Here is a 53567-nt window from a genome sequence, read left to right on the forward strand (position 1 = left end):
ACTTCGCATTTCGTCAACAGGTTTTTTACTCAACCCCGACTTTCCGATTCGCTGCGAAGCCCGTCCTGCTTGGCTCCGCGACATCCTCTATCGCGCCACGCTTCACCCACTTTCTCACTTCCCTTCGCCTCATCGAGAAGCGAAGGAACGGAATTCTAGTGCCCGTTTCAGCCTCGCGCAAGGGGTTCGCGAAAAGATTTTCAGCGATGCTTGAAAACCGGTTTCCGCTTCTCGACAAACGCGGCCATTCCTTCCTTCTGATCCTCGGTGGCAAAGAGCGAATGGAACAAGCGACGCTCGAAATGAACCCCTTCTGCCAACGTCGATTCATATGCGCGATTAACAGACTCCTTCGCCATCATCACGGCCGGCAACGAGAAGCTCGCGATTGTCGATGCTGCCTCCATCGCCTCCTCCAACAGGCTTGCAGCCGGGACAACACGGGACACCAATCCTGCGCGCTCCGCCTCGTCGGCGTTCATCATGCGTGCGGTCAAGCACATGTCCATTGCCTTCGCCTTCGACACCGCGCGCGGCAAGCGTTGCGTGCCGCCAGCACCAGGAATAACGCCAAGTTTGATTTCCGGCTGACCGAACTTGGCGGTATCGGCGGCAATAATGATGTCGCACATCATGGCCAACTCGCAGCCGCCGCCGAGCGCGAAGCCGGACACCGCTGCAATCACGGGCTTGCGAATGGTGCGCACGGTCTCCCAGTTGCGCGTGATGTACTCGCCCTTGAACGTGTCCATATAGGAGTAGCCGGCCATCATGCCGATGTCCGCCCCCGCTGCGAACGCCTTCTCGCTACCGGTCAGCACGATCGCGCCGATGTTCTCGTCAGCATCGAATTGCTTTAGTGCGACGCCAAGTTCGTCCATCAGCGCATCGTTTAGTGCATTGAGCGCCTTCGGCCGGTTCAGCGTGATCAAGCCGACTCGCCCGCGGACTTCGGTCAATAGATTCTCGTAAGCCATTCATTCCTCCTATGTGAACTCGCGCGAAAACGCTTCGCGCACACGTCTCGAAAATGCTAACATTCGCAAACCAACCGGTCGGTCAATTAATTGATCAAGCGCATATCATCGTCACTCATCCCTTGCCGCCATGACACATCCGCTATTCACGAAGCACGAAGCGACGCTTAATCAAGCGCTTGCCGCCATTGCAACACGTGGCTACTGGAGCCCGTTTCCCGAAATGCCAAGTCCTAAAGTGTACGGTGAAACCGCTAGCTCGGACGGCGAGGCGGCCTTCAAAGCGCACCTGAACCGGACGTTCGATCTCGACCAGCCAACCACCGGTGAGACGGTCGGTAATGAACGCTCGCCCTTTGGACTCGCGCTCGGAATCCGTTATCCGAAAGCGAGCGTCGACGCACTGCTGGCGGCATCTGCCGCGGCGCAAAGTCAGTGGCGCGCTGCCGGGCCCCACGCGTGGGCAGGCGTAAGCCTCGAAATCCTGACTCGGCTGAACAAGGCAAGCTTCGAGATCGGCTATAGCGTCATGCACACGACCGGACAGGCCTTCATGATGGCCTTTCAGGCAGGCGGTCCGCACGCGCAGGATCGCGCGCTCGAAGCGGTGACCTACGCGTGGGACCTGATTCGCCAAATTCCAGCCAACGCTTATTGGGAAAAGCCCCAGGGTAAGAATCCGCCGCTCGCGATGCACAAACGCTATACCGTCGTACCGCGCGGCACGGGCCTTGTGCTCGGCTGTTGCACGTTCCCCACCTGGAACGGCTATCCCGGCATATTCGCCGATCTGGCCACGGGTAACACGGTCATCGTCAAGCCGCATCCTGGCGCCATCCTGCCGCTGGCTATTACGGTGCGCATCGCTCGCGACGTTCTTCGCGAAGCGGGATTCGATCCGAACGTGGTCATGCTGCTGGCCACTGAATCAAACGATGGTCCGCTCGTTCAGGACCTCGCCCTGCGCCCCGAGATCAAGCTGATCGACTTCACCGGCAGCACGCAGAACGGCACCTGGCTCGAACGCAACGCACACCAGGCACAGGTCTATACCGAAAAGGCCGGCGTGAATCAGATCGTGATCGATTCCGTCGATAACCTCAAAGCCGTCGCCAGCAACATTGCGTTCTCGCTGGCGCTGTACTCCGGCCAAATGTGCACGGCGCCGCAAAACATCTACGTCCCACGCGAGGGCATCCGCACGAGCGACGGCCAGATGAGCTTCGACGATGTCGCGAAGACACTCGCGGCTGCCGTCGAAAAGCTGATTGGCGATCCGGCCCGCGCAGTCGAAGTGACGGGCGCCATTCAGAATGACGGCGTGATGGCGCGCATTGCCGACGCCCGGCAACTGGGTGAAGTGCTTGTGGACAGTCAATCGCTAGCTCACCCTGCTTTCCCCGATGCCCACGTGCGCTCCCCCCTCATGTTGAAACTGGACGTTCGCACCGACACCGCAAAATTCACGCAAGAGTGGTTCGGCCCGATCTCGTTCGTCATTGCTACGGATTCGACTGCGCAGTCTCTCGATCTGGCGGGATCGATTGCCGCGGAACACGGTGCGCTCACGTTCTCCGTGTACAGCACCGACGACGCGGTTGTTGACGCTGCTTACGGCGCAGCCATTCGCGGCGGTGTCGCGCTCTCGATCAACCTGACCGGTGGCGTTTTCGTCAACCAGACGGCGGCATACTCGGACTTCCATGGCACCGGCGCCAATCCTGCGGCGAACTCGGCGTTGTCCGACGCAGCATACGTAGCGAACCGCTTCCGCGTTGTTCAAAGCAGAGTGCATGTTGCACCCAAGACCGCGCCGCCAACAGCTAGCCAACCGGCATAGGTGCCCGGCCCGCAACATCGCGTGGAGACATAGGCCGTTCGACCGAATGGAAAGCGGCGGTGGGCGCGGCTAGTATCGAAGACATGCGTATTTGCACAACGTAGCGAGCAAGGAGACACCATGCACGACAACGGCAATTCAATCGTCATCAGTATCGACGCCGGCACGCACGTCGCCACGCTGACGCTGAATCGTCCCGACAAGCTGAACAGTTTCACTCGGACGATGCATGAAGAATTGAGCAAGGCGCTCGATCAGGTCGAAGGAAGCGACGCCCGTGCGTTGATCATCACGGGCGCGGGCCGCGGTTTTTGCGCTGGCCAGGATCTCGCCGATCTCGATTTCACGCCGGGAGCGATGACCAATCTGGGCGCGCTGATCGACGGGTACTTCAACCCGCTCGTGCGCCGTCTGCAGGCTCTGCCGTTACCCGTGATTGCCGCCGTCAACGGTACAGCGGCCGGTGCGGGGGCTAATCTCGCGATGGCGTGCGATCTGATCGTAGCGGGGCGTTCAGCGAGTTTCGTTCAGGCCTTTGTGAAGATCGGTTTGGTTCCTGATTCCGGTGGCACATGGCTATTGCCGCGGCGAGTCGGCGAAGCGCGGGCGCTGGGCCTTGCGTTGACCGGTGACAAGCTGGGCGCCGAGCAAGCCGAAGCGTGGGGACTGGTCTGGAAGGTCGTCGACGACGCGGAACTACAGAGCGCGGCATTGAAGCTTGCCACGCAGCTCGCGCAGCAGCCCGCGAAGGCCGTCGCCGCGATCAAGCATGCCATTCGGGCGAGCGCGAACAACACGCTCGATCAGCAACTCGATCTGGAACGCGACGTTCAACGCGAATTGGGTGACTCGCACGACTATGCCGAGGGTGTCGCCGCCTTCAAGGAAAAACGCGCGCCGCGATTCGATGGCCTCTGAGATTCGACCAAAAAATTCCAGGAGAACCCGGCAATGACGCCTGAAGAACTCGCCAACGCGACCGCGCAAGCCATGTACGAAGCGGACGCCTGTAGCCGTGCGCTCGGCATCGAACTCAAGGAGGTTCGAGCGGGGTATGCGCGCATGCAGATGAACGTCCGCGACGACTTTCTGAACGGTCACGGCATCTGCCACGGCGGACTCATCTTCACGCTGGCCGATTCAACGTTCGCGTTCGCCTGCAACTCGTACAACATCAATACGGTCGCGGCGGGCTGTTCCATCGAATTCCTACGTGCTGTCAAGGGCGGCGACCGCTTGTCGGCAGAAGCTGTCGAGCAATCACTGACCGGGCGAACTGGCATCTACGACATCCGCGTCACGAACCGTGACGGCGAAACAGTCGCCATGTTCCGCGGCAAGTCGTCCCAGATAAAAGGGAATCTGGTTACGGTGGAGTCCTGACTGACCCACTCTACAAAACACAGCGCCCGTACGAACATGATTCGGGCCATTGATCGACGATCGAGAAGGAGACATTCAATGAGCACCGCGCTTTCGCTGGACCCGATCGAGACGGCCAGCCGCGACGAACTGACGGCACTGCAACTCGAACGCCTCAAGTGGTCGCTCGCCCATGCGTATGAAAACTCGCCGGTGTACCGCCGCAAGTTCGACGAAGCAGGCGTGCATCCGGATGACGTGAAAACCCTGGCCGACCTGGCGCGTTTCCCGTTCACGACGAAACAGGATCTCCGCGATAACTATCCGTACGGTATGTTCGCCGTTCCGCACGAGCGGATTTCGCGAATTCACGCGTCGTCGGGGACGACGGGCAAGCCGACAGTAGTCGGCTACACGGCAAAGGACATTGACACCTGGGCCAACCTCGTCGCGCGTTCCATTCGTGCAGCGGGTGCACGCCGCGGCGACAAAGTCCATGTCAGCTACGGCTACGGTCTCTTCACTGGCGGCCTTGGTGCTCATTACGGCGCGGAGCGCGCAGGGTTGACCGTGATCCCGTTCGGCGGCGGCCAGACAGAAAAACAAGTACAACTGATCCAGGATTTTCGTCCTGACATCATTATGGTGACGCCAAGCTACATGCTGTCGATCGCCGACGAACTCGAGCGACAAGGCGTTCACCCCGCGGATTGCTCGCTGCGCATCGGCATCTTCGGCGCCGAGCCGTGGACCAACGACATGCGCGCGGCCATCGAGAAACGAATGGGTATCGATGCAGTCGATATATACGGACTATCGGAAGTAATGGGACCGGGTGTGGCGTCGGAGTGCGTGGAGACGAAGGACGGTCCGACGATCTGGGAAGATCATTTCTATCCCGAGATCATCGATCCGGATACCGGCGAGGTGTTGCCCGACGGGGAACTGGGCGAACTCGTGTTCACTTCGCTGACCAAGGAGGCGCTGCCGATCGTCCGCTATCGGACCCGCGATCTCACGCGGCTTTTGCCTGGCAGTGCACGGACAATGCGCCGGATGGAAAAAATCACAGGTCGCTCGGACGACATGATGATCGTGCGCGGCGTGAATGTATTCCCCACGCAGATCGAAGAGCTGCTGCTCAAACAGCACGCGTTCGCACCGCATTACCAAATCGTGCTGACGAAAGAAGGTCCACTCGATGTGCTCACGTTGAATGTCGAACCCTGCCCTGAAACGGCGCCGGATACGAACGTGCTCGATCAAGCCAAAGCGGCGCTCGCTTACGACATCAAAGCGTTGATCGGGGTCAGTGCAGTTGTTCAGGTGCTGGGGGTGAACGGTATCGAGCGGTCGGTCGGGAAAGCGCGGCGGGTGATAGATCGGCGAAAGGTAGCGAGTTGATTTAGCCCGCCGCTGTGCTCGCGGTGGGGGCAAAGCAGCGAGTTCATCAACAAACAGCCGCTCGAAGAAAACGGCTGGTCCGACTTCGCAACAACCTCCCAACCAGCCGTCTATGAATTCGGCAGCAGCAGCCACATCCGCCCGGCCTGCTTCATCCGGCCGGCGAGATCCCCGGCATCGTCGCCCAAACCCCAGAAATAGTCCGCGCGCACGCCGCCCTTGATCGCGCTGCCGGTGTCCTGGGCGAATACGAGCCGATTCATCGGCGAATTGCTCAACGGGCGAGTGGTCTGCAAGAAAACCGGCGTGCCGAGTGGAATGGAGGAAGGGTCGACCGCAATCGAGCGCTCGGGCGTAAGCGGAACACCTAGTGCGCCAACCGGCCCGGTTCCAACGCCGGCCGCCAGCGTTTCCGTTCCCGGCATCTCGCGGAAAAACACAAAGCGCGGATTCACGTCGAGCAACGCGTCCACACGCGAGGGATTCGCTTTCGCCCACGCCTTGATGCCTTGCATCGTGGCCTGTGCGGGCGTGAGTTCGCGTCGATCCAGCAGCTCACGCCCGATCGATTTGTACGGCTGGTTGTTGGTCCCGCCGAAACCAACGCGCATTGTGGTGCCGTCTTCCATCACGACTTGTCCCGAGCCTTGGATCTGCAGGAAAAACGCCTCGATCGGATCGTCGACCCACACCAGTTCGTTGCCATTTAGCACGCCAGAACTTTCAAGCTGAGCGCGTGCCGGCAGCGCGGAACCGGCTTTGAACCGATACGGCCATCGATACAACGCGTACTGATACGACCCGTGTCGGGTCCGCGAGCCTCGGAGCAGCGGCTCGTAGTAACCGGTCACGAGACCGTCGAGCGTGCCATCGGTGTTGGCCAACTGGAATGGCGTGAAGTACGCCTCGAAGAATTCGCGGGCGGCGTTCATGTCGAGATCGTCGAGCCGTTGCGCCGCCGCGCACGCCCGACGCCAGGCGGGTTGTTGCGCGAGACGGCTGCAATTCTGTCGCAGCGCGGCCGTCGCGCCGAGCAACGAATCGTCCTGCCAGCCCGGCACCTGCTGCCAGCTCACCGCCGTCAGGCGGTTAGCCGCGCGCTGTCCGGTGATGATCGGTGCGCCGGTTGGCGGCGCCAGATACCCGGACTTGCCGGCGCCACCACCGCACGAAGCGAGCAGGACAGCTGCTGTGATCGACGCCACCCAGCCCGCCAATCCGGCGAGCGAGCGGGTGAAACGCATACAATGTTCGTTCTTGATGAGAACCGCCATGTCTGATCTATTCGACGAATATCCAATGCTTATTTTTGCGCTCGAGTCTCTCGTGGCGCTGCTTCTGCTGATCTTTATCGTCGTGTGGACGGCTTCTGGCAAGAAGAAAAACAGGCGTTAGCAGCAACACACGCGCCATAACGCCACGTGCTTTAGCGCTAGTTCAGTGCAGCGTACGCGGCATGTGCAGCGCAAATTCGGCAATGGGCGCCTCGAAACGCTCGCCATCTTCTGCCACGCAAAAATACGAGCCGCGCATCGTGCCAACGGGCGTCGCAATGACGGCCCAGCTCGTGTACTCGAATTTCTCGCCCGGCGGCAGCAACGGCTGGTTGCCCACCACGCCAAGTCCCTTTACTTCCTGAACCACGTCGTCGCTGTCGGTAATGATCCAGTGGCGCGAGATCAGTTGTGCCGCGACCTGGCCGGTATTCCGAATGGTCAGGGTGTACGCGAACGCGAACTGGCGGGCATCCGGATCCGATTGTTCAGGCAGATATTGCGTCTGGACGGATACGCTGAATTCATACTGGCTCATCGCTTTTCCAATTCAAAATGTGCTGCGCGGGTTCGAACCCTTTGCGGACGGAGGTCGGCCGCGGGTTCCGCGAATTTGCGTGAACGTCAGGTGACGCATTCTGCTTGATGCAGCCGGTGCCCGCAACAGAACGCCATGGCTTGCAAGGGCTTTGTCAAGCGCCCGGAACCGCCGCGGAAGACCGCAGGGCGGGACGTTGGCCATTCGGTCAGCGGTCAAAAACGTCGTCACACTGTAAAATGCATTTTCCGCTCGCAACCGGCCGACGTCATGACGCAATTTCGCCTGTCCCCCAGTATTTTGTCCGCCGACTTCGCCATTCTCGGCGAGGAGGTCCGCAATGTGGTCGCCGCCGGTGCGGACTGGATCCACTTTGACGTGATGGACAACCACTACGTGCCGAACCTGACAATCGGCCCCATGGTCTGCGAGGCGCTGCGTCCGCACACGGACGTGCCAATCGACGTGCATCTGATGGTGCGCCCGGTCGATCGCATCGTGCCGGATTTCGCAAAAGCGGGCGCCAATGTGATCAGCTTTCATCCGGAAGGCTCGGATCACATCGATCGTACGCTTTCGCTGATTCGCGATCACGGCTGCAAGGCGGGCCTGGTCTTCAACCCGGCCACGTCGCTGAATTATCTCGATCACGTGATGGACAAGGTCGACCTGGTACTGATCATGTCGGTGAATCCGGGTTTCGGAGGGCAGTCTTTTATTCCAGAAGCGCTCAACAAGCTACGCGAGGTGCGCCGGCGTATCGATGAATACTGCGAGCGGACCGGTCGTGAGATTCATCTCGAAGTGGACGGCGGCGTCAAGATCGACAACATCCGGGAAATCGCGGAAGCCGGCGCAGACACGTTCGTGGCGGGATCGGCGATTTTCGGCAAACACGATTACCGCGACGTGATCGCCCAAATGCGCGCCGAGTTGGCGAAAGTTAATACCGGGGAAGCACGATGAGCGAACTCACGGCAGAACTTCCGGCGTTCACGAACAAGACGTTGCGCGCGGCAATCATCGACCTGGACGGCACGATGATCGATACAGCAGACGATTTTGTGGCGGCCCTGAACGGCATGCTGGCGCGCATCGGCACGAAGGCGACTGAGCGCGACGAAGTGATCGGCTATATCGGCAAGGGGTCGGAGAACCTGATCCGCAGCGTACTGGCCGTGCGTTTTTCAGCGCTAGAGGCAACCACGAAGTTCGATGACGCGCTCGCCATCTATCAGACCGAGTACGCGCGCATCAACGGACAGCGCGCCACCCTCTTTCCTGAGGTCACCGAAGGCTTGAAAGCGCTGCGGGATCTCGGTCTGCCGCTGGCGTGCGTAACGAACAAGCCACACCGGTTCGCCGTTGAGTTGCTGACAAAATTCGGCTTGGCCGAGTACTTCAAGGTCGTGCTCGGGGGCGATTCCGTCCCGCAAAAAAAGCCTGACCCCGCGCCTATGCTGATCGCCTGCGAACGGCTTGACGTGCTGCCGCGCGAAGCTGTGGCGATCGGCGACTCGGAGAATGACGCACTGGCGGGTCGTGCGGCAGGCATGGCGACGCTTACAGTGCCTTACGGTTACAACCACGGCAAACCCGTGCACCTGGTGAAATCCGATGGTATAGTTTCTTCCCTGCTGGCTGCCGCACAGGCAATAGCAGCAACCATGGCCGCGCCCGATGCACCCGGCGCGACAACATCGACTGACTAGTTCAATCCTCATGTTTCTGAACAAAAAACGGAGTCTGAGCAGCATCGACCGGGGAGCCTGGCCCTGGCGTCGCTGGTCGCGCTAACCTCGCCTGAGGTCCGCCGAAGCTCGTCTTCGGCAACCGTTTTTTGTTTCGCTGCGCATTCCGCGCGCCGATCCCGCCGACTTGTTTTATCTTGATGCCAGGCCTGATCCGCATCATTCGCTGCGCCCGAGTTTTAGCTTGAGGCTTCACCGTTCCCCCGAACGGCTACAGCCCCGATAATCGGAACAGCGCGTGAAGTCTCAGCCGATGCACAAACCAAAGCGGGTTTCGCGCCACGCGGTAAATTGCCCGCAGCGCCCAGTGTGTGCTCGATGTCGCCAAACTCAACAAGCGACACGTAAAGGATCAGAACATGACCGAACTCGAATTCCAATCGCTGGCGAATGAAGGTTTCAACCGCATTCCGCTGATCGCCGAGGCGCTTGCCGACCTCGAAACGCCGCTCTCGCTTTATCTCAAGCTCGCTCAAACCGAGCGCAATGGCGCTAACTCTTTCCTGTTGGAATCGGTGGTCGGCGGCGAGCGCTTCGGCCGGTACTCGTTCATCGGCTTGCCGGCCCGAACCATGATTCGCGTGCAGAACGGCGTATCGGAAGTGCTGACCGACGGCAAAGTAATCGAAACGAGCGAAGCCGATCCGCTGGGGTTTATCGAAGAGTTTCAGAAACGCTTCAAGATTGCGCAACGCCCGGGATTGCCGCGTTTTTGCGGTGGCCTGGCCGGGTATTTCGGCTACGACGCCGTGCGTTATATCGAGAAAAAGCTCGCGCATACGGCTCCGCGCGACGATCTCGGACTACCCGATATCCAGTTGCTGCTGACCGAGGAAATGGCGGTTATCGACAATCTCGCCGGCAAGCTATACCTGATCGTCTATGCCGATCCGACCGTGCCCGAAGCCTTCACGAAGGCCAAGCAGCGTCTGCGCGAATTGCGCGCGCGTTTGCGCACGACCGTGCAGCCGCCGGTGACGTCGGCGAGCGTACGTACAGAGACGTATCGCGAGTTTGCGAAGGACGATTATCTGAACGCCGTGCGCAAAGCGAAGGAATACATCGCGGCCGGCGAATTGATGCAGGTCCAGGTTGGCCAACGCCTGGTGAAGCCGTTCCGCGATAACCCGCTCTCGCTGTATCGCGCATTGCGCTCGCTGAATCCGTCGCCGTATATGTATTACTACAACTTCGGCGGCGAATTCCATGTGGTGGGCGCGTCGCCGGAAATTCTGGTGCGGCAGGAAAAGCGCGGGGACGAGCGGATCGTCACGATCCGCCCGCTCGCCGGTACCCGTCCGCGCGGCAATACGCCAGAACGCGACGCTGAACTCGCCACCGAATTGCTGAACGATCCGAAGGAAGTGGCCGAACACGTCATGCTGATCGATCTGGCACGTAACGACGTGGGCCGGATTGCACAGACGGGATCTGTGGTGGTGACAGACAAGCTGGCGATCGAAAAGTACTCGCATGTCCAGCACATCGTAAGTTCGGTGGAGGGTAAGCTGAAACCCGGCACGACCAACTTCGACGTGCTGCGCGCCACCTTCCCCGCCGGCACGCTCTCAGGCGCACCGAAAGTGCGGGCGATGGAAATCATTGACGAGCTGGAGCCGGTGAAACGCGGTTTGTACGGCGGCGCTTGCGGTTATCTGTCATTCACTGGCGAGATGGATCTCGCCATCGCTATCCGCACCGGTCTCATCCACAAGGGCAATTTGTATGTGCAGGCGGCGGCGGGTGTCGTCGCGGATTCGGTGCCCGAGTCGGAATGGCAGGAGACGGAGAACAAGGCGCGAGCAGTGCTGCGCGCCGCCGAGCAGGTGCAAGACGGCCTCGATAGCGACTTCTGATCCGGAGACAGACCATGCTGCTGATGATCGACAACTACGATTCGTTCACCTATAACCTGGTCCAGTATTTCGGCGAACTGGGCGAGGACGTGCGGACCTTCCGCAACGACGAAATTACCCTCGATGAAATCGCGAAGCTGAATCCCGAGCGGATCTGCCTGTCGCCCGGGCCGAGCAACCCGCAACATGCGGGCATCACGCTCGACGTGCTGCGCGAGTTTTCTGGAAAGATCCCCATTCTCGGCGTCTGCCTGGGCCATCAGGCTATCGGCGAAGCGTTCGGCGGACGCGTGGTACGCGCGCAAACCATCATGCACGGCAAGGTGAGCACGATCGAAACCGATTGCCGCGGCGTGTTTTCCGATCTGCCGAAACATTTCAGCGTGACGCGTTATCACTCGCTCGCGATCGAACGCGAGTCGCTGCCGGACTGCCTGGAAATATCGGCGTGGACGCCCGACGGTGAAATCATGGGCGTGCGCCATAAGAAACTCGCGGTCGAGGGCGTGCAATTTCACCCGGAATCGATTCTGTCCGAGCACGGCCATGCGCTGCTCGAAAACTTCGTCAAGAGCCCGGCGCAAGGCATTCGCGCGTGAACCGAGATCCGATCATGACTATTACGGCCCAGGAAGCGCTGCAACGGACGATTGAGCATCGCGAGATTTTCCACGACGAAATGCTCCACCTGATGCGCATGATCATGCGCGGCGAAATGTCGCCGGTGATGTCCGCCGCGATCATCACCGGTTTGCGCGTGAAGAAGGAAACCATCGGGGAAATCGCTGCCGCGGCGACCGTGATGCGCGAGTTCGCGAATCACGTGAGCGTGCCGGACGACGCCAATCTCGTCGATATCGTGGGCACCGGCGGCGACGGCTCGCATACCTTCAACATTTCGACAGCTACGATGTTCGTCGCGGCAGCCGCCGGCGCGAAAGTCGCCAAGCACGGTAATCGCGGGGTATCGAGTAAATCAGGTAGCGCCGACGTGCTCGAAGCGCTGGGCGTGAATATCGATTTGAAGCCGGAACAAGTGGCGCAATCCATTGCCGAAACGGGCATGGGTTTCATGTTCGCGCCAAACCACCATCCGGCCATGAAAAACATTGCGCCGGTGCGCCGAGAACTCGGCGTGCGGACGATTTTCAACATCCTCGGTCCGCTGACCAATCCGGCCGGCGCGCCGAATCAGTTGATGGGCGTGTTCCATGAAGACCTGGTCGGCATCCAGGTACGTGTGATGCAGCGGCTCGGCGCACAGCACGTGCTAGTGGTGTACGGCAAGGACGGCATGGACGAGGTATCGCTGGGTGCGGCAACGGTAGTGGGTGAGCTGCGCAACGGCGAAGTTCGCGAGTATGAGATTCACCCCGAAGATTTCGGCTTGCAGATGGTGTCGAACCGGACGCTGAAAGTGGCCGACGCGCAGGAATCGAAGACCATGCTGCTCGGCGCGTTGAACAACAAGTCGTGCGTCGCGCGCGAAATTGTGACGCTGAACGCGGGCACGGCGCTATATGCCGCGAACGTGGTGGAATCGATCGAGGCCGGCATGGCTGTCGCGAAAGAGGTGATCGCGAGCGGACAAGCGCGCGAAAAAGTCGATGAACTCGTGCGTTTCACGCAGCAATTCGTCAAATAAAGGGCCCAGGAAATGAGCGATATTCTCGACCGCATCATCACAGTCAAACGCGACGAAATTCGCGTCGCGAAGGAAAGCGTGTCGCTCGAGGAACTGCGTTTGCAGGCAAGCACACGCGACTCGCGCGACTTCGTTGGTGCATTGCGCGCGAAGCACGCCGCGGGGAAGCCCGCGATCATCGCTGAAGTGAAGAAAGCGAGTCCGTCGAAGGGCGTAATACGCGAGAACTTCGTCCCCGCCGACATCGCGAAATCGTACGAGCAAGCGGGCGCCGCGTGTTTGTCGGTGCTGACCGACGTGCAGTTCTTCAAAGGCAGCGTCGCATATCTGGAGGAAGCGCGCGCCGCGTGCAGTCTGCCAGTTCTGCGCAAGGATTTCATCATCGATCCTTATCAGATCCTGGAAGCCCGCGCGATGGGTGCCGACTGCATTTTGCTGATCGCCGCCGTACTCCAGCCTTCGCAAATGCGTGATCTGGAAGCGTTCGCGCACTCGCTCGGTCTGGCTGTGCTTGTAGAGGTTCACGATCGCGATGAACTCGAGCAAGCGCTTACCTTGAAGACACCGCTGATGGGCGTCAACAACCGCAACCTGCGCACGTTCGAAACGTCGATCGAAACGACTATCGGCATGCTGGACATGGTTCCCGAGGATCGTATCGTGGTGACGGAATCGGGCATTCTGAGCCGCGTGGATGTCGACCGGCTGCGCGCGATGGACGTGCAGACTTTCCTGGTCGGCGAAGCGTTCATGCGCGCCGATGACCCCGGTACCGAACTTGCACGAATGTTCTTCTGACGCTGTCGCACGGAGTTTATTTTGAGCATTGAACGCGAGATCAAACTGTCGTTGCCGACGTCGGAACACGGCGAAATTGCGAGAGTCCTGACGCAACGTACCGGTCGGGAAGGCCGCAAGATCCAACTCACCAACGTCTACTTCGACACCCCCGATCGCGCGCTCGCCAAGGCGAAAAGTGCGGTGCGTCTACGTGGCACGCCGGATCAATGGCTGCAAACGTATAAGACGGCGGGTGAAGCCGAGGGTGGCTTGCACAACCGGCACGAGTGGGAAATGCCCGTGGCCGGCGAGGCGCTGGAAATCCCCGCCCTGCTCGAAATCTGCGACGACGAAAATGCCGCCAGCGCGCTCAGCGACGCCGCGCCGGAATTGACCGCCCTGTTCCGTACCGATTTCTCGCGTGTGATCTGGGATATCGACATTGACGGTACGAAGATCGAAGCAGCGCTGGATCTGGGCGAAGTGACGGCTGACGTGGATGGCGAGCGCCGCACCACGCCGATCAGCGAACTCGAACTCGAACTGAAATCCGGCAATGAAGAGGCGCTGAACACCGTCGCTGCGCAAATGCGGCGGGCGTTTCTCTATCTCCAGCCCGAAGACGCCAGTAAGGCGCGCCGGGGTTACGACCTGTGCGAGGCGAAAGTGGCCGGATCCAACGGTGGCGTGAAATGAGTCAGGTGTCCCTGTTCGAAGCTGACGCCCCGAAATCCCAGCAGGCGTTCACCTCGCTGGAAAGCCAGTTCGATGCGTTGCCGGCAGACTGGCGCAAACACCTGAAGTCGTTCATCGACAGCCCGCATTACGCCACGTTGTGCGCATTCGTCGACGCCGAGCGCGCCGCCGGCAAGACCGTGTATCCCGCCGATGTCTTCCGCGCATTGCGCCTCACACATCCCGGCGACGTGAAGGTCGTGATCCTCGGACAAGACCCGTACCACGGCGAAGATCGCGGTGCGCCGCAGGCTCACGGTTTGGCGTTTTCAGTACCCGCACCGGTTCGGCCGCCGCCATCGCTGAAAAACATCTTCAAGGAAATCAACGCCAGCCTCGGTTTTGCCGCGCCCGCTCACGGTTGTCTCGACGCGTGGGCGCAGCAAGGCGTGCTGCTGCTGAACACGTCGCTGACCGTGGAACGCGATAAAGCCGGCAGTCACGCCAAACGCGGCTGGGAGCATTGCACGGACACGTTGATTCACGAACTCGCCCTTCGGCACGAACATCTCGTGTTCATGCTTTGGGGCGCGCATGCGCAGGCGAAACGGGGGTTGATTGCATCGGCGGTAGCGGCCGGAAAAGCACATTGCGTGCTGCAAGCGCCTCACCCCTCACCGCTGTCGGCGCATCGCGGTTTTCTGGGTTGCGGGCACTTTGCATCGGCGAACGCGTATCTGGCACAACACGGGCGATCCGCCATCGATTGGCGTCTACCGGACGTCGCGGCGTGAAGCGCCAAAGCAGAAGCACAAACAAAAACCCGCCGATGTCTCAGACACGGCGGGCTTTTTCAAACCGTCCTACTGCTTGCAAGGCTTAAAAACTCACAGCGCGGCGATCGAGTCGCGTGCGGTAGCCAAGGCGGCGCCGGCGGCGTCCGGGCCCATATTCAGGCCTTCGGCGAAGATGAAGCTGACATCGGTCATGCCGAGGAAGCCCAGGAACGTCTTCAGATACGGCGTTTGCGTGTCGTTCGGCGTGCCGGTGTATTTGCCGCCACGTGCCGACACCACGATCACCTTCTTGCCCGTAACCAGGCCTTCCGGGCCGTTCGCACCGTACTTGAACGTGATACCGGCGCGCGCGATCCAGTCGAAGTACGTCTTCAGTTGCGACGAAATGCCGAAGTTGTACATCGGCGCTGCGATCACGACCACGTCAGCCGCTTGCAGTTCGGCGATGAGCGCTTCGCTCTTGGCGTGAATCGCGTTCTGCTCCGGGTTACGCTGGTCGGCGGGCGTGAAGAACGCGCCGAGGGTAGCGTCGTCCAGATGCGGGAGGTTGTCGGAGAGAAGATTGCGCACGACAAGCTTGGCACCCGGGTGCGCTTGCTGCAGCTTCGCCGACACTTCGTCAGCGAGCAATGTGGATTGGGCGCCTTGCGAGCGGGCTGCGGAATTGATTTGAAGAATGGTCGTCATGATGATTCCTCTGTCCTGGTAAGTTTGAGCACGGATCGCGCTCTGACAGGACGCATTCTTCTTTTTTCCGACGTTGGGAACAAGCTGTGCAATCGTGACGGATTGTTGCAATGGTAGAACAATCCGCGTTTAGCTCCTCAACCTTTCAGCCAGCGTTCGCGCCATTGCTTCGACGGACCGCGGCCATCGGCGGTGGAAAGCACGTAACGCGATACTTCCGGCGGATCAAGTTTGACCTGCGCGACGCGCAACTCGTCGCGCCGAAATGCGTGCACCTCTACCTTCGCGCCCGGCAAATAACGCGAAAGCAGCGTGTCGAGATTCGATCCCGTCACGCGCAAGCCATCGATTGCAACCAGCACGTCCCCCGCCGATAACCCCGCTTTCTGCGCCGCGCTGTTCTCGTGGACGGCCGCGAGCACGCAATCCGCGCCATTTCGAACGCGCGCGCCAAGCGATGGTTTCGCCGCCGTGCCGTTGGTCGCGACGTCAGCCGCGAACGTGATCCCGAAGGGTTCGAACAAGGTCTCGAGCGGCAGATCGCGTGTGCCGTGGACGCCGTCGCGGAACAGCTTTTTCAGGTCGGCGCCGGTGGCTTCGGCGAACAGCGCTTCGACTTCGTGTTCCTCGATACCCCGCGCTTTGCCATGATAAAAATCGCGTCCGTAGCGTTGCCACAAGAGCCGCATGACGTCGTCGAGCGACTTCTTGCCCTCGGTTTGCGCACGGATCGAAAGATCGAAAGCGAGCGCGACAAGGGATCCTTTTTGGTAATAACTGACGATCGCATTCGCCGCGTTTTCGTCCTGCCGATAATATTTGACCCACGCGTCGAACGAGCTTTCCGCCACGGTCTGCTTGAGCCGCCCCGACCCGCGCAACACGCCGCCGAGCGTTTTACCCAGAAGCGAAAAATACTCGCTCGCGCTGATCAGGCCGCTGCGCACAAGCATCAGGTCGTCGTAATACGACGTGAAACCTTCGAACAACCACAACAGCGACGTGTAATTTTCCTGCGATAAATCGTACGGTGCGAACGCGGCCGGTTTGATGCGCTTCACGTTCCACGTATGGAAATACTCGTGGCTGCAAAGACCAAGATACGTCCGATACCCCTCCGTCACGTCCGGGCGTCCGGTCACAGGCAGATCCGCGCGATTGCAGATCAACGCCGTCGATGCCCGATGTTCCAGCCCGCCGTAACCATCGGCTACGGCAACCGTCATGAACACATAACGATCGACCGGCGCCTTCTTCGTACGCGGCTCGAACAACGCAATCTGCGCTTCGCAAACACGCTTGAGGTCGTTTTCCAGCCGATGCATATCGAGCCCGGTCACGCGGCCTGAAATCACGATGTCATGCTTCGAGCCGTGGGCATCGAAGGAACCGAGTGCAAACTCGCCCAGCGTGACCGGATGATCGATCAGCGCGTCGTAGTTCGGCGCTTCATAGGTGCCAAAACCATAGCGCTTCGTGCCGCGCGCCTCGGGCAATGCCGTCGCCACACGCCAGCCTGCGTAGTGCGCGCCAGAAGGCTTTTGGATATCGACTATGCAGGGCGCATCGGCCTGCCCTTCCACCGCCAGAAACACGCTCGTGCCGTTGAAAAAGCCGATGGTGTCATCGAGATGCGCGGCACGCACCGATAAATCCCAGCCATAAACCTCGTAACGCAGCGTGATCGGGCCATCGTGCGGCGCGGTTGCCCAAGCATGTTTGTCGGTTTTATCAATGGCAAGCTTGCGGCCAGCCGCGTTGAACGCCTCCAGCGCCACGATATTGCGGGCAAATTCGCGGATCATGTAGCTGCCCGGAATCCACACCGGCAGCACAAAACGCTGGCCCGACGGATCGGGTTGCGCGACGCTCAACGTCACTTCGAACAGATGCGCCGCGGGATTTTTCGGAACGATGGTGTAACGGATGGCGTTCATGCGTCGAGGTCCTTTGTTCTTATCGCCGGGCGCGGTGGTTGGCCCAAGCTTTTCGCGGTTGAACCGCTCATTGCAGAATCAGGCAAGTGGAAGTTCATAAAAGCGAAAGAGGCGCTTCACGCGCCTCCTTTGTCGTCTGTCGACGAATCGACAGTTAAATCAGCGAACCGCCGACAGTTCCTTCTCCAGCCGATCCGCCGGCACCGCGCCGGGCAGACGGCGTCCGTCCGCGAGGAAAACGGTTGGCGTGCCGGTGACGTTCATCGACTGGCCGAGTTTCAGGTTTTTGTCGATGGCAGTCGTGTCGCAACTGGCCGCAGCCGTGGGCGCCGTATGATCGAGCATCCAGCCTTCCCACGCGGTCGAGCGGTCCTTCGAGCACCAGATCGACTTCGACTTGACAGCCGAATCCGGCGACAAAACCGGGTAGAGGAAAGTGTAGACAGTGACGTTATCGACGGATTTGAGCGTGGTTTCGAGCTGCTTGCAGTACGGGCAGTTCGGATCGGAAAACACCGCGATCTTGCGCGCGCCCGTGCCCTTCACCACCTTCACCGCGTTCTCGAACGGCAGCTTGGCGAAGTCGATCTTGTTCGTTTCCGCGAGACGCGCTTCGGTGAGATTCGTGCGCGTGCGGGTATCGACGAGATCGCCCATGAGCAAGTAGTTGCCCGTGGCGTCCGTGTAGACGATTTGCGCGCCGAGGTTCACTTCATAGAGTCCCGGAACCGGCGACTTCTGCACGCTTTTGATGTCGGCGTCGCCTATGCGCGATTGCAGCGTTGCCTTGATCTTGTCGGTGGTCTGATCGGCTTGTGCCGCGATGCCGATACCAAACACCGCGGCCAGCGTGGCTGCAGTGACCAGAGCGCGGCGAAGAGTGATTTTCATTCGATTGTCCGTCAAGCTGAAGTATGTGGGATGTTCTTAACCAAGCGCCGCCGACACAAGCCAGCGCTTAATGAGCGGCTGTGCACCCACGAGCGCCATGCCCGTGTTGCGCGCTGCGCGAGCGAGCGTGCCGGGCATGGCGAAGAGTTTCTGCAAGCCGTCGCAGGCGAGCGTCAGTTTCTGGATGTCCTCGCGACGCGTGCGTTCGTATCGGCGCAGGAGAACGGGGTCGCCGGCCGTTCGGAACGCTTCCTTACCCGCGAGGGTTTCGGCCAGCGCGGCGACATCGCGCAAACCCAGGTTCATGCCTTGGCCCGCCAGCGGATGAATCAGATGTGCGGCGTCACCGACCAGCGCCACGCGCGGGCCGATCAGCCGGTCCACGGTTTGCAGCGCAAGCGGAAAGCCCTGCGCTGGCGTCACGCATTCGAGCGTGCCGAGCATGTTCTGCGTAGCCTTCTCGACTTCCGCCGCGAGCTGCGCGGGATCGAGTTTGAGAAGGGCATCGGCGTGTTCGGTTCTTGCGGACCACACGAGCGACACGTGATCGCCCGGCAACGGCAATAACGCAATGATCTCGCCATCGCGAAACCATTGATACGCGGTTTCAGCGTGCGGTTTTTCGCACTTGAAGTTCGCCACCACACCCGTCTGCCGATAATCCCGCCGATGCATTTTCGCACCCGTCTGCGCCCGCACCCAGGAATGCGCGCCATCCGCGCCGACCACCAGATCCGCTTCGAGCGTGTCGCCATTTGCGAGCGTGAGATGCGCGGCGGCGTCGTGGATCGTCAGGCCTTGCGCGCGCGAGTCGATCCAGGTGAGATTCGGCTGGAAACGCAGCGCGGCGTCGAGCGATCGTTCGATCAACGACGATTCCACGATCCACGCCAATTGCGGCACTGCGGCCTGGAATGCGGAAAAATGCAACTCGGCGAAGGCATCGCCGAAAACACGCATGTCCAGCACCGGCCCGAGTTTTTCGTGCTCCAGCGCCTGCCAGACGCGCAGCCGTTCCAGCAGTGCCTGCGAGCTCGATGAAAGCGCGTAGATGCGGGAGTCGAAGCTATCGGCGGCAGGCGGCGCAGCGGCGGGCGTTGCGAGCAGCGCCGTGCGCAAGCCGGATTGCGTCAGCGCAAGCGCCGCCGTCTTGCCGACGAGACCGCCGCCGACCACAGCCGCATGAAAATTTCGTGAGTGGAAAGTCATGTGGGCATTATAGCCGCCGGGGTATTTCGCGATTCGATGTGGAATCCGGTGTTTCGGCGAGAGGGCGATGTCTGTAGCCGTGGAGCCTTACCGCTCGCCTCGGCCGCAGCGACGGATAGTGACTTTCACTCCCTGCGCCCCGAGGATCGGCCCTGCCCGGCTCACCCAGCAGACTCAACCTCGGCGGTACAATAGCGGTTTGTCCGGCCCCGCAAGACGTGGCCGCCCGCTGCGCGCGGGTCGCCGGGCCCTTACGCCCGCGACGCGCGAAAACCAGCGTTGACCCACGCGGCGCACGCCGTTTCACCAGTTCGAAGGATTCCATGAGCCTCCAATGCGGCATCGTCGGCTTGCCTAACGTCGGCAAGTCCACACTGTTCAATGCACTGACCAAGGCCGGCATTGCCGCCGAAAACTATCCGTTCTGCACGATCGAGCCGAATGTCGGCGTAGTCGAAGTGCCGGATCCGCGGCTTGCTGCACTTTCCGAGATCGTCAAACCCGAGCGCGTGGTTCCGGCCATTGTCGAATTCGTCGATATCGCGGGCCTCGTGGCGGGCGCCAGCAAGGGCGAAGGCTTGGGCAACAAGTTTCTCGCAAACATCCGCGAAACCGATGCCATCACGCACGTCGTGCGCTGTTTCGAAGACGAAAACGTGATTCACGTCGCGAACAAGATCGACCCGCTGGCGGATATTGAAGTCATCAATACGGAATTGGCGCTGGCGGATTTATCGACAGTGGAGAAGGCTCATCACCGCTATGCGAAGTCCGCCCGGTCGGGCAACGACAAGGAAGCGGCAAAGCTCGTCCCCTTGCTGGAAAAGATCCAGGCGCAACTCGATCAGGCGAAGCCGGTGCGCGGTCTGGACTTGAGCGAAGACGAACTCCTGCTGATCAAGCCGCTGTGCCTGATTACCGCCAAGCCGACCATGTATGTGGCAAACGTGAAGGACGACGGCTTCGAGAACAATCCGTATCTGGACGCGGTGCGCAAGTACGCTGAGACCGAGAAGGCGCCGGTGGTGGCGGTGTGCGCGGCGATCGAAGCGGAAATCGCGGATCTCGACGACGCCGACAAGCACGAGTTTCTCGCCGATATCGGCATGGAAGAGCCGGGTCTGGATCGCGTGATTCGCGCGGGCTACAAGCTGCTTGGATTGCAGACGTATTTCACGGCGGGCGTGAAGGAAGTGCGGGCGTGGACGATTCATATCGGTGACACCGCGCCTCAAGCCGCCGGCGCTATTCACACGGACTTCGAGCGCGGGTTTATTCGCGCCCAGACGATCGCCTTCGATGACTTCGTCGCGTTCAAAGGCGAGCAAGGTGCGAAAGAAGCCGGGAAGATGCGGGCGGAAGGGAAGGAATACGTTGTGCACGACGGCGACGTGATGAATTTCTTGTTTAACGTCTGATGTAATAATTCGTCGTCCGAGCTTGTTATTAAAAGCGGAGTCCTTGATAAAGGAACTCCGCTTTTTTTATCAGGCTCAAGCGCGAGTTGGTCCTGCCGGCCGAGCCCGATACGCCGATCAACGCGCCAACTTTGGACGCCGAACATGAAGACCGAACTGATCTACTCGTTGACCGAGCATTTCGAAGCGCACGCCTAGCAGACCAGTAGCGGTGTCGAGTTCTGGCTTGCCCGCGACCTTCAGCATCTGCTGGGATATGCCAAGTGGGAGAACTTCGTCAAGGTCGTGAACAAAGCCGAGATAGCCTGCGAAACGTCCGGGCACGCGGCTACAGACCATTTTCCTGACGTCAGGAAAATGGTCGACCTGGGCTCGGGCAGCCAGCGTGAAGTCGACGACATCATGCTCACTCGCTATGCCTGCTATCTGGTGGCGCAAAACGGGGACCCGAAGAAGCAAGAGATCGCTTTTGCACAGACCTATTTTGCCGTCCAGACCCGGCGCGCCGAATGGATCGAGTAGCGCCTGCTTGATTCCCAGCGTCTCGCGGCCCGCATGAAACTGACGAACACGGAAAAAAAATTGTCGGAAGTGATCTTTGAACAAACCGGTGGAAACGAGGATTTCGACATGATTCGAAGCAAAGGTGACCATGCACTGTTTGGAAAATCGACCGTTCAGATGAAGTCGCACTGGAAGGTTCCCGCCCAAGCGGCCACTCGCTGATTTCGCCCCCACGATCGTTTTCAAACAAAGGATTTCGCTGCCGAGATCACGATTTTCAACTCACGACAGAACGGGCTTGGAGCGAGGGTGCGATCTCAAAAGAGCACATCAATAACAATCAAGCGGTGCGTAACACACTGCTTGAGCGCGGCATCCGACCAGAAACCTTGCCTGCGGCCGAAGACGTGAAAAAGGTTGCTCGCCGGTTGGCGCTGGAAGATAAAACGCACGCGAAGAACCCCGACGCCCTCGATTCCTGATTGTTGCGAACGGATAGCTGCATCGATAATGCGGCTATCCAAAATGACGAGCGCAGAACAACAACAAATGACAATCCGTTTCCATCGCCGCAGCGCCTCAATCCTCCTCGCCGCCTTTCTCGCGCTCAACTGCACCGCCTCGTTCGCTTACGCCTACTCCACCCCGAACGAATCCGACCTCGATAACCACCAGACCTATCGCAATCACGACGGCGAAACCGTCCACTCCCCTGCGCATTCACGTTCGGGCAAAGCCCCCGACGGCGCCACTGCCCAATGCCGCGATGGCACGTGGAGCTTCAGCCGACATCGCAGCGGCACGTGTTCGCGTCACGGCGGCGTCGCAGCCTGGCGCTAAACGCCAGGTGCTGATGGCACAGCCAACAAACGCCCGGCAGGCCGCCATATTCATCGAAGTACAATGTCGTCACTTCCCGCGCGCTGCGGGAAACGCATCGTCGCGTACTGAATCCAGGGACTTCCCGGCAGGGGGCTTAAAACCCAGAACCCGCCCGGCCGAAGCCCGCTTCGAACCGTCAACCTCAGACAACTGAATCCAAAATGGCCCAATACGTCTTCACCATGAACCGCGTCGGCAAGATCGTTCCGCCGAAACGTCAGATCCTGAAAGACATCTCGCTCTCGTTTTTCCCCGGCGCCAAGATCGGCCTGCTCGGCCTGAACGGTTCCGGCAAGTCGACCCTGATCCGCATCATGGCCGGCGTCGACAAGGAAATCGAAGGCGAAGCCACGCCGATGCCGAACCTGAACATCGGTTATTTGCCTCAAGAACCGCAACTGGATCCGGAGCAAACCGTGCGCGAAGCGGTGGAAGACGGCCTCGGCGAAGTCTTCAGCGCGCAGAAAAAGCTCGATGCCATCTACGCGGCGTACGCGGAACCCGACGCCGACTTCGACGCCCTCGCCGCCGAGCAAGCCAAATACGAAGCCATCCTCGCGACCAGCGACGGCGGCACGCCGGAGCAACAACTCGAAGTCGCCGCCGACGCACTGCGCCTGCCCGCGTGGGACGCAAAAATCGAACACCTGTCGGGCGGCGAAAAGCGCCGTGTGGCGCTGTGCAAGTTGCTGCTGCAAAAACCCGACATGCTGCTGCTCGACGAGCCGACCAACCACTTGGACGCGGAATCGGTGGATTGGCTCGAACAATTCCTCACACGCTATCCGGGCACGGTCGTGGCGGTCACCCACGACCGCTATTTCCTCGATAACGCCGCCGAATGGATTCTCGAACTCGACCGCGGCCACGGCATTCCGTGGAAAGGCAACTACAGCAGCTGGCTCGACCAGAAACAGGATCGGCTGAAGCAGGAAGAATCGACGGAATCGGCGCGGCAGAAGGCGTTGAAGAAAGAACTGGAATGGGTACGCCAGAATCCGAAGGGACGCCAGGCGAAATCGAAGGCGCGGATCGCGCGGTTCGAAGAACTCAACAGCCAGGAATATCAGAAGCGCAATGAAACCCAGGAAATCTTCATCCCTGTCGGCGACCGGCTGGGCAATGAGGTGATCGAGTTCAAGAACGTGAGCAAGGCTTACGGCGACCGGCTCTTGATCGATAACCTGAACATGAAGATTCCGGCGGGCGCGATTGTCGGAATTATTGGGCCGAATGGCGCGGGGAAGTCCACGTTGTTCCGCATGCTGACGGGTAAGGAGCAGCCGGACTCGGGCGAGATCGTCACGGGGCCGACGGTGAAACTGGCGTATGTGGATCAAAGCCGCGATGCGCTCAATGGCAACAAGACCGTGTTCGAAGAAATTTCGGGCGGCGCGGATGTGCTGACCGTGGGCAAGTACGAAACGCCGTCGCGTGCCTATATCGGCCGCTTCAACTTCAAGGGCGGCGATCAGCAGAAGACCGTCGGTGCGTTGTCGGGCGGTGAACGCGGCCGCCTGCATCTCGCGAAGACGCTGATCGAAGGCGGCAACGTGCTGCTGCTGGACGAGCCGTCGAACGACCTGGACGTCGAAACGCTGCGCGCGCTGGAAGACGCGTTGCTGGAATTCGCCGGATCGGTGATGGTAATTTCTCACGATCGCTGGTTCCTCGACCGTATCGCGACGCACATCATCGCGTTCGAAGGCGACTCGCAAGTGACCTTCTTCGACGGCAACTATCAAGAGTACGAAGCCGACAAGCGCAATCGTCTGGGCGAAGAAGCGGCAAAGCCGAAACGCCTGCGCTATAAGCCAATCGTCCGGTAAGCACGGCAAGGGCCAACAGCAAGGCACCGTATCGCCGCCCGTGCGCGGCTTGGATGGGAGACATCGGGATGGCGGGTACGAAGGCGCAACGCGTAGCGCTGTGGGCGGGCGCGGTCGTCGTGGTGCTGCTGTTGGCGGCGATCGGCGGCGGGTTCCTCGTCGCGCAGGAAATGAAGTCGCGCGTACTCGAAACGCTTGGTCCGCTCGGCTCGGTGGAAGATATCGAGGTCGGTTATGCGCGGATCACGCTGAGCCACGTGCGTCTGCGCGGGCCGCAAGGCTGGCCCACGGACGACGCACTGCGCGCCGAGCGCGTGACGATCAACGTCGATATGCGTTCGCTCTTGAGCAACCGCGTGCATCTGCAACACGTGACGGTGGATGGCTTTTATCTCTCCGTCGTCCGTTTCGCCGATGGCAGCGTCCAGTTGCTGCCGAATCTCCGGCAATCGACACGCGAAGCTCAAGCCGGTTCAAGCGAAGCCGCGGCGCATGCGCGGGAAGACCGGCAGATCGATCACGTCACGTTCGAGCGCGGCGCCATGGAGTTCTTCGATGAATCCGTGCAGAAGCCCCCGTATCGAATGCTGATTTCGGACGCGAAGGCGAACGTCGACAACCTGCATCTGCCCGCGCTCACCGAACCCACCATGCTCGACATGACGGGCTCGATCAAAGGGCCGTCGCACACAGGCACGGTCGCGTTCAATGGCTGGATAAAGATAGCAAACAAGGATTCGCAGACGCACACGACCTTGCACAACGTCGATATCGCCACGCTCGATCCATATCTGCTGCAGAAAGCGGGCACGAAAACGACCGTCACGGGCGGCACGATCGACCTCACGCTTAACACGACCGTGCACGACTACCGTATCCATGCGCCGGGTTCGATCGTGCTGAACCATTTGCAGTTATCGGATAGCGGCAACCCGCTCGACACGTTCCTCTCCATGCCGACGAAGATCGCATTCGCGGCGTTGAAAAATCACGATCAGATCAAGCTGGACTTCGAACTCGACGGCGATCTGCGCGACCCGAAATTCTCGCTCAACGAGAGTTTGATGAAGAAGCTCGCCGCAGGCTTCGCGAAGGCGCTTGGCGTGAACGCGGAGGGCGTGGCCAAGAATACCGGCGGCGTGGTGAAAAGCATCGGCGACGCGCTGAAGAACCTGTTCGGAAAGTAATCACACAGGCAAACCGAGCGCCCTCAAGCGCGCTTCGGTCTGCTCTGCGTTCGTGTGATGTACAGCGTTCCAGCCAAGCGCGGTCGCGGCCTGGATGTTCTTCGCGTTGTCATCGATAAAAACAACTTCCTGCGGCTGAATGCCCGGAAGATGCTTTTCGATTTCCACCCACATCAACGCGAAAATGGCTGGATCGGGTTTAGCGACCAGCACGTGCCCCGACACCACCACCTCGCGAAAACGCTGCAGTACCGGGAAACGCTCCCAAGCCCACGGAAAAGTTTCAGCGGACCAATTGGTCAGCCCGAACAGCGGAATATCCGCTGCCTCGAGTTTGTCGACCAGCGCGACGCCATCTTCCAGCGCGCCTGCCACCATGTCCTGCCAGCGCTCGTAAAACGCGCGGATCAGGACTTCGTGCTCGGGAAACCTGGCGATCAGTTCGGCGTTGCCGTCGGCAATAGTCTGTCCCGCGTCTTGCTGCAGCACCCAGTCCATCTTGACGACGTTCTCCATAAACCAGCGCCGCTCGGTTGGATCGGGAATCAGCCGGCTATACACATACTCGGGATTCCAGTCGATCAGCACGCCGCCGAAATCGAACACCACCGCCTTGATCGCCATGCGTCGCTCCGTTCAGATTGCCTGGGTGCGTTTTTCGAGCCAGGTTTTTGCCGCGCCTGTCACGTGCGGCGAAACGCGTTCGAGAACCGTTGCGTGATAGTCGTTGAGCCACGCGCGTTCGTCCTCGCGTAGCAAGCTCAAGTCGATGCAACGGGTGTCGATAGGGCACAGCGTCAGCGTTTCGAACTTGAGGAAATCGCCGAATTCGGTTTTTTCGGCGGGCTCGTTCATCACCAGGTTTTCGATGCGAATGCCCCATTTCCCCGGCCGATAAAGCCCCGGTTCGATCGAGGTGATCATGCCGTCTTCCATCGCCGTGTACGGCTCGGCTGGCGCGTAGTGCGAGATCACCTGCGGGCCTTCGTGCACGTTCAGGAAATAACCGACTCCATGCCCCGTGCCGTGTCCGTAATCCGCGCCCGCTTCCCAGATGGGCGCACGCGCGATAGCGTCGAGCATCGGTGAACGAATGCCGCGCGGGAAATGCGCCCGCGACAACGCGATCGTCCCCTTCAGCACGACGGTGAAATCGCGTTTGTGCTCGACCGTAATAGTACCGATAGGCACCACGCGCGTGATGTCGGTCGTGCCGCTCAGGTACTGGCCGCCCGAATCGATCAGCAGCAAGCCGTTGCCTTCGATCACCGAATGCGAGGCGTCGGTGGCGCGGTAATGCGGCATCGCGCCGTTCGCGTTGAAGCCGGCGATAGTCGCAAAACTCAGCGTGACAAAACCTGGCCGGCGCGCACGCGCGGCCGTCAGTTTCTCGTCGATGGTGAGCTCCGTGATCGTCTCGCGCCCGAGCGCGTCTTCGAACCACGCAAAGAATTCGGCGAGCGCCGCGCCATCCTGCTCCATCGTCGCGCGGATGTGCGCCGCGTCGGCGGGCGTCTTGCGCGACTTGGCGAACGTCGACGGATTCACCGCTTCCACGATCTTCACTTCGGCCGGCACCTTTTCCAGCGAGCCGAACGTGATCCGGCGCGGATCGATGAGCAGCGTGGATCCGGCGGGCAACGTGGCGAGCGCCTCGGCGACGGTCGAATACGGCTCGACGCGCACGTTCTCCTTCAGCAGCGACGCCTTCAGGTCGGCCGGAATCTTGCCATCGCCGACAAACAACGCGGCGTCGTCCAGTCCGATCAACGCATGTGCGACGAATACGGGGTTATAGGTGACATCGGCGCCACGCAGGTTGAACAGCCACGCGAGATCGTCGAGCGTCGAGATGAAATGCCATTGCGCACCCTTCTCGCGCATCACGCGCCGCACTTCTGCCAGCTTCTCCGGACGCGCGACGCTCGCTTGGGGCGCGACGTGTTCGTAGACACTCTCCGATGGCAAGCCCGGCCGCTCCGGCCAGACGGCATCGAGCAGATCCAGGTCCGTGCGCAACACGATCCCGCGCGCTGTCAGCGCGTCCTTCAACGTCCGCGCCGCCGCGACGCCCAGCACGGCGCCGTCGACGGCCACTGTCTCACCGGCCGCCACATTTTCCGCGAGCCAGTCCACATGCGGTGCGGATTGCTGCCCGGCCATCATCTTCATCAACGCGATACCGGTCCCGGCCAGTTGCGCTTCGGCCTGTGTCCAATATCGGCTATCGACCCACACGCCGGCGAAATCGGCCGTTACGACCAGCGTTCCGACCGAGCCGGTGAATCCTGACAGCCACTGCCGCCCTTGCCAGCGCTCCGGCAGATATTCAGAGATGTGCGGATCCGACGACGGCACCAGCACGGCGGCCAGCGCCTCACGCGCCATGGCGCCGCGCAGCAGCTCGATACGCCGGGCGAAAGTCTTGCCATCGGGGGAATTCAGTCGATCGTTCATGGAGTCACCTGCAGAATTTTGTTACGTTGAACCATCAGGTCGACGCCGCGCCGCCAGCCCCACCGTGACGGTCACGGCGACCAGCGCAAGCAACGCACATGCGAGCCATTCAAGAGAATCGCCATCGTGAAATGCGCCGGTCAAGTTGCCGAGCATTTTCGCGAGCATCGCCGCCAGAATGCCCACGAGGCCCGCCGCCCATATCCGGCCGAACGGTTTTGAGACCACCCGCCGCAAGGGATGCCGCCACCAACCGGCCAGTCCCACCACCAAACCGAGAAACACAATCCCCGGCCACCCCATTAGCGGCGCGTTCCGGCGGAATTAAGACTAAACCTATGGGTTGAATCGGATCGGTGAACTAGCATTTTCGGTCCTGTAAAACTAGAAGGTCTGGAAGGCGCTCGCAGCGTAGCGGATGAGTTTAGGGGCCTGGAATGGCGATGGCAAGCGCGTGCCACGCCGCCCAACCTGCTCTCTCAGTGCGCGCGGCGGCGTCGGAAATCATGCGAATCGCCATCATTGACGCGCACGTCCAGCACGCCGCACTCATCCGCCGGACACTTGTGCTGGCCGGCCATTTTTGCCACTTCTTCCCAACCGCGCCCGCGCTGCTGGATCGAATGAAGCACGACACCTTCGACCTGCCGATCGCCGCCAATGAAGCGCGTGACATGATCGGCGCGGAAATCATCGAACGCGTCAGGCAGCTTGCGCCGCAACTTCCCGTCGTGTTGATGGCAGCGAGCCAGAGCGAGGCCGACATGGTTGCGTGCCTGAAAGCCGGCGCCGACGATTGCGTCGCGAAACCCGTGCGCTGCACCGAACTGGCCGCCCGAATAGAAGTGCTGGCGCCAAAGCGCGGTTCGCACGCCCGCGGCCGAGCATTTCGGCGAATATCGGTTCAATGCATCGGAGTTGAGCGTGAGTGTCGCGCATCAGCGGGTTTTGCTCACGCCGAAGGAATTCCGCTTCGCCCGGCTGTTGTTCACCAACCTGTCGCGCGCCGTATCGCGCGCGCCTCATGGAAGTGGTGTGGCCGCGCGGGAGCGACATGGCGTCGCGGACGCTGGACACCCAGGCGTCCCGCCTGCGCACGAAATTGCATCTCCGGCCGCAAACCGGTTACCGGCTGACGCCGCTCTACGGCTACCAACTGGACCGGATTGAAACGGACGTCATTGCCGGCCCCTTGCCCGGCATGGGTTTGCCGGGTGGAACTGAAGAAATCCGCGAAAGGCTATAATATCTGGCTCATTCTTAGGCATTTCCAAAGGCCATCAGCTTAGGCCCAAAACATGCAGCTCCTCGCGATCGGAATCAACCACCACACTGCGCCTGTCGCCTTGCGCGAACGCGTGGCGTTTCCGCTCGAACAGATCAAACCGGCGCTCGGGGCGCTGAAAGATCTGTGGCTGGGGCCGCTGGGAAAAGCCGCACCGGAAGCCGCGATCCTGTCCACGTGCAACCGCACGGAGCTGTACTGCGCCACCGACGACAAAGCCGCCCGCGACGCCGCCATCCAGTGGCTGTCGAAATATCACAAGCTGCCTGTCTCCGAACTGGCGCCGCACGTGTATGCGCTGCCGCAGTCGGAAGCCGTGCGGCATGCGTTTCGCGTCGCCTCGGGACTCGATTCGATGGTGCTCGGCGAGACGCAGATTGTCGGCCAGATGAAGGACGCAGTGCGCACGGCATCCGAAGCCGGCGCGCTCGGCACGTATCTCAACCAGCTGTTCCAGCGCACCTTCGCCGTTGCGAAGGAAGTGCGCACGACGACTGAAATCGGCGCGCAATCCGTTTCCATGGCCGCAGCAGCCGTGCGTCTCGCGCAGCGCATCTTCGAGAACATTTCGGGCCAGCGCGTGCTGTTTATCGGCGCGGGCGAAATGATCGAGTTGTGCGCAACGCATTTTGCAGCGCAAAAGCCACGCGAACTGGTGGTGGCAAACCGCACCGCCGAACGCGGTGAAAAGCTCGCCGATCGTTTCAACGGCCGTTCGATTCCCCTCTCCGAGCTGCCAGCGCGCATGCACGAGTTCGACATCATCGTGTCATGCACGGCGTCCACATTGCCGATCATTGGACTGGGCGCGGTCGAACGGGCCGTCAAGGCGCGCCGCCATCGACCAATTTTCATGGTCGATCTTGCCGTGCCGCGCGACATCGAACCCGAAGTGGGCAAGCTGCAGGACGTATTCCTCTATACCGTCGACGACCTCGGCGCGATCGTGCGTGAAGGCAGCGCGTCGCGGCAAGCGGCAGTCGCGCAGGCTGAAGCGATCATCGACACCCGTGTGCAAAATTTCATGCAATGGCTCGACGCACGCAGCATCGTGCCGGTGATCCGCCACATGCACACGCAGGCCGACGCGCTGCGCCGCGCTGAAGTCGAACGCGCGCGCAAGATGCTCGCGCGCGGCGACGATCCGGCGGCGGTGCTTGAAGCGCTGTCGCAGTCGCTGACCAACAAGCTGATCCATGGCCCCACGCACGCGCTCAGCCGTGCCAGTCATGAAAATCGCGACCAGCTCATCGACCTGATGGGCGGACTTTACAAACACGGTCATCCGTCCGGATCGAACGATCCTTCCGATCCGTCGGAAACTTAGCGCCCCTCTTTCGTCACCTCTTCAGTTGCGCCGCGTCTCGCGGTCGCGTTCCTGATCGCTGTCTTCTCCGGAGCTTGGCTCCTGCCTTCCATGAAAACGAGCATGCAAAACAAGCTCGACCAGCTGACCACCCGGCTGGCCGAACTCAATGACCTGATGAGCCGCGAAGACGTGACCGCCGACATGGATCAATATCGGAAGATCACGCGAGAAAACGCGGAAATCGGGCCGGTTGTCGAGCAATACGCGTTGTGGCGCCAGGCGTCGAATGACGAATCAACCGCAATGGAACTGCTCGCCGACCCGGCGATGCGCGATTTCGCCGAAGAAGAAATTGGTGAGGCGCGCGAGCGGATGGCGGCCATCGAACGTGATCTGCAGGCCATGCTGCTGCCGAAAGATCCCAATGACGACCGCAATATCTTCATCGAAATCCGGGCGGGTACGGGTGGCGACGAATCCGCGCTGTTCGCGGGCGACTTGCTGCGTATGTATCTGCGATACGCCGAGCGCAATCGCTGGACGGTCGAGATGATGTCGGAGAGTGCGTCGGATCTCGGCGGTTATAAGGAAGTGATCGTGCGGATCGCGGGCCAGAATGTGTATTCGAAGCTGAAGTTCGAATCGGGCGGGCATCGCGTGCAGCGGGTACCGGCGACTGAAACGCAAGGGCGCATCCACACGTCGGCGTGCACGGTCGCCGTGATGCCGGAAGCCGATGAAATCGGTGAGGTAGTGATCAACCCGGCGGACCTGCGCATCGATACATTTCGTGCTTCCGGTGCGGGCGGCCAGCACATCAACAAGACGGATTCGGCTGTGCGCGTGACGCATTTGCCGACGGGAATCGTCGTGGAATGTCAGGACGACCGTTCGCAGCACAAGAACAAGGATCGCGCGCTGAAGGTACTCGCCGCGCGAATCATGGACAAGCAGTATCACGAGCAGCACGCGAAGGAAGCGGCCACGCGTAAGAGTTTGATCGGCTCGGGCGATCGCTCGGAACGGATCCGTACGTATAACTTCCCGCAGGGGCGGATGACGGATCACCGGATCAATCTCACGCTGTATAAGCTCGACGCGATCATGGATGGCGATATCGATGAACTCGTCGCCGCGCTCGTCAGTGAGCATCAGGCCGAGTTGCTGGCCGCGCTGGGCGATTCGGAATGACGACGGTTGCCGGGCTATTGCGCGCGTCTTCGCTGCCCGCGCTCGAGACGCGGATTTTGCTCGAACATGTGCTCGGCTGGCGCCGGACCGAATTGATCACGCGCGATAACGAGGACTTGGCTGAGGATTGCGTCGGACGTTTCGAAGCGCTGGCACAACGACGCTCGGCTGGCGAACCGATCGCGCAGCTTGTAGGAGCGCGTGAATTTTTCGGACTGAAATTCGAGGTCACGCCGGATGTGTTGATTCCGCGGCCGGAGACTGAATTGCTCGTGGAAATCGCGCTTGAAAAGATGGCGGGAATTGATGCCCCGCGCGTGCTCGATCTCGGCACGGGCAGCGGGGCGATCGCGGTGGCGATCGCTTTTTCCCGCGACGATGCTCAGCTCTGGGCAGTCGATCGGTCGGCGGGAGCGCTGACTGTAGCCGCCCGCAATGCGGCACGGTTGCTCGGCCCCGGCCGCAAGATCACGCTATTGGAAAGCGACTGGACCGATGCCCTCGATCCCGCGCTGCGCTTCGAATTGATCGTGAGCAATCCGCCGTACATCGCGCAGAACGATCCGCATCTGTCCGAAGGCGATCTGCGCTTCGAACCGCGCACCGCGCTCACCGATGAAGCCGACGGACTCGCCGCGATCCGCGCGATTGTCCAGACGGCGCCGTTTTTCCTGGCGTCGGGCGGCTCGCTCTGGCTGGAACATGGCTACGACCAGGCCGCGAACGTGCGCGCGCTGCTGACGGCGCGCGGGTTTTCGGACGTGCGCTCGGAGCGCGATCTGGCCGGCATCGAACGCACCAGCGGCGGTTTTTTCACGGCTTGACGCACGCGCCGCCGGCCGCAAGCCACCTTAAGCCGCCCCGATTGAATTCCGCTATCATTTCAGATTGTTAGCGTGTGAAATTTCGCTTGAAGTAGTGCACCCTTCACCGCTCGACCCAAAATCAACCCCGCATTACAACGCCTCGCAGGAAAGACCATGGATACGCAAGAACGCATCAAGCAAATCGTCGAAGGAGCACCGGTTGTGCTGTTCATGAAGGGCACCGCGCAGTTCCCGATGTGCGGTTTCTCCGGCCGCGCCATCCAGGTCCTGAAGGCTTGCGGCGTAACCGACATCAAGACGGTCAATGTCCTCGAAGACGAAGGCGTGCGCCAGGGCATCAAGGAATTCTCCAACTGGCCGACCATTCCGCAGCTTTATGTGAACGGCGAATTCATCGGCGGCTCGGACATCATGATGGAAATGTACGAATCGGGTGAACTGCAACAATTGTTCGCCGCTGCCTGAGTTTGTCCGCCGCACGTTCTTCGCCCCTGCCCCCCGTGCCGCGACGGCTGATCGTCGCGATCACCGGGGCAACGGGGTCGATCTACGGCATCCGGCTGCTGGAAACACTGCGTCGGCTGGGCGCGGTGGAAACGCATTTGCTGATCTCCAGCGCCGGTTGGCTGAACATCCAGCACGAACTGGATCTGGATAAAATCACCGTCCACGCGCTTGCGGACGTCGTGCATCACGTCCGTGATGTTGGTGCAAGCATCGCGTCGGGATCGTTTGCCACCGACGGCATGGTCGTCGCGCCTTGCTCCATGAAAACGCTGGCGAGCATCGCGCTGGGACTATCGGACAATCTGATCACCCGCGCCGCCGACGTCGTGCTGAAAGAGCGTCGCCGGCTGGTGCTGATGGTGCGCGAAACGCCGTTCAACCTCGCGCATTTGCGCAATATGACATCGGTCACCGAGATGGGCGGCATCATTTTCCCGCCGCTGCCGGCGTTTTATCACCGTCCAGCTTCTATCGATGAAATGGTCGATCAGACAGTCGAGCGCGTGATTGACATGTTTGCGCTCGGCAGCCCGATCGCCGCCGCTTGGCCAGGACTGAAAGACGCGGACGATTAACAACACCGGCGACACAATTCATTGCCTCGCTGGCTGTTTATCAACGGCCTGACCGTCTCTATATTCGTAGTAACGACTCTTTTGAGGTTTGCTGCGATGTCTCGCCTTCCGACCGTTTTCATTTCCCACGGCGCTCCGACGCTGCCCATCGATCCGTCGATGCCTTCCGCCGAGTTCGCCTCCTTCGCGACGCGCTTCGAGCGGCCGCGTTCGATACTCATGCTTTCCGCACATTGGGGCACGGCGCAGCCAGTGGCGAGCGTTGCCGAGCAGCCGGAGACGATCCACGATTTCTACGGTTTCCCGCGCGAACTCTACGAGATCCAGTATCGCGCGCCGGGCGCACCGGAACTCGGCAAGCAAGCCGCGACGCTGCTGACGCAAGTGGGTATTGCGTCGGCAATCACCGAGCACGGCCTTGACCACGGCGCGTGGGTGCCGCTGCTTCTGATGTTCCCGGACGCAGGGATTCCGGTCGCGCAGCTATCCATACAACCCCGCCTCGATCCGGCGCACCACTATCGCGTGGGCCGAGCACTGCGGGCGTTGCGCGACGATGGTGTGATGATCGTGGGTTCGGGACAGATCACACACAACCTGCGGACGGCGGATTTCAGCGCACGGCCCGAAGACGCCGATCCGCGTGTAACCGAATTCACGGACTGGTTCGAGGACCGGCTGGCGAAGCGGGACATCGAAGCGCTGCTGGATTACCGGAAACAGGCGCCGCACGCCGTGCTGATGCATCCGACCGACGAACACCTGCTGCCGATTTTCGGCGCGCTAGGAGCCGCCGGCGATGACTTCGAACTAGGCATTCAGTCGCTTGGCACATTTCAGAAAACGTTGGCCATGACAAATTACGTTTTCAGCGGTGCCTAAATCCCCACGAAATGCAGCGATTTGCCACGAAGGGAAATAAAAAACCCGCTTGATTGCTCAAGCGGGTTTTCTTAATTGAGATCGCAGGGTTTTACGAGCCGGCTATCACGCACCCACTTCGGCGAGGATATCGTCGTGGCTTTCGCGTTCTTCGAGATATTGGGACCGATACCCGGTTTGCACGCCCCAATAATAAAACGCCAGCGCCATCACGGCCACCAACGCCATATCCCAACCGTACGGCAATAATCCGCGTCCGCCGAATTCCGTGCTACCGATGAGCGAAACGACGGCCATCGCCGGCAAATACACGATCAGCCACCACGCCGCCCTCAGGTCATCGCTCCAGTCGTGGAAACCCGTCTTGGATTGATAGTAGAAATACACCGGCAACGCGACCACCATCAGCAGGATAATTTCGCCGGTCAGCGGCCACTTTGCCCAGTACAACACCTCGGAAGCGCACACGAACGCGAACGGCGCGATGATCGCCATGCCTTTGATCATCAACGGCCGGTGCAGGTCCGTGGCCGCGCGCCGTAACGCCATCAGGCTCACCGGGCCAGTCAGGTACGAAATCACGGTGGCGACCGAAATCACTGCGGCCAGCGAGCTCCAGCCGCGAAAGAAGAACATGAAGACAAACGCGACGCCCAGGTTGAAGAACATCGCGGGGCGCGGCACACCGTAAAGCGGATGGACATTGCCGAGTATCTTCGGCAGCGTGTTGTTGCGCTCCATTGCGTAGATCATGCGCGAGGTGGTCGCCATGTAGGTCGTGCCGGTACCGCTCGGGCTGACGAACGCATCGACGTAAAGGAGGAACGCCAACCAGTTCAGGTTCAGCGCCAGCGCGAGTTCCGCGAACGGCGACGCGAAGTTAAAGTGGCTCCAGCCCTTCATGACATCGCCCGGGCTTACCGCTCCGATATACGCCACCTGCAACAGCACATAAATCACGAGCGCGAGCAAGATCGAGCCGATCACTGCGAATGGAATACTCTTCGACGGATTGCGCGCTTCCCCGGCCAGATTAACCGGACTCTGAAAGCCGTTGAAGCTGAATACAATACCGCTGGTCGCCACGGCAGTCAGGACTGCGGACCAGCCATAAGGCGCGAAACTCGACGATGTACCGAAATTTTCACTATGAAAACCAGTGAGCATAAGACCGAGAATAGTCGCGCCGGGGATAATGAATTTAAAAACGGTAATTGCAGAATTGGCCCGGGCGAATAACTTGACGCCCCAATAATTCAGCAGGAAATACACGATGACCAATAGCGCCGACAAACCGAGTCCGACCGGCGTGAGCGATCCATCCACAAAAAGTGCATGCGCCCATTGATACGGCCATGTACTCATATATTGAATCGATGCTTCCGCTTCAATTGGAATGACAGAAACAATCGCGATCCAGTTTGCCCAGGCACTAACGAAGCCGACCAGAGCGCCGTGTGAATAACGCGCATACCGAACCATTCCGCCGGACTCCGGAAACATTGCGCCAAGCTCGGCATAAGTCAGTGCAATGACCAGTATGACCACTGCGCCAATAACCCATGCCACGATGGCAGCCGGACCTGCAATTTTGGCCGCTTTCCACGCGCCGAATAACCAGCCTGAACCGATGATGGAACCCAGCCCGGTCAGCAGCAGCGCAACCGGCCCAATGTTCCGTTGAATAGAACTTTTCACTACGTCTCCTTCAGTCAAAAAACTTTCAAATACCTTATGCCGGTTAATGCGGAATCTTCAGCCAAATCCATGCCCGCCCCAACGTGGCGCGTAGTTTAACGGGTGCGCTCGCATCATGCTCTATCTGTTACGACTGAGGGTTGAGCGAGTCCGGCGCATATGTAAAAGATGCATCGAAAGGTTTGTAATATGACGTTCCGATGTCGCGAAATAGACTCAAAAAACCCCAATTTCCGGTCGGATATTATTTGACCTTGGGTTTGATTCGCCGTATAAACCTTCTTGCAGGATTTCAAGTGGCGAGTGAATTGGTCTTTCGTAGTTCGCCCATCACGGTACTCCGGTTGGTCCCATTGCCCCTTCCTTGATTTTCATGCACATTCGGGCTTCGGCCTTATTCAACATCTTTAGGAACAAGTAACATGGAAACCGGTACCGTCAAGTGGTTCAATGACGCAAAGGGCTTTGGCTTCATCACGCCGGACGGCGGCGGCGAAGATCTGTTTGCTCACTTCTCTGAAATTCGCGTGGAAGGCTTCAAGACGCTTCAGGAAAACCAGAAAGTTACCTTCGAAGTGAAGACCGGCCCGAAGGGCAAGCAAGCTGCAAACATCAAGCCGGCATAAGTTTTATTGCTCGTTTGATTCGCAGACAAAAACCCCGCATTCGCGGGGTTTTTTCTTTTATATCACGGGTTTATCAGTAGTTAATGAGAAACCACTTTAAATCGACTGACCGGACGGTAATAGCAAGTAATGCCGATCAGGCAAATAGTCGACGTGCATATATGCCGAGTCCGGTCGCCACGCTGGCCAGCCGGTCGCCAAACACGGCTTCGGCTTCCGGGAACGCGTTGGACAGGGATTGCGACAGGAAACCCAGTCCCGTCGATCCGCCCGTGAAGTAGATCGCGTCCACATCCTGCGGCGCCACGCCCGCGCGGTGCACCGTTTCCCGCGCTGCCGCCACGATCCGCCGCGTCTCCTCCAGGCCTGCGTCAATGAGCTGCTGCTCGTCGAAACCGATACGCAGCGCCTCTTCCACCTCTTCCATCCCGATGATCGTCGCGCCGCCCCCTGCTACTTCGATCTTCGCGGTCTCCGCGTGCGACGCCAGTGCGTGCCCAAGACGGCGTTCGACCACGCGCATCAAGCGGTCGTGGTGCCTCGGATCGCTGTAGAGATGCCGCATCAACTGCAGTTCGTTAACGCGTTTAGGTCCGTAGACCGTGTTGATCAAATGCCAGGTGGCGAGATCGAAATACACGCGATTCGGCACTTCGCGGCCTTCCGGCGCCATCGATTGATAGCCGAGTTCGCGCAGGATCGTGGCGAGTTCCACACGCCGGTCGAAATCTGTTCCCGCGACGTGGACGCCGTAATGCGCGAGCACGTCTTCTTTTCGCGACAACATCTTGACGCGCGCTGGCCCGACCCGCACCAGCGAGAAGTCCGACGTACCGCCGCCAATGTCCGCGACTAGCACCAGGCCTTCCTTCGTCAAGCGCGCTTCATAGTCGAAAGCAGCGGCGATCGGCTCATACTGGAAATGAATATCCGTCAGACCAATGGCTTGCGCAGCGGCCTGCAACTGGTTTTGGGCGAGCTGATCGGCGCGCGGATCGTCATCGACGAAAAATACCGGCCGACCCAGCACCCCGCGCGTAATCGGCGTGCTGGAAACGGCCTGCGCCTTCTGCTTCAGATGCTGCAGGAACAGCGTGATGACATCGACGTAGCGAATCGCTGAGCCGTCGCCCAGGTCCGTGCTCGTCTCAGCCAGCGGCGAGCCGAGAATACTCTTCATGGAGCGCATCAGGCGGCCGTCGAAACCGTCGATGTAAGACTCGAGCGCGGCCCGGCCGTAGGCCTGCTCGTCCTCGTCCGTGTTGAAAAAGACAGCGGTTGGCAGCGTCGTGGCGTTGCCTTCGACCGGCGCGAGCCGGATCGATGCCCCATCGGGCAAAGCGACCGCTGAATTCGACGTGCCGAAATCGATCGCGCAATAAGTCATGAGGTGAACGACGGCAGCGTGAAACTGCGCCGAGCGTCGCAAACAAAAAGTGGAGCGCGTTTTTAGCACGTAACGCGCTGTACATCAACCGTCAATCAAAAACATTGCCCAGGGAACGGATTTTGCTCAAAAACCCGGTAATTAATGCTCCATGCCGGTGATCCGTTCTGCCGGTCATTCCTACGTTATCGGCCAAACGCATGAACGACACGAGGACCAGCCACGCTATCGAGGAAGCGGATGAAGCGCCGGCCAGGATCATCGAAACTGATCTGCCCGGGCGGCTCGACCGGCTGCCGTGGGGCCGTTTTCATACGCTGATTGTGCTGGCGCTAGGGATCACGTGGCTACTCGACGGGCTCGAAGTGACGCTCGCGGGTGCCGTAGCCAGCGCGTTGAAAGCAAGTCATGTACTGAAGTTCTCGAACGCCGACGTTGGGCTCGCCGGCAGCGCATACATTGCCGGCGCGGTGATAGGCGCGCTGGGATTCGGTTGGCTTACGGACCGGCTCGGACGTCGCAAGCTCTTTTTCATCACGCTGTTTTTGTACGTGGCGGCCACGGCGGCGACCGCGTTTTCGTGGGATATCGTCAGTTTTGCGCTGTTTCGCTTCCTGACCGGCGCGGGGATTGGTGGCGAATACACGGCGATCAATTCCACAATTCAGGAATTCACCCCCGCGCGCGTGCGCGGCTGGACGGATCTCGCGATCAACGGGACGTTCTGGGTAGGTGCAGGCCTAGGCGCGGCAGGTTCGATCGTGTTGCTCGATCCTGGTCTGCTGCCGCCCGACTACGGCTGGCGCGCGTGTTTTCTGATCGGCGCGATTCTGGGACTGCTGATCCTCTTCATGCGCATGTGGGTGCCAGAAAGTCCGCGCTGGCTTATCACGCACAACCGCGTGGACGAGGCGAAGGAAATTGTGGAGGGCATTGAAGCCAAGTTTGCCGAACATGGCGTGAAATTGCCCACCGATCCCGTTAAACCGCTGCGACTGCACGCCCGCGATCATACGAAACTCAGCGAAGTGTTCCACTCGCTGTTTCGTTCGCACCGGCGGCGTTCGCTCGTCGGCTTGACGCTGATGACCGCCCAGGCTTTTTTCTACAACGCGATATTTTTCACCTACGCGCTGGTGCTCACGGATTTCTACGGCGTGCCGGGGGATCACATCGGCTGGTACGTGTTGCCGTTCGCCGCCGGCAATTTCCTCGGGCCGATCATGCTTGGCAGGCTCTTCGATGTCCTCGGCCGGCGCAAGATGATCGCCTTCACCTATGGGATTTCGGGTGTTTTACTGACGATCAGCGGTTATTTTTTCGAGCAGGGTTGGCTGACGAGCACGACGCAAACCCTCTCGTGGATGGTGATTTTCTTCTTTGCGTCGTCGGCGGCGAGTTCGGCGTATCTCACCGTCAGCGAAACCTTCCCCCTCGAGATTCGAGCGCTCGCCATCGCGATTTTTTATGCGTTTGGGACGGCGCTGGGCGGCATCATCGGGCCAGCGCTGTTCGGCTGGCTGATCGACACGCATCGGCGCGGCGCCGTGTTGACGGGCTATCTGATCGGCTCGGCGCTGATGGTGCTCGCGGCAGTTGTCGCGGGAATCTGGGGGGTATCGGCGGAACGCAAGTCGCTGGAGGACGTGGCGAGGCCGTTGTCATCGGTGGAGGATTGAGCGAAAACGCGCATATCAGCCTGCGCGTGGTTTGGCCAGAAGCTCCGAACGGCCAATGATCTCGCGGAAGGTATCAGGAGCTTCCGGCTCTGAGAAACCCGCGGCTTCTATGGCCGGACTAAGACCGGTAAACAACGCTGCCCGCTTGGGGCTCCGCAATGACGCCATGCCGTCGTTCCAGACGTGGAGCATCTGTTTGGCTATTCCGTTCCACTGCGGTTCGTTCCTGGCCGCCTCGATGATTTCATGACCCACGGTAATCGCCGACTCACACAGGCGCTCGACCATCTCGGCATAGTGACGCGGAGCGATACCGAGACGGGCATTGAAAAACCGCTCCAGCGTCTTACCGGGTGCCCAGGTTTTGCGTCCATCGACGGACAAGCCCGGCGGGTTGGACGCAAAGCGCGGATAAGCCTGAGTAGTGACGATGTTGTATGCGGGCGTGAATGAGACGTCGTCCATGGACGTGTAGTACAAGGCGATGTTTTTCGCATGGCAGTCCGCGTTGCGCACGACGTAATTCGTCAACAAGAGCCAGCCGAACTGCTCCAACTGCGGCCGAACCCCCGACCTGACCAGATAGGGCCGCACAGCGTTGAGCACCTTTTCCGTCGTCGCGTTGTACTTCTCGTGCGGCGGCAGACCGAGCAGTCCGCACGCGTCCTCCAGGCCATAGGCCGGTACGCCGTTCTCATCGACGTCGAACCGGTCGACAATCAGCACGCGTCCATCGTCCGACATGCGCGTCCTGGCAACCTGCGCAACGCCCAGTCGCTCGAGCACTCGCATGGAGTAGAACTCGTTGAATCCGAGATATGGAGTTTTCTCGTCGGAGCCTTTGATGATGTGCCGGCTCGTGCGAATCGTCGATTTACCCAAGGACGTGGTTGATTCGCCAGGCAGCGCTTCCGGTGCGATGAACTTCGGTACCGCACCGGAGATAGCGGCGCGCGCGTACCTGCGCACGAGTGAAGCGAAATAGTCCGCGGTGTTTTGCCTGCCAAGCAGGTCCTCGACTTGCAAAGGCTCTAGCTCATTGCCGGGCACGACACCCTCGGGCGTGACCGTAACCCGACCGACGCCCATGCCTCCCACAACGGCGAGCAATGACAGATCGGTCCCATCGAGATAGGGGCCAAACTCCTCGCGGATGACATCCAGCAAATAACCTTCGGGCAGGTTTTGCCGAAAGAACGGGTGCAGGTCGCGCGGCCATTTCCACGGCTCTTCGCGAACGGGCATCGTGAGACTGACGAAGTCATTCTGTTGCGCGTCGGCGCCGTACTTCAGGACATATTCGTCCCGCTCCCGATAGAGCTGTGCGACGTTCTTGCCTTTGACATGAACGTCAAGCTTCATGGTGTGCTCGCGCCTTCTCGCTGTTCAGCGAGGATATCTTCGAGGGTACGGGTGTGACCGTGCTTTACTGCTTTTAAGTCATAACCAGCCGCTTCGAGCAAACGCACGAGCGCTGAAACGCTCATGTCGCCCTTTGCAAGCGTTTCCATGCGAGCCACCGTGGTACGTGCAACCGCAGCGCGTCGAGCCAGCTCGGCTTGCGATAGTTCGGCTTCGCGGCGTGCCTCTTTCAGCATGTCCGCCACATCGACAAGAGTCGTCATTTGTAGCCCCAGGGCATCAAAATGCCAGATTGTGCGAAGATTGTAGCCTGTAAGGCACAAAATTCAAGATCTAATTTGTAGCCCTTGAGCATCAAATCTAAGCGAATTTACGGTTTTGTAGCCCGATGGACACAAAAACAAATTAGGTGTGGGCGGGGTGTAGCGTCTCCTTTTAATTGAATTGACGCTTGCGAGCTACGGCCCGGCCATCTCTGCACGAAGATACTTCCGGCGAGACGAATCCCAATGCATCGCGGCTTTAAAGATTCGGGCCAACAATCTCCCGATCGCGCGGCGCCTCTGCGGCAGCCGCGCTTTCCAGCATTTCCAGTCGATCAAAAGCGCTTATTTGAACGCCTTGTCCCACGCGCCATCGAATGCGATTTCACCGATCGGCGCCCGCGCACGCGGTGCGTCTTCGCGCTCACGCAAGACGTCGTCGAGCAAGGCCGGATCGCCGTGATGCCCGAGCGCAATCATGGCGATCGCCTCGACATCGTCCGGCACCGAGAAAGCCTCGCGGAACGCGTTGATATCGAAACCGGCCATTTGGTGGGTCGCCAGACCGAGCGCGTGCGCCTGGAGCGTCAGCGACATCGCCGCCGCGCCCGCATCGTACGCAGCCGTACGGTTCACATCGCCCTTCGGCGTCAAGGTCTTCGCCAGCACGCAAATCAGCACCGGAACATTGGCATTCCACCCCTGGTTGAACGGCACCAAGGTGGCGAAGGCCTTCTGGAAAGCGGCTTCATCGTGATGGCGATCGAAGCTCAGGAAGCGCCACGGCTGCATGTTGTACGAGGATGGCGCCCAACGCGCGGCTTCCAGCACGCTGCGCAACAACTCGCGGCTTACCGCCTTGTTCGATATCGCCCGCGGGCTCCATCGGCCGGCCAGCAACGGGTCGATTGCGACTTCAGTAGGTGCGATTTTTTCGGTCATGCGGGAATCCCTGGTTGATTGGTCTGGACAGCGTGCAGTCAGATGCACGCCGCAAGGCCATAAGAATAACCAAGCTATTAAACCCGCGCTTCAGCGTTGAAATCGCCACCGCAGTGGTGGACGTCAGGTCGCGACAGCCTGCACTGAACGCGACTCCTTGTTGATCCGCAACACCATCACCGCCGCCACAATACACAAGCTGCCCGAAATCATCGTGGCGACGGTGTAGGTGCCAAGACTCGCGCGCAGCATGCCGCCGCCGAGCGCTGCGAACGCCGCGCCGAACTGATGCGCCGCGACCACCCAGCCGAACACGATAGGCGCCGATTCCTTGCCATAGACATCGGTGGCGAGCCGCACGGTCGGCGGCACAGTTGCGATCCAATCGAGTCCGTAGAACATCGCGAACACCGGCAACCCGTAGAAATCGATGCCAAACGCATACGGCAGGAACATCAGCGACAACCCGCGCAGGCCGTAATACCAGAACAACAGCACGCGGGCGTTGAAGCGGTCGGACAGCCAGCCGGAAAGCGTGGTGCCAAAGAGATCGAAAATGCCCATGGCGGCGAGGAGGCCCGCGCCCTGCACTTCGGTCATGCCGTGATCGGCGCACATCGCGATCAGATGCGTGCCGATATACCCGTTCGTGCTTGCGCCGCAGATAAAAAAGCTGCCGGCCAGCAGCCAGAAATCGCGCGTCTTGCTCGCCATGCCCAATGTGCCAAAGGCCAGCTTGATCGGATTCTTCTGCGCGACGGGCGCGGGCGGCGGCGCATCGGCGGCTTCGCCAAACGGACGCAGCACAAGATCGGCGGGATGCTCCGGCAGCAGCCACGCCACCAGAGGCAACACCAGCGCCGCGGCAGCCGCCACGATCAACACCACGGGACGCCAGCCGAAGCGCTCCGCAATTGCGGCGAGCATCGGCAGGAACACGAGCTGACCGGTGGCCGAACTGGCGGTGAGAATGCCCATCGCCAGTCCGCGATGCGACGTGAACCAGCGATTCACCACCGTCGCCGCCAGTGTCATCGCAGCCACGCCGGTCGCTCCACCCACGAGCACGCCCCACACCAGGATCATCTGCCAGGGCGCGGTCATCAGCGCCGACAACGCCACGCCCGTTGCCAGCGTCCCCAACGCGGTAAGCACCGTCGGCCGCACCCCAAAACGCTGCATCGCGGCGGCGGCGAACGGTCCGGTCAGGCCGTATAGCGCGAGATTGATGGAGATCGCGAGCGAGATGGTCGCGCGGCTCCAGCCGAATTGCTGTTCGAGCGGCAACATCATGACGCTTGGCGTCGCACGCGTGCCGGCGGCCGCGAGCAACACAAAAAACACGACGCCAACTGATATCCACGCGTAATGCATGCGGCCCGAAAGCCGCCTGGCTGCCCAATTCATCCTTCGCTCCGATTTCTTCTGGTTATCTGGTTATATGGTTATCTTATCGACGAACGTTACCGCTCAGTCACATTTAGGTTGCGAGCTTAGTGACTGCTCGGTAACATGTCAAGAATCCCTTCGGAAATAAAGGACATGGCTGTGGTACGTGTATCGAATGAAGGCGCTCTCGCCGATAAAAAACCCGTACGCCGGCACATGGACGGCGCCACCGCGCAGGAGCAATTGCTCGACGCCGCGGAGGATCTTTTTTATCGCGACGGGATTCGCGCGATCAGCGTGGACGCGGTGGTCGAACGCGCTGGCGTGAACAAGATGAGCGTGTACCGGCAGTTTTCGTCGAAGGACGATCTCGTGGTCGCGTATCTCCGGCGCATGGACGCGCGCTTCAGGGAGCGGATCGAGCGCAGCATCGCAAAACATCCTGGCGAACCGGCCCATGCGCTCGTGCAGAGCATTACCGACCTGGTCGAGCGTGCGTCGAACCCGGATTATCGCGGCTGTCCATTCGTGAACGTGGCATGTGAATTCGCTGACCGCGAGCATCCGGCGCGGGTGTCGGTGGCGTGCAATAAGGAGTATTTGATGGCACGGTTGCTGGAGTTATCGACGGCTGCGGGCGCCGCCGATCCTCAACTTCTCGCCGATTCCCTCGCGTTGCTGGTGGAGGGCGTGTACGCGACGAGTCAGACTTTCGGCCCAGGTTGCGGACCGATGCGCAGCGCGCCGGCCACGGCCGCGCTGCTGGTGCGCAGCGCGTGCGGTGAAGGCAGGGCTGAACCGTGAACGACGAGATCATTGATTCGACGCGGCATTGGCTCACGCGCGCGGTCATCGGGCTGAACCTGTGCCCGTTCGCCAAAGCCGTGTATGTGAAGGACCAAATCCGCTACGCCGTCAGCGAGGCGCGCACGTTCGAAGATGTGTTGGCGGATATCGAAACGGAACTCAAGTATCTGGCGCACAGCGATCCGGAGAAGACCGACACCACGCTGCTGATCGTCCCGCACGCGCTGGCGGATTTCGCCGATTACAACGACGCCCTTCATTTCGCCGATACGCTCCTGAAGCAACTCCGGCTCGAAGGTGAACTACAGATCGCGAGCTTCCACCCGGACTATCAATTCGATGACGCCGAGCCCGGCGACATCGAAAATTTCACGAATCGCGCGCCCTATCCGATCTTCCATTTGCTGCGCGAAGCGAGCATCGAACGCGCGGTCGATGCGTTCCCCGACGCCGCCGATATCTACGAACGCAACATGGCGACGCTGCGTCGTCTGGGCCACGCCGGCTGGCTGGAACACATGAACCGCGACGCTGGCGTCAAGCCCTAGCATCAAGCCCTAACATCAAGTCGTAAAGAACCGCTCGCGCATCTCTTCGAGACCGAGCGTTTCGAGCACATCGGAGAGACGCTGCGCCGGTTTCCCACGCGGCAGATCCTTGAACTGGGCGATGATCAACTCGTTTTTCATCGAGTGCTCCCAGCCGACGAGTTCCGTCACGCTCACCTGATACCCGTGCGACTCCAGTTGCAGGCAGCGCAGCACGTTCGTGATCTGACTCCCGAATTCACGCGTATGCAGCGGATGCCGCCACATCTCCGTCAGCACGTTCTTCGAGAGCGAATGGCCCTTGTTCTTGCGCAGCACCGATGCAACTTCCGCCTGGCAACACGGCACGACCACAATGCTTTTCGCTTTCTTCTGCAAAGCGAAATGAATGGCGTCGTCGGTTGCGGTATTGCACGCATGCAATGCCGTGACGATATCCACCGTCTCGGGCAAACGGTCCGACGTAATCGATTCGGCCACCGATAGATTGACGAACGACATGCCGTCGAATCCTAGCCGCGCGGCCAATTCCTCCGACTTTTCAACCAGTTCCGCACGCGTCTCAATGCCAAAGATATGTGACCGATCGCGCAGAGCTTTGAAGTAGAGATCGTAGAGAATAAAGCCAAGGTAAGACTTGCCCGCTCCATGATCGACCAGCGTCACCGAACCCTGTTTTGTATGAATTTCCGCAAGCAAAGGTTCGATGAACTGAAACAGGTGATAGACCTGTTTCAACTTTCGACGGCTGTCTTGATTCATCTTGCCGTCGCGCGTCAAGATGTGCAGTTCCTTCAAAAGTTCGAGGGACTGACCGGGACGAATGTCGTGCTTGGCCGAAGATTCCGGCTTTTGATCGGACGAATCCGTTGATGCGATGGGCGCATTAGGCGCCCGGGACTTCTTGGCCATCGTCTGGATACCGTAGTGATTCTGTAGGCGGGGTCACGCGGAAAATTCGGCGCGAAGTGTGCGCTAACCGCTGGTTGTATCGATGTAAATCGGCAAGTTTACCCAAAAGCGCATAGACGCTCCCGCATGACGCAACATCGGAAACTGAGGAAGGCTCAAATGAGGTTCGACTTTTCAGCACAAGCACTGGAGAACCTCGGTTTCAGATGGAACATTTCGTGCATTTAAAGCGGGACAACCAACGGGATGGACAGACATAACGACGGCACCAAGCCGCGACTTTATTGCAACACGCCCTGGTAGCAAGGCGGGCGCGACGAACTGATGACCTTGGCAAAGCTTGGGGCCACGACCGGTGAAAGGCACTGGATGTCACGTCGATGCGCAGCCTGTTACGTAACACCTAACGCACACGGCGCGTTCCCAGAGGGAACACGCGAACGAAATGAGGACGGCGATGGACCCAATCCGAGACAGTAAAGCCGAACAGCAGTTTCAGGAAATGCTTGCAAAGCTCACCGCAATGCCCGAGTGGAGCGAAAAGCAGCAACTTGAACTCGAAATGGCTCGAGAAATTTCAGGCGAAATGTTGCGGCTCGCAGAAGTCATGCGCGACGGCACCACCGACATGGAAACCTGCCTGACCATGCTCAAGTACGCGAAAGTCATGGATTTCGTGTTGACCACCCTCGCCTCGCGGCGCGAGATCGCTCCGCAGACGCTGCGCGTGATCTTCAAGCTCGCCGGGCTGAAAGTGGACGAGGCTTATCCTGGCTGAGCGCTGGTTTTACGCTGTTTGTGCATTTTTTGGCGGCCAGTCCGGGTTCATCGCGGACTGGCCTGAAGCAAATTTTCAATGCTTGCGGCGCGTCATCAGCCGCTCGTACGACGCCTTCAAATGGCGCTGCATTGAAGCCTGGGCCTGAATGGCATCACGTGCTTCGAGCGCGTCAAGTATGGCCTTGTGCTCGCTCAACGCGGCCGCCCACGTTTCCTCTCCCTCGAAATGCACCCGCAGCTTGGACGACAGCGGACTATGCCGTTCGTCGAAAAGACCCGCTACCGTGCGCACCAACACATCGTTTCCTGACATCTGCGCCACGGCCAGATGAAACGCGCGATCCGCCGCCAATGGAATCTGTCCGTTCGCCACTTCCCGGGCCATGCCTTCGTAAATCCCACGCAGTGCCTTGAGCGCCTTGGGCTTGCCGAACGCCGCGACATTTGCCGCGATCGCGCCCTCGATCACCATCCGCGCGGTCATGATTTCGAGCAGACTCTCGCCGAACTCCGTGCCCGGCGGTAAGTTCGGGCGCGAACCGGGCGCCGCTGGCGCGCAGATATAGACCCCCGAACCCATCCGGATCTCGACGCGCCCTTCCAGTTCCAACGCTACCAGCGCCTCTCTCACCGACGGCCGCGACACCCCGAGCATCAGCGCCAGTTCGCGCTCGGACGGCAAGCGGCCGTTCGGCGCGAAGCCCTGTTCTTCCATCAGCGCACGCAGTTTATCGGCGATCTGAAGGTAGAGACGACGCGTCTCGATGGGTTTGACAGCCACGAAGGCTCCTTTTTGGACGTGCTGGCCGTATCGGCGGAAAGGCTGAATTCTAAACAACGATGGCGCCGATGGTCAGGCCAAACCCCTAGCAGCGGCTAATTGGCTTGACCAGTTACGTTTTAGGAAATTAACATGCATTCTGGTAAGGCCAAAAAAATCATCCCATCCCCATGAAAACTGTCATCTGCGAACAACCCGGCTCGCTCGTTCTGATTGATCGGCCATCGCCCGAACCCGGTATTGACGACGTGTTGATCCGCATCAAGCGTGTCGGCGTGTGCGGCACGGACCTGCATATCTACACGGGGAAGCAGCCGTATCTATCGTATCCGCGGGTGATGGGGCATGAGTTATCGGGAATCGTGGAGTCGGCACCGGCCGCGGCGCGCGTCGCGAAGGGCGATCAGGTTTACGTGATGCCCTATCTGGCCTGTGGAAAATGTATCGCGTGCCGGGCGAAGAAACCGAACTGCTGCATGAATATTCGCGTCCTGGGCGTGCATACCGATGGTGGCTTGGTCGAGCAACTCGCCGTGCCGCAAGCATTTGTGTTCAAGGCCGACGGCGTGACGCTCGATCAGGCTGCGATGATTGAATTTCTTGCCATCGGTGCACACGCGGTCGGGCGAGCGGACGTGCAGCCGAAGCAGCGCGCGCTGGTGGTCGGCGCCGGGCCGATCGGAATGGCGGCGCTGATCTTCGCGAAGCTGCGCGGCGCGGAAGTAACCGTGCTGGATGGACGCGAAGACCGCTTGCGATTCTGCGAGACACTGCTGAACGCCGATCACATCGTGCGCCTGGATACCACCGGCGCCGCAACGGACGCAAAACAGCTCGCCGAACTCACCGGCCACGAGTTCTTCGATATCGTCTTCGACGCCACCGGCAACGTGAAAGCGATGGAACGCGGCCTGGAGTTTGTCGCACATGGCGGCAAATACGTGCTGATATCGATTGTTAGCGACCGGATATCGTTTGCCGATCCTGAATTCCACAAGCGCGAAACCACCCTGCTAGCTAGCCGTAACGCCACACCTGACGACTTCGAGACCGTGCTTGCCGCAATGCGCGCCGGCCTGATTCCTACTGCAGCGCTCAACACGCATACGCTCAAGTTGAGCGATTTGCCTGGCGAATTTTCCAAGCTGCTTGACCCATCGGCGGGCGTGATCAAAGCACTGGTCGAATGCTGACACGACCGACCAGACGATGAGCAATCCGATTCTCCAGTTCGGCACGAGCCGCTTTCTCCAGGCGCATGTCGATTTGTTCGTCGCGCAGGCTGCGCGACGCGAACCGTCGAAGGCGCTCGGACCGATTACCGTCGTACAGAGCACATCGAATGCGGAAAGCCGCGCGCGGATCGACGCGTTGCGCGCTTCAAGCGTGTACCCGGTGCGGATTCGCGGCCGGCAAGGCGATGCGACCATCGACCTCACCGTCCAGTGCGACGCAATCACCGAAGCCCTAAACGCTGCCGATGACTGGTCCACATTGCGCGAACGCGTACGACATGACGTCAAGGTGATCGTGTCGAATACGGGCGATACCGGCTACGCCTCCTTCGATGACGACACCACGCGAAGCCTCGACGAAAATTCCGTTCCGCGTGGGTTTCCAGCCAAGCTAGTAGTGCTGCTACACGACCGGTTTATCGCAGGCGCTGACCCGCTGACCTTATTTCCCTGCGAACTCATATCGCGTAATGGCGACACATTGCGCGATCTCGTCATCGACATTGCAACGCAGTGGCAAGCAGACGACGCATTCATCAGCTATCTGCAGCACGATTGCATTTGGGTGAACTCGCTGGTCGACCGCATTGTCTCGGAGCCGATCCATCCCGTTGGTGCGATCGCTGAGCCCTACGCGTTATGGGCGATCGAGCGCCAGCCCGGCATGGTCCTGCCGTGCGAGCACGAAGACATCGTGCTCACCGACGACCTCGCCCACTACGAGCGCCTCAAGCTTCTGCTGCTCAACCTCGGCCATACGATGCTCGCCGAACTCTGGCTCGCCGATCAAGCCGCGCCTGACACCAACGTCGGCGACGCCATGCGCAACGACGCGTGGCGCACGGCGTTGGAGTCGACGTGGCATGACGAAGTGCTACCCGTCTTCGATGCCCTTGGCGAGCACGACGCCGCACGCACCTATCTCGTCGATGTCCGCGACCGCTTCGAGAATCCGTTTCTCGATCATCGGCTGTCGGATATCGCGCGTAACCACACCGAAAAAAAACAACGTCGCTTCAAACAGGCTGTCGAGCTTGCGCGTCAACTCGGCTTGAAAATTGACCAGCGGCGGCTTATTGCGGCGCTGTCCTGAGGAATGCTTTTTATGCCCACCGATCACACCGTTATCCGCCTTCATCCCAACGACGATGTCGTGATCGCGACACGCCAGCTTATGTCGGGCGCGCGCATCACGTCTGAAACCGAGCCGCTCGTGGTAAGCGGGCTGATTCCGCCTGGCCACAAGATTGCCACGCGCGACATCGCCAAAGGTGAGTCCGTGCGGCGCTACAACCAGATCATCGGCGTGGCGCTCGATGCCATCGCACGCGGCCAACATGTGCATGTCCACAATCTCGGCATGGCGCAATTCGAGCGCGAGCATGAGTTCGGCGTCGATATGCGCGAAACCCATTTCGCCGATAAACCGGCTACGTTCATGGGCATTCGCCGCGACGACGGCCGCGTGGCCACGCGCAATTACATCGGTATCCTGACGAGTGTGAATTGCTCGGCTACGGTGGCACGGGCTATCGCCGATCATTTTCGCCGCGATGTCCGTCCTGAGGCGCTCGCCGATTACCCGAACGTGGATGGCGTGATCGCGTTGACGCATGGACTGGGCTGCGGCATCGATTCGATTGGTGATGGCATCGCGATCCTGCGCCGCACGCTCGCCGGTTACGCCGTCCATCCGAACTTCCATTCGGTGTTGTTCATCGGCCTGGGCTGCGAGACGAATCAGATTTCGGGGATTCTTGGCTCGGCCGGTTTAAACGATGACGGCACGAAACTGCGCAGCTTCACAATCCAGGACAGCGGCGGCACGCGCAAGACGATCGAGCGCGGCATTGCGATGGTGCAAGAACTGCTTGCCGATGCCAACCGCGTCAAACGCGAACCTGTCCCGGCGTCGCATCTGGTCGTTGGCCTCCAGTGCGGCGGCTCGGACGGCTATTCGGGCATCTCAGCGAATCCGGCACTAGGCGCGGCGGTCGACCGACTCGTACAGCATGGCGGTACGGCAATTCTCTCGGAGACGCCCGAAGTGTATGGCGCGGAACATCTGCTCACGCGACGCGCAGTGAGCCGCGAAGTCGGCGAAAAGCTGCTGACGCGCATCAAGTGGTGGGAGGATTATTGCGCGCGAAACGGTGCCGCAATGGACAACAATCCATCGGCGGGAAACAAGGTTGGCGGCTTGACGACAATTCTGGAAAAGTCGCTTGGCGCAGTGGCGAAAGGCGGCACGACCAAGCTGGTGGAAGTCTATGAGTACGCGCAGCGTATCGATGCGAAGGGTTTCGTGTTCATGGATTCGCCCGGCTACGATCCCGTCTCGGCGACTGGCCAGGTCGCGTCGGGGGCCAATTTGATCTGCTTCACGACCGGGCGTGGGTCGGCTTACGGCTGCGCGCCCTCACCTTCACTGAAGCTCGCTACGAACACGGCGCTGTGGGAGCGGCAAGAAGACGACATCGATATCAATTGCGGTGGGGTTATCGACGGGACCGCATCCATCGATCAACTCGGAGAAGCCATTTTCAAGATGATGCTGGACTGCGCCTCGGGCGTGGCGTCAAAGAGCGAAGCGCACGGTTATGGGCAAAACGAATTCGTGCCGTGGCAGGTGGGTGTGATTACTTGATTCGGGGGCGTGCTGGATCGTTCGTGTTGTGACTGAGGCCGCGGGTTAAGCGTCCATTATGTTTGGCGACAGCGCTGCGGCCGTTTTGGCGCCGTTGACTGAGGCGAAATAAATGCTTTTACCGTAGGACCGCACATTCGCCTGCGAAGGCTTGAGCGGGCGCCGTCTACATGACAGTCTAGGACGGCCTAACGATCACCTTTGACGTCCGTCAGTCGATGCGATCGATCGCCGCCAATAAATGCCCCTTGCGTATCCGGCACCCCCGCCTGCGACGCGAATTGTGCTGACGTGACGTACGGCCTAAGCCACCATCATCTTCAACGCCAGCGCCTCGGCCACTTCGATCCCATCGATCGCCGCCGAATAAATACCGCCGGCGTATCCCGCACCTTCGCCCGCAGGATACAAACCATCGACGTTCACGCTTTGATAATCGTCCTTGCGGCGAACCCGTATCGGCGATGACGTGCGCGTCTCTACGCCCGTCAGCACGGCGTCGTGCATAGCGAAACCGGGAATTTTCTTGTCGATCTGCGGCAGCGCTTCACGAATCGCCTCGACCACGTACTCGGGCAATGCGCTGCTCAGATCGGTCATACGCACGCCGGGTTTATACGACGGCTCGACGGACCCAAGCGATGTCGATGGCCGTCTCGCAATAAAATCCCCGACCAGTTGCCCCGGCGCGCAGTAATCACCGCCGCCGAGCTCGAACGCCCGCTCTTCCCACTGTCTTTGAAACGCGATACCCGCGAGTGGACCACCGGGGAAATCGTCCGGTGTAATTCCGACGACAATCCCCGCATTCGCGTTCCGCTCGTTGCGCGAATATTGGCTCATTCCGTTCGTAACGACGCGTCCCGGTTCCGATGTCGCCGCCACTACCGTTCCGCCCGGGCACATGCAAAAGCTATAGACGGCGCGACCGTTGCTGCAGTGATGGACGACTTTATAGTCGGCTGCGCCGAGCAGTTTATGTCCCGCGAATTTGCCGAACCGGCTCCGATCGATCAACCCTTGCGGATGCTCGATCCGGAACCCGAGCGAAAAAGGTTTCGCTTCCATGTAGACGCCGCGGTCGTGCAGCATCTCGAAAGTATCGCGGGCGCTATGTCCGACGGACAACACAACGTGATCGCAGCGCAGCGTTTCGCCGTTGGAGAGCGTGAGACCTCGCACCTTGCCGTCGTCGATCTCAATATCTTCGACGCGCGTCTCGAAGCGCACTTCCCCGCCGAGTTGATGAATCATCGCCCGCATTTTCTCGACCATGCCGACCAACCGAAATGTCCCGATATGCGGCCGGCTCAGATAGAGAATGTCTTCCGGCGCGCCGGCGAGCACGAACTCTTCAAGCACCTTGCGGCCGTAGTGCTTGGGATCTTTGATCTGGCTGTACAGCTTGCCGTCCGAGAACGTCCCGGCACCACCCTCGCCAAACTGCACATTCGACTCGGGATTCAGCACGTTTTTGCGCCACAAGCCCCACGTGTCCTTGGTTCGCTCGCGCACGGCCTTGCCTCGTTCCAGGATGATCGGGCGAAAGCCCATCTGCGCGAGAATTAATCCGGCGAACAAACCGCACGGCCCCATGCCGATCACGACGGGCCTTGGTGACTTCATCGACTCCGGCGCTTTCGCGACGAATTTGTACGCCATATCCGGCGTCACCGTGCAATGTGGCTGATCGTTCAGATGAGGAAGCGCAGCGGCTTCGTTCTTCACGTCTACATCGACGATATACGTGAGCTTGATGTCGGAGCGTTTGCGTGCATCGTGCGCGCGCCGGAATACCGTATAGCGGATGAGGCCATCGGCAGGGACATGAATAAGCGCGAGACGTGAGCGAATTGCCGACTCGAGTTCGCTTTCCGAATGCTCAAGCGGCAGCTTGATTTCGCTTAGACGTAGCATGGGAACCTGTTTTGCAAAAGCCGTGACATGTCCGGCTGAGACGCTATTTTAGCGTGTTGATCGATGCGGAAGGCGTTGTGCGGGGTATTGGGAATGGAAGGTGTTATAGGTGTTCAGG

General features: G+C 60.1%; 54 protein-coding genes. 33 read left to right on the plus strand and 21 right to left on the minus strand.

Annotated elements, in window-relative coordinates; genetic code table 11:
* Window positions 1–214: hypothetical protein (locus EOS_RS48670; protein ID WP_235443149.1), on the plus strand; the 214-nt coding region annotated here is incomplete at its 5' end.
* On the opposite strand, the gene EOS_RS43120 is transcribed toward EOS_RS48670, so the two are convergent.
* Complete coding sequence (locus EOS_RS43120) at window positions 201–977, minus strand: enoyl-CoA hydratase (protein ID WP_047898363.1); 777 nt, start codon at window positions 975–977, stop codon at window positions 201–203. The genes EOS_RS48670 and EOS_RS43120 overlap by 14 nt on opposite strands.
* A gap of 130 nt (window positions 978–1107) precedes the next feature.
* Between EOS_RS43120 and paaN the strand changes: the two genes are divergently transcribed.
* The 4 genes from paaN to paaK all read left to right on the plus strand — a co-directional run bounded on the left by paaN (window position 1108) and on the right by paaK (window position 5583).
* Window positions 1108–2817: a phenylacetic acid degradation protein PaaN gene (paaN, locus tag EOS_RS43125; protein ID WP_047898364.1), complete on the plus strand. Its 1710-nt coding sequence runs from the start codon at window positions 1108–1110 to the stop codon at window positions 2815–2817.
* Between the two features lie 120 nt (window positions 2818–2937).
* A complete protein-coding gene (paaG, locus tag EOS_RS43130) occupies window positions 2938–3735 on the plus strand; it encodes a 2-(1,2-epoxy-1,2-dihydrophenyl)acetyl-CoA isomerase PaaG (protein WP_047898365.1) in 798 nt (265 codons plus the stop codon).
* Window positions 3736–3768: 33 nt separating this feature from the next.
* The gene (gene paaI / locus EOS_RS43135) at window positions 3769–4200 is read left to right on the plus strand and encodes a hydroxyphenylacetyl-CoA thioesterase PaaI (protein ID WP_047898366.1); all 432 of its coding nucleotides are present in this window, start codon (window positions 3769–3771) and stop codon (window positions 4198–4200) included.
* Window positions 4201–4278: 78 nt separating this feature from the next.
* Window positions 4279–5583 (plus strand): phenylacetate--CoA ligase PaaK, encoded by a 1305-nt coding sequence (gene paaK / locus EOS_RS43140; protein WP_047898367.1) that lies wholly within the window; start codon window positions 4279–4281, stop codon window positions 5581–5583.
* A 110-nt stretch (window positions 5584–5693) separates the two neighbouring features.
* Here paaK and mltA read toward each other — a convergent pair whose 3' ends face one another.
* Window positions 5694–6857 carry a murein transglycosylase A gene (gene mltA, locus EOS_RS43145; RefSeq protein WP_047898368.1) on the minus strand — a complete coding sequence of 388 codons (1164 nt, stop codon included), beginning with the start codon at window positions 6855–6857 and terminating at the stop codon, window positions 5694–5696.
* Between mltA and EOS_RS48900 the strand changes: the two genes are divergently transcribed.
* On the plus strand, window positions 6856–6978 hold the full coding sequence (locus EOS_RS48900; protein ID WP_047898369.1) for a hypothetical protein: 123 nt from the start codon (window positions 6856–6858) through the stop codon (window positions 6976–6978). The genes mltA and EOS_RS48900 overlap by 2 nt on opposite strands.
* Before the next feature lie 42 nt (window positions 6979–7020).
* Here EOS_RS48900 and apaG read toward each other — a convergent pair whose 3' ends face one another.
* Entirely contained in the window at window positions 7021–7395 is a 375-nt protein-coding gene (apaG, locus tag EOS_RS43155) for a Co2+/Mg2+ efflux protein ApaG (protein ID WP_047898370.1), read from the minus strand.
* Between the two features lie 270 nt (window positions 7396–7665).
* On the opposite strand from apaG, the gene rpe reads away from it, so the two are divergent.
* From rpe to EOS_RS43195, 8 genes are all read left to right on the plus strand, one after another.
* The gene (gene rpe, locus EOS_RS43160) at window positions 7666–8361 is read left to right on the plus strand and encodes a ribulose-phosphate 3-epimerase (RefSeq protein WP_047898408.1); all 696 of its coding nucleotides are present in this window, start codon (window positions 7666–7668) and stop codon (window positions 8359–8361) included.
* Entirely contained in the window at window positions 8358–9107 is a 750-nt protein-coding gene (locus tag EOS_RS43165) for a phosphoglycolate phosphatase (protein WP_047898371.1), read from the plus strand. The genes rpe and EOS_RS43165 overlap by 4 nt, the downstream gene beginning before the upstream one ends.
* 398 nt (window positions 9108–9505) lie before the next feature.
* Complete coding sequence (gene trpE, locus EOS_RS43170; protein ID WP_047898409.1) at window positions 9506–11002, plus strand: anthranilate synthase component I; 1497 nt, start codon at window positions 9506–9508, stop codon at window positions 11000–11002.
* 14 nt (window positions 11003–11016) lie between these two features.
* Complete coding sequence (locus EOS_RS43175) at window positions 11017–11601, plus strand: aminodeoxychorismate/anthranilate synthase component II (protein ID WP_047898372.1); 585 nt, start codon at window positions 11017–11019, stop codon at window positions 11599–11601.
* Window positions 11602–11615: 14 nt separating this feature from the next.
* Window positions 11616–12647 (plus strand): anthranilate phosphoribosyltransferase, encoded by a 1032-nt coding sequence (gene trpD, locus EOS_RS43180; RefSeq protein ID WP_047898373.1) that lies wholly within the window; start codon window positions 11616–11618, stop codon window positions 12645–12647.
* A 12-nt stretch (window positions 12648–12659) separates the two neighbouring features.
* Window positions 12660–13445 (plus strand): indole-3-glycerol phosphate synthase TrpC, encoded by a 786-nt coding sequence (gene trpC / locus EOS_RS43185; protein ID WP_047898374.1) that lies wholly within the window; start codon window positions 12660–12662, stop codon window positions 13443–13445.
* Between the two features lie 21 nt (window positions 13446–13466).
* Window positions 13467–14123, plus strand: coding sequence for a CYTH domain-containing protein (locus EOS_RS43190; protein WP_047898375.1), 657 nt, complete (start codon window positions 13467–13469; stop codon window positions 14121–14123).
* Window positions 14120–14896: a uracil-DNA glycosylase gene (locus EOS_RS43195; protein WP_047898376.1), complete on the plus strand. Its 777-nt coding sequence runs from the start codon at window positions 14120–14122 to the stop codon at window positions 14894–14896. The genes EOS_RS43190 and EOS_RS43195 overlap by 4 nt, the downstream gene beginning before the upstream one ends.
* Before the next feature lie 93 nt (window positions 14897–14989).
* Here the strand turns inward: EOS_RS43195 and EOS_RS43200 are convergent, their stop codons facing one another.
* From EOS_RS43200 to EOS_RS43215, 4 genes are all read right to left on the minus strand, one after another.
* On the minus strand, window positions 14990–15586 hold the full coding sequence (locus EOS_RS43200) for an FMN-dependent NADH-azoreductase (protein WP_047898377.1): 597 nt from the start codon (window positions 15584–15586) through the stop codon (window positions 14990–14992).
* A 137-nt stretch (window positions 15587–15723) separates the two neighbouring features.
* On the minus strand, window positions 15724–17523 hold the full coding sequence (locus tag EOS_RS43205) for a M61 family metallopeptidase (RefSeq protein ID WP_047898378.1): 1800 nt from the start codon (window positions 17521–17523) through the stop codon (window positions 15724–15726).
* A 159-nt stretch (window positions 17524–17682) separates the two neighbouring features.
* Window positions 17683–18414, minus strand: a complete 732-nt coding sequence (locus EOS_RS43210) for a DsbC family protein (protein ID WP_047898379.1) — start codon at window positions 18412–18414, stop codon at window positions 17683–17685.
* A gap of 36 nt (window positions 18415–18450) precedes the next feature.
* Window positions 18451–19623, minus strand: coding sequence for a UbiH/UbiF family hydroxylase (locus EOS_RS43215; RefSeq protein WP_047898380.1), 1173 nt, complete (start codon window positions 19621–19623; stop codon window positions 18451–18453).
* A gap of 323 nt (window positions 19624–19946) precedes the next feature.
* On the opposite strand from EOS_RS43215, the gene ychF reads away from it, so the two are divergent.
* Window positions 19947–21041 carry a redox-regulated ATPase YchF gene (ychF, locus tag EOS_RS43220; protein ID WP_047898381.1) on the plus strand — a complete coding sequence of 365 codons (1095 nt, stop codon included), beginning with the start codon at window positions 19947–19949 and terminating at the stop codon, window positions 21039–21041.
* Window positions 21042–21158: 117 nt separating this feature from the next.
* Here ychF and EOS_RS49595 read toward each other — a convergent pair whose 3' ends face one another.
* Together EOS_RS49595 and EOS_RS48680 are read right to left on the minus strand one after the other, a co-directional pair.
* A complete protein-coding gene (locus EOS_RS49595) occupies window positions 21159–21791 on the minus strand; it encodes a hypothetical protein (RefSeq protein ID WP_456151152.1) in 633 nt (210 codons plus the stop codon).
* Between the two features lie 71 nt (window positions 21792–21862).
* Window positions 21863–22069 carry a hypothetical protein gene (locus EOS_RS48680; protein WP_235443150.1) on the minus strand — a complete coding sequence of 69 codons (207 nt, stop codon included), beginning with the start codon at window positions 22067–22069 and terminating at the stop codon, window positions 21863–21865.
* 25 nt (window positions 22070–22094) lie between these two features.
* Between EOS_RS48680 and EOS_RS43230 the strand changes: the two genes are divergently transcribed.
* From EOS_RS43230 to EOS_RS43240, 3 genes are all read left to right on the plus strand, one after another.
* A complete protein-coding gene (locus EOS_RS43230) occupies window positions 22095–22385 on the plus strand; it encodes a DUF3761 domain-containing protein (RefSeq protein WP_047898382.1) in 291 nt (96 codons plus the stop codon).
* Between the two features lie 203 nt (window positions 22386–22588).
* Complete coding sequence (gene ettA / locus EOS_RS43235; protein WP_047898383.1) at window positions 22589–24256, plus strand: energy-dependent translational throttle protein EttA; 1668 nt, start codon at window positions 22589–22591, stop codon at window positions 24254–24256.
* 68 nt (window positions 24257–24324) lie between these two features.
* Entirely contained in the window at window positions 24325–25443 is a 1119-nt protein-coding gene (locus EOS_RS43240; protein ID WP_047898384.1) for a DUF748 domain-containing protein, read from the plus strand.
* Here the strand turns inward: EOS_RS43240 and EOS_RS43245 are convergent, their stop codons facing one another.
* From EOS_RS43245 to EOS_RS43255, 3 genes are read right to left on the minus strand one after another with little or no spacing between them, the layout of a single operon-like run.
* On the minus strand, window positions 25444–26067 hold the full coding sequence (locus EOS_RS43245) for an HAD family hydrolase (protein WP_047898385.1): 624 nt from the start codon (window positions 26065–26067) through the stop codon (window positions 25444–25446).
* A gap of 12 nt (window positions 26068–26079) precedes the next feature.
* Window positions 26080–27900: an aminopeptidase P family protein gene (locus EOS_RS43250; RefSeq protein ID WP_047898386.1), complete on the minus strand. Its 1821-nt coding sequence runs from the start codon at window positions 27898–27900 to the stop codon at window positions 26080–26082.
* Between the two features lie 21 nt (window positions 27901–27921).
* Window positions 27922–28203 (minus strand): hypothetical protein, encoded by a 282-nt coding sequence (locus tag EOS_RS43255; RefSeq protein WP_047898387.1) that lies wholly within the window; start codon window positions 28201–28203, stop codon window positions 27922–27924.
* Window positions 28204–28406: 203 nt separating this feature from the next.
* Here EOS_RS43255 and EOS_RS45535 point away from each other — a divergent pair, with 203 nt between their 5' ends.
* The 7 genes from EOS_RS45535 to EOS_RS43290 all read left to right on the plus strand — a co-directional run bounded on the left by EOS_RS45535 (window position 28407) and on the right by EOS_RS43290 (window position 34476).
* Window positions 28407–29036 (plus strand): response regulator transcription factor, encoded by a 630-nt coding sequence (locus EOS_RS45535; protein WP_235443154.1) that lies wholly within the window; start codon window positions 28407–28409, stop codon window positions 29034–29036.
* A gap of 162 nt (window positions 29037–29198) precedes the next feature.
* Complete coding sequence (gene hemA, locus EOS_RS43265; RefSeq protein WP_047898388.1) at window positions 29199–30512, plus strand: glutamyl-tRNA reductase; 1314 nt, start codon at window positions 29199–29201, stop codon at window positions 30510–30512.
* A 90-nt stretch (window positions 30513–30602) separates the two neighbouring features.
* Window positions 30603–31685, plus strand: a complete 1083-nt coding sequence (prfA, locus tag EOS_RS43270) for a peptide chain release factor 1 (protein WP_047898389.1) — start codon at window positions 30603–30605, stop codon at window positions 31683–31685.
* Window positions 31682–32509: a peptide chain release factor N(5)-glutamine methyltransferase gene (prmC, locus tag EOS_RS43275; protein WP_047898390.1), complete on the plus strand. Its 828-nt coding sequence runs from the start codon at window positions 31682–31684 to the stop codon at window positions 32507–32509. Before prfA ends, prmC begins: the two co-directional genes overlap by 4 nt.
* 156 nt (window positions 32510–32665) lie before the next feature.
* Entirely contained in the window at window positions 32666–32977 is a 312-nt protein-coding gene (gene grxD, locus EOS_RS43280) for a Grx4 family monothiol glutaredoxin (RefSeq protein ID WP_047898391.1), read from the plus strand.
* Window positions 32978–32979: 2 nt separating this feature from the next.
* Window positions 32980–33594, plus strand: a complete 615-nt coding sequence (locus EOS_RS43285; RefSeq protein ID WP_047898392.1) for a UbiX family flavin prenyltransferase — start codon at window positions 32980–32982, stop codon at window positions 33592–33594.
* Between the two features lie 96 nt (window positions 33595–33690).
* Window positions 33691–34476: a DODA-type extradiol aromatic ring-opening family dioxygenase gene (locus EOS_RS43290; protein ID WP_047898393.1), complete on the plus strand. Its 786-nt coding sequence runs from the start codon at window positions 33691–33693 to the stop codon at window positions 34474–34476.
* 105 nt (window positions 34477–34581) lie between these two features.
* Here the strand turns inward: EOS_RS43290 and EOS_RS43295 are convergent, their stop codons facing one another.
* Entirely contained in the window at window positions 34582–36174 is a 1593-nt protein-coding gene (locus EOS_RS43295) for an APC family permease (protein ID WP_047898394.1), read from the minus strand.
* Window positions 36175–36596: 422 nt separating this feature from the next.
* On the opposite strand from EOS_RS43295, the gene EOS_RS43300 reads away from it, so the two are divergent.
* Window positions 36597–36800 (plus strand): cold-shock protein, encoded by a 204-nt coding sequence (locus EOS_RS43300; protein ID WP_035936159.1) that lies wholly within the window; start codon window positions 36597–36599, stop codon window positions 36798–36800.
* 136 nt (window positions 36801–36936) lie between these two features.
* Here EOS_RS43300 and EOS_RS43305 read toward each other — a convergent pair whose 3' ends face one another.
* A complete protein-coding gene (locus EOS_RS43305; RefSeq protein WP_047898395.1) occupies window positions 36937–38187 on the minus strand; it encodes an Hsp70 family protein in 1251 nt (416 codons plus the stop codon).
* A 200-nt stretch (window positions 38188–38387) separates the two neighbouring features.
* On the opposite strand from EOS_RS43305, the gene EOS_RS43310 reads away from it, so the two are divergent.
* Window positions 38388–39866 (plus strand): MFS transporter, encoded by a 1479-nt coding sequence (locus EOS_RS43310; protein ID WP_047898396.1) that lies wholly within the window; start codon window positions 38388–38390, stop codon window positions 39864–39866.
* A gap of 15 nt (window positions 39867–39881) precedes the next feature.
* Here the strand turns inward: EOS_RS43310 and EOS_RS43315 are convergent, their stop codons facing one another.
* From EOS_RS43315 to EOS_RS43330, 4 genes are all read right to left on the minus strand, one after another.
* Window positions 39882–41228 (minus strand): type II toxin-antitoxin system HipA family toxin, encoded by a 1347-nt coding sequence (locus tag EOS_RS43315; RefSeq protein ID WP_047898397.1) that lies wholly within the window; start codon window positions 41226–41228, stop codon window positions 39882–39884.
* On the minus strand, window positions 41225–41491 hold the full coding sequence (locus tag EOS_RS43320) for a helix-turn-helix domain-containing protein (RefSeq protein ID WP_047898398.1): 267 nt from the start codon (window positions 41489–41491) through the stop codon (window positions 41225–41227). The genes EOS_RS43315 and EOS_RS43320 overlap by 4 nt, the downstream gene beginning before the upstream one ends.
* A gap of 345 nt (window positions 41492–41836) precedes the next feature.
* Entirely contained in the window at window positions 41837–42433 is a 597-nt protein-coding gene (locus tag EOS_RS43325; RefSeq protein WP_047898399.1) for a nitroreductase family protein, read from the minus strand.
* Window positions 42434–42556: 123 nt separating this feature from the next.
* Entirely contained in the window at window positions 42557–43840 is a 1284-nt protein-coding gene (locus tag EOS_RS43330; RefSeq protein WP_047898400.1) for an MFS transporter, read from the minus strand.
* Between the two features lie 135 nt (window positions 43841–43975).
* Here EOS_RS43330 and EOS_RS43335 point away from each other — a divergent pair, with 135 nt between their 5' ends.
* Window positions 43976–44626, plus strand: coding sequence for a TetR/AcrR family transcriptional regulator (locus tag EOS_RS43335; protein WP_087882083.1), 651 nt, complete (start codon window positions 43976–43978; stop codon window positions 44624–44626).
* Window positions 44623–45177, plus strand: a complete 555-nt coding sequence (locus EOS_RS43340; RefSeq protein ID WP_047898401.1) for a DUF1415 domain-containing protein — start codon at window positions 44623–44625, stop codon at window positions 45175–45177. The genes EOS_RS43335 and EOS_RS43340 overlap by 4 nt, the downstream gene beginning before the upstream one ends.
* A 15-nt stretch (window positions 45178–45192) precedes the next feature.
* Here EOS_RS43340 and EOS_RS43345 read toward each other — a convergent pair whose 3' ends face one another.
* Window positions 45193–46089: a class I SAM-dependent methyltransferase gene (locus EOS_RS43345; protein ID WP_075645510.1), complete on the minus strand. Its 897-nt coding sequence runs from the start codon at window positions 46087–46089 to the stop codon at window positions 45193–45195.
* A 457-nt stretch (window positions 46090–46546) separates the two neighbouring features.
* Here EOS_RS43345 and EOS_RS43350 point away from each other — a divergent pair, with 457 nt between their 5' ends.
* Window positions 46547–46867 carry a hypothetical protein gene (locus tag EOS_RS43350; RefSeq protein ID WP_047898402.1) on the plus strand — a complete coding sequence of 107 codons (321 nt, stop codon included), beginning with the start codon at window positions 46547–46549 and terminating at the stop codon, window positions 46865–46867.
* A 75-nt stretch (window positions 46868–46942) separates the two neighbouring features.
* On the opposite strand, the gene EOS_RS43355 is transcribed toward EOS_RS43350, so the two are convergent.
* Window positions 46943–47650 (minus strand): FadR/GntR family transcriptional regulator, encoded by a 708-nt coding sequence (locus tag EOS_RS43355; RefSeq protein ID WP_047898403.1) that lies wholly within the window; start codon window positions 47648–47650, stop codon window positions 46943–46945.
* A 170-nt stretch (window positions 47651–47820) separates the two neighbouring features.
* Between EOS_RS43355 and EOS_RS43360 the strand changes: the two genes are divergently transcribed.
* Genes EOS_RS43360 through EOS_RS43370 form a run of 3 tightly spaced genes read left to right on the plus strand, consistent with a single transcriptional unit; the run spans window position 47821 to window position 51532 of the window.
* Entirely contained in the window at window positions 47821–48843 is a 1023-nt protein-coding gene (locus EOS_RS43360) for a zinc-binding alcohol dehydrogenase family protein (RefSeq protein WP_047898404.1), read from the plus strand.
* A 16-nt stretch (window positions 48844–48859) separates the two neighbouring features.
* The gene (locus tag EOS_RS43365; RefSeq protein ID WP_047898405.1) at window positions 48860–49978 is read left to right on the plus strand and encodes a mannitol dehydrogenase family protein; all 1119 of its coding nucleotides are present in this window, start codon (window positions 48860–48862) and stop codon (window positions 49976–49978) included.
* A 12-nt stretch (window positions 49979–49990) separates the two neighbouring features.
* On the plus strand, window positions 49991–51532 hold the full coding sequence (locus EOS_RS43370) for a UxaA family hydrolase (protein ID WP_235443152.1): 1542 nt from the start codon (window positions 49991–49993) through the stop codon (window positions 51530–51532).
* Window positions 51533–51835: 303 nt separating this feature from the next.
* On the opposite strand, the gene EOS_RS43375 is transcribed toward EOS_RS43370, so the two are convergent.
* Window positions 51836–53449, minus strand: a complete 1614-nt coding sequence (locus EOS_RS43375) for an NAD(P)/FAD-dependent oxidoreductase (RefSeq protein ID WP_047898407.1) — start codon at window positions 53447–53449, stop codon at window positions 51836–51838.
* Window positions 53450–53567: the final 118 nt, after the last annotated feature.

The organism is Caballeronia mineralivorans PML1(12), assembly GCF_001028175.1.
GTDB classification, from domain to species: domain Bacteria; phylum Pseudomonadota; class Gammaproteobacteria; order Burkholderiales; family Burkholderiaceae; genus Caballeronia; species Caballeronia mineralivorans.

Excerpts from the sequence above, each read along its gene's own strand:
- EOS_RS43330 (WP_047898400.1), bottom strand. The coding sequence starts at position 43,840 with ATGAATTGGGCAGCCAGGCGGCTTTCGGGCCGCATGCATTACGCGTGG.
- EOS_RS43215 (WP_047898380.1), bottom strand. The coding sequence starts at position 19,623 with ATGACTTTCCACTCACGAAATTTTCATGCGGCTGTGGTCGGCGGCGGT.
- EOS_RS43325 (WP_047898399.1), bottom strand. The coding sequence starts at position 42,433 with ATGACCGAAAAAATCGCACCTACTGAAGTCGCAATCGACCCGTTGCTG.
- EOS_RS43210 (WP_047898379.1), bottom strand. The coding sequence starts at position 18,414 with ATGAAAATCACTCTTCGCCGCGCTCTGGTCACTGCAGCCACGCTGGCC.
- EOS_RS43175 (WP_047898372.1), top strand. The coding sequence starts at position 11,017 with ATGCTGCTGATGATCGACAACTACGATTCGTTCACCTATAACCTGGTC.
- EOS_RS43250 (WP_047898386.1), bottom strand. The coding sequence starts at position 27,900 with ATGAACGATCGACTGAATTCCCCCGATGGCAAGACTTTCGCCCGGCGT.
- hemA (WP_047898388.1), top strand. The coding sequence starts at position 29,199 with ATGCAGCTCCTCGCGATCGGAATCAACCACCACACTGCGCCTGTCGCC.
- EOS_RS43345 (WP_075645510.1), bottom strand. The coding sequence starts at position 46,089 with ATGGCCAAGAAGTCCCGGGCGCCTAATGCGCCCATCGCATCAACGGAT.
- EOS_RS43360 (WP_047898404.1), top strand. The coding sequence starts at position 47,821 with ATGAAAACTGTCATCTGCGAACAACCCGGCTCGCTCGTTCTGATTGAT.
- EOS_RS43255 (WP_047898387.1), bottom strand. The coding sequence starts at position 28,203 with ATGGGGTGGCCGGGGATTGTGTTTCTCGGTTTGGTGGTGGGACTGGCC.
- paaN (WP_047898364.1), top strand. The coding sequence starts at position 1,108 with ATGACACATCCGCTATTCACGAAGCACGAAGCGACGCTTAATCAAGCG.
- grxD (WP_047898391.1), top strand. The coding sequence starts at position 32,666 with ATGGATACGCAAGAACGCATCAAGCAAATCGTCGAAGGAGCACCGGTT.
- EOS_RS43245 (WP_047898385.1), bottom strand. The coding sequence starts at position 26,067 with ATGGCGATCAAGGCGGTGGTGTTCGATTTCGGCGGCGTGCTGATCGAC.
- EOS_RS43290 (WP_047898393.1), top strand. The coding sequence starts at position 33,691 with ATGTCTCGCCTTCCGACCGTTTTCATTTCCCACGGCGCTCCGACGCTG.
- prmC (WP_047898390.1), top strand. The coding sequence starts at position 31,682 with ATGACGACGGTTGCCGGGCTATTGCGCGCGTCTTCGCTGCCCGCGCTC.
- EOS_RS43230 (WP_047898382.1), top strand. The coding sequence starts at position 22,095 with ATGACAATCCGTTTCCATCGCCGCAGCGCCTCAATCCTCCTCGCCGCC.
- prfA (WP_047898389.1), top strand. The coding sequence starts at position 30,603 with ATGAAAACGAGCATGCAAAACAAGCTCGACCAGCTGACCACCCGGCTG.
- mltA (WP_047898368.1), bottom strand. The coding sequence starts at position 6,857 with ATGGCGGTTCTCATCAAGAACGAACATTGTATGCGTTTCACCCGCTCG.
- EOS_RS43240 (WP_047898384.1), top strand. The coding sequence starts at position 24,325 with ATGGCGGGTACGAAGGCGCAACGCGTAGCGCTGTGGGCGGGCGCGGTC.
- EOS_RS43165 (WP_047898371.1), top strand. The coding sequence starts at position 8,358 with ATGAGCGAACTCACGGCAGAACTTCCGGCGTTCACGAACAAGACGTTG.
- EOS_RS48900 (WP_047898369.1), top strand. The coding sequence starts at position 6,856 with ATGTCTGATCTATTCGACGAATATCCAATGCTTATTTTTGCGCTCGAG.
- EOS_RS43200 (WP_047898377.1), bottom strand. The coding sequence starts at position 15,586 with ATGACGACCATTCTTCAAATCAATTCCGCAGCCCGCTCGCAAGGCGCC.
- EOS_RS43310 (WP_047898396.1), top strand. The coding sequence starts at position 38,388 with ATGAACGACACGAGGACCAGCCACGCTATCGAGGAAGCGGATGAAGCG.
- EOS_RS43365 (WP_047898405.1), top strand. The coding sequence starts at position 48,860 with ATGAGCAATCCGATTCTCCAGTTCGGCACGAGCCGCTTTCTCCAGGCG.
- ettA (WP_047898383.1), top strand. The coding sequence starts at position 22,589 with ATGGCCCAATACGTCTTCACCATGAACCGCGTCGGCAAGATCGTTCCG.
- trpE (WP_047898409.1), top strand. The coding sequence starts at position 9,506 with ATGACCGAACTCGAATTCCAATCGCTGGCGAATGAAGGTTTCAACCGC.
- EOS_RS43305 (WP_047898395.1), bottom strand. The coding sequence starts at position 38,187 with ATGACTTATTGCGCGATCGATTTCGGCACGTCGAATTCAGCGGTCGCT.
- EOS_RS43120 (WP_047898363.1), bottom strand. The coding sequence starts at position 977 with ATGGCTTACGAGAATCTATTGACCGAAGTCCGCGGGCGAGTCGGCTTG.
- EOS_RS43375 (WP_047898407.1), bottom strand. The coding sequence starts at position 53,449 with ATGCTACGTCTAAGCGAAATCAAGCTGCCGCTTGAGCATTCGGAAAGC.
- trpC (WP_047898374.1), top strand. The coding sequence starts at position 12,660 with ATGAGCGATATTCTCGACCGCATCATCACAGTCAAACGCGACGAAATT.
- paaI (WP_047898366.1), top strand. The coding sequence starts at position 3,769 with ATGACGCCTGAAGAACTCGCCAACGCGACCGCGCAAGCCATGTACGAA.
- ychF (WP_047898381.1), top strand. The coding sequence starts at position 19,947 with ATGAGCCTCCAATGCGGCATCGTCGGCTTGCCTAACGTCGGCAAGTCC.
- EOS_RS43315 (WP_047898397.1), bottom strand. The coding sequence starts at position 41,228 with ATGAAGCTTGACGTTCATGTCAAAGGCAAGAACGTCGCACAGCTCTAT.
- trpD (WP_047898373.1), top strand. The coding sequence starts at position 11,616 with ATGACTATTACGGCCCAGGAAGCGCTGCAACGGACGATTGAGCATCGC.
- EOS_RS43335 (WP_087882083.1), top strand. The coding sequence starts at position 43,976 with ATGGCTGTGGTACGTGTATCGAATGAAGGCGCTCTCGCCGATAAAAAA.
- EOS_RS43195 (WP_047898376.1), top strand. The coding sequence starts at position 14,120 with ATGAGTCAGGTGTCCCTGTTCGAAGCTGACGCCCCGAAATCCCAGCAG.
- EOS_RS43370 (WP_235443152.1), top strand. The coding sequence starts at position 49,991 with ATGCCCACCGATCACACCGTTATCCGCCTTCATCCCAACGACGATGTC.
- EOS_RS43205 (WP_047898378.1), bottom strand. The coding sequence starts at position 17,523 with ATGAACGCCATCCGTTACACCATCGTTCCGAAAAATCCCGCGGCGCAT.
- EOS_RS43300 (WP_035936159.1), top strand. The coding sequence starts at position 36,597 with ATGGAAACCGGTACCGTCAAGTGGTTCAATGACGCAAAGGGCTTTGGC.
- paaK (WP_047898367.1), top strand. The coding sequence starts at position 4,279 with ATGAGCACCGCGCTTTCGCTGGACCCGATCGAGACGGCCAGCCGCGAC.
- EOS_RS45535 (WP_235443154.1), top strand. The coding sequence starts at position 28,407 with ATGCGAATCGCCATCATTGACGCGCACGTCCAGCACGCCGCACTCATC.
- EOS_RS43320 (WP_047898398.1), bottom strand. The coding sequence starts at position 41,491 with ATGACGACTCTTGTCGATGTGGCGGACATGCTGAAAGAGGCACGCCGC.
- EOS_RS43350 (WP_047898402.1), top strand. The coding sequence starts at position 46,547 with ATGGACCCAATCCGAGACAGTAAAGCCGAACAGCAGTTTCAGGAAATG.
- paaG (WP_047898365.1), top strand. The coding sequence starts at position 2,938 with ATGCACGACAACGGCAATTCAATCGTCATCAGTATCGACGCCGGCACG.
- rpe (WP_047898408.1), top strand. The coding sequence starts at position 7,666 with ATGACGCAATTTCGCCTGTCCCCCAGTATTTTGTCCGCCGACTTCGCC.
- apaG (WP_047898370.1), bottom strand. The coding sequence starts at position 7,395 with ATGAGCCAGTATGAATTCAGCGTATCCGTCCAGACGCAATATCTGCCT.